Genomic DNA, 57671 nt, shown 5'->3' with positions numbered 1-57671 from the left:
TGATCCCTAAGCGCCAATCCATGCCCGAGGGATTCACGCCTTTCACACGCATCTCGCCACCAAACTCCACCAAATAATTACGGACCCCTTTCTTCTCCAGCATTTGGGCTATCATATCGCAAACCGTTCCATCCGCCAAAGAAGAAAAGTTCATCATCAAGCGAGGATCGTCCTTCACGATGCGATCCCCTTCTAAACGAACTTTCTGAAAACCGATAAACTGACGGACACTGTCGATATGAGCAGGGGTTACGCTATCCTTCCGGCTGAAGCCAAACCCCCAAAGGTTGATCAACGGGGCGCAAGTCACGTCGTAGGCCCCATTTGTCTCGGCAGATACTTCCAGTGCCTTCTTAAAGACTTTTTGGAAGAGCGTATCTACCCGTATGTCACGGTTCTGGTTTACCTGACTGATTACCGAAGTAGAATCAAAAGCATTAAACAGGTGGTAGAAATATTTCAACTGCTCGTCAATCTCCTTATCCAATGGTTTAGTATGCTCAAACTTAATATGATAAGGTGTATGAAGCCTTCCGGATACCTCATAGTATTGGGGAGCCTGTTCACAACTTATCAACAAGATATTAACAAGTAAACAAAGAATGGAGAATTGACTTTTCATATTAGAACTCTGATGTAAAATGGAACTTAATATCCGGAAAATCCTGTTGGGCCATCATCAATACATAGCTGGAATCCGCTAAATAAACATCACGGCCTTCCTTATCCAACGCCATATATTGCGCCTTACGTTTCTTGAAATTCTCCAATGCCTGTTGGTTATCACTCTCGATCCAACAAGCCTTATATAGGCTGATCGGCTCCCATTTACATTGAGCGGCATACTCATGCAACAGGCGGTATTGAATAACCTCAAACTGCAATTGTCCCACTGTACCGATAATCTTCCGGCCATTGAATTGATTGGTAAACAACTGGGCGACACCCTCGTCCATCAATTGCTCGATACCTTTGTTCAATTGCTTTGCCTTCATCGGATCGGCGTTCTCTATATATTTGAACATTTCGGGAGAGAAGCTCGGCAATCCCTTGAAATGCAATTCCTCTCCGGAAGTCAACGTATCCCCTATCTTAAAATTCCCGGTATCCGGCAAACCGATAATATCACCCGCGAACGCCTCATCCACCACTTCTTTCTTCTGAGCCATGAAAGCCGTCGGACTACTGAAACGCATCATCTTACCGAAGCGTACATGCTTATAGTTCGCGTTACGCTCAAAACGACCGGAACAAATCTTCACAAAAGCGATACAACTGCGATGGTTCGGGTCCATATTCGCATGGATCTTGAAAATGAAGCCGGTGAAATTATCCTCATTCGGGTCTACCACACGCTCTACCGCATGGATCGGACGTGGCGAGGGAGCGATACGGATAAAGCAATCCAATAGCTCTTTCACACCGAAGTTATTCAGAGCGGAACCAAAGAATACCGGAGCGATATCCCCATCCAAATACGTATTCACATCAAATTCGGGATAAACCCCCTCTATCAACTCTATATCCTCACGAAGCTTCGCGGCTTGCGTAGGATCAATATAAGTCTCGAGATCCGGACTAGTGATATCCTTGAATTCCACATTCTCCGTCACATATTGCTTACTCGGGGTATATAGGTTCAGTTTCTGCTCGAAAATATTGTATACGCCCCGGAAACGTTGTCCCATATCGATCGGCCAGCTCAATGGGCGTACCTTTATCTGTAATTCTTCTTCTATCTCATCCAGCAAATCAAAAGGATCTTTACCATCACGGTCCATCTTGTTGACAAAAACGATCACCGGAGTCTTACGCATACGGCAAACCTCCATCAACTTACGAGTCTGCGCCTCTACTCCCTTGGCGATATCGATTACGATAATAACGCTATCCACCGCCGTCAAGGTACGGAACGTATCCTCGGCGAAATCTTGGTGGCCCGGTGTATCCAAGATATTAATCTTATGATCGGAATAATCAAAAGCCATTACGGAGGTAGCTACGGAGATACCGCGTTGCTTCTCAATCTCCATCCAGTCGGACGTGGCAGTCTTCTTGATTTTATTAGACTTCACCGCTCCCGCTACATGGATAGCGCCACCAAATAACAATAATTTCTCGGTAAGCGTAGTCTTACCGGCATCCGGGTGGCTGATTATGGCAAACGTTCTTCTTTTTTCAATCTCTTCTGAATACTGGCTCATTCTATTTTATATGTATATATTGTTATCAGTTACACTTTGTTATTCATGCAGTAGGCCAAGCTAGTCTCCCAATGGGGAATCGTCAGTCCGTACGAGCTTTTTATCTTACCTTTATTCAATACGCTATAATGCGGGCGGCTGGCCGGTGTCGGATAATCCTTGGTCTCTATGGGTATCACCCGGTTATTCATACCTGCTATTTGCAAGATCTTTACCGTAAAATCATACCAGCTACACACCCCCTCGTCCGAGAAATGATAGATACCCGGTATAAATTTACCCGCCTCGGCACGTTCCAGCACGGTAAGCATAGCGACCGCTAAATCTCCGGCATAAGTAGGCGTACCCACTTGGTCGAATATGAAACGCAACTCATCCCGCTCCTTTCCCAAACGCAATACCGTCTTCATAAAATTGTTTCCATACTCGGAATACAACCAAGCCGTACGGATAATCACGGAATCCGGACACACCTCCATCAAGGCCTGCTCTCCCGCCAGTTTCGTACGTCCATATACGGAAACAGGACAAGTCGCATCGCTTTCCAGATAAGGACGGCAACTCGTTCCATCGAACACATAATCGGTAGATACATGAATCACCTTCGCACCTACGGCATGAGCGGCCTCACCTAAGTTCCGTACCGCATCCCGGTTGATGCGCATACACAAATCCTCATGCTCCTCCGCTTTATCCACCGCCGTATAAGCGGCGCAATTCATGACATATTGAACATCATTTTCCAAGACATATTTCCGGACGGCCTCCTTGTCGCAAATATCCAACGTATCTATATCCGTAAAAAGAAAATTATAGCCGGGATACTGGCTGATACGAGCGTGGATAGAACTTCCCAATTGACCGTTCGCTCCGGTTACCAAAACTGTCTTCATGTCTATATCTATTATTAATCCTCTAGTTTAAGTTCCCCTTTCATATCTTCCCGATATTTCTCGGCGAGCAACGCCAAGAAGGAGCTGATTTGTTTAATACCCTCTAACGTCTCCGCACTCACCTCTTTCCCTTGCATACGCAAAAGCAGATAGCCATATACGGCGGCGAAACAAGTTTCCAACTCCGGCAGATCCTCTCCACCCGATTTAGCCCGGAGCTGTACGATATAAGGAAGCGTCTTATAATAAGCCGCGCTATAAACCATCTCTTTCGGAGATTTCAAAAGACGAAGATGCAAATCGGTCAAAGTAATAATCACATTCTTGTTCAATTGGATATGACCTTTCTCCATCACCCCTTCGCTACGCATCATCTCGATCAATTCCTCGTACCATTGAGCGATTTCCTTCTTCACCTCCTCGGGCTGGTCGTAATAGGCGATCACCGTGCGGTTGATCGAATCCATATCGAACTTATTCGCCCGGATCAAGTCCTCAACCTGCCACATATAAAGCAGATATTCAGCGATATTCTCTTTTCTTTTTTGTCTAGCTATTATCATATCGGCAAAGATAAACTATATTCCGATAACGCTTGATAAAAATCCGCGTCTTTAACGCCTAACTGCCGGCAAGCCAAACGTGCCGCATTCAGATTGATCAAGAAATAGCGATTGGGAATCCGTACCGGATAGTCTCCGTAGCGAGTATGCAAAAAAGTCTGCCCGTCTTTCTCCACGACCGGATGTTCCTCAAAAGGGATAGCGGTGATATCGCTCCGGACGTCCCCTGCCAACTGACTGACAGTATCATCACCTCCAAAATAAATCAATTTCCCTTCCCGCTCAATAGAAACGGAGAAAGATTGATAAGTGGATAAATAGGCCTCTGGAGTCGCATGATCCGTCTCGGTAGACCAAGATAAATTCGTCAGGATGGCGATATGCGGACGATAGAATTCCAATTGGAAACGCTTGTCCAAGGCAGAGGTGATATGCTCATCTCCTTCGATCAAAGCGATACGTGCCTCATAACTCAAATGTACCCGATTCGGAAGCGAGTCCACCTTGCTAGTCAACGCATAGTCGAACGCCAACTTTTGCCGGCGCAACGCACAGACCATCATGGAAATAATTGTCTTCTTTCCACGACTACCCGCCACAACAACCCGAGTTTTCGACCGAGTCCGTTGAAATATAAATTCCGGAATGGATTGGATTAACACCCCCAATTCCTTCGCACGCAATAATTCCGGGTTATCTTGCTTTACTTTAGCACCCAAAACCACCGAGTGAATATCTTTTATTAATTTCTCCGGAAACCACCCATCCCCATAACAGGTACAGCCTGCGTTATGAAGTCTTCCTATCATCTCTTCAGTCAGACCACAACCGGAAGCGCTTACCTCATATCCTTTTTCTCGAAGTGCTAGGGCTAGATCTAAAACCAAAGGTTCGGTTACGGAGATCAAATGAACTTTTCGCATCGTTTTGATTTTAGCGCAAAAGTACGACTTTTATAAATACCTTCGGCACAAAGAAGTGAAAAATTAGATGCCCTCGATATGTTTAATGGTCGTAGTGTCTTCTTTTCGTGAAGCCTCGACCAGCCTTTCCTTCGAGATTATAACCGGAGTATGTATAAATTCCGGAACATTAAACGAGAACAGGGAGCATTCATAATAATCCGGAGATGCTTGCGGTAACAAGAAAGGTTTACCGCACTGCCCCCGCTCATTCACATGTACCAAATACGGGCGTGTGAAAAGCCCATCGTTCCGGCGGCTGGAAAAGACAAACCAACGACTATTGCCGCTCCAAGAATGATAGCTCTCTACATCCGGGCTATTCACTTCCGGCAAAGAATCGATTGCCCCGGTAGACAGATCCAGCATATACAAATCCGCATCCTTATGCCAAATAGAGAAATTGCCATAATCGGACACCGTATAAAGTAGCCGCTTCCCATCCGGGGAGACTCTCGGGAACTTAACACTCCGGCCCGCTTCCCTCGCATTATATAAGGTATCCACTTGGGTTCCAATCGAACCGTCTTCCGGATCAAAAGCGACTCGTAGCAGGTTATACCGGACATCCCGATAATTTTCCGGCATACAGACAGAATCCGCCGAACAGAACAGCAGATAGTTACCATCCGGAGTAAAAGTGGGAAAAGTCTCATAACACGCCATGGAAGCCAATAATGGCGAACTGAATACCCTCTCCTTCTCCGTGTCATAGATCAGCACGTCCGATTCCACGTCATATACCTCAATCCGATTCTCATCGGAAAGATGGAAGTCTTGGTGGGTCTCATTGGTAGAAAAAGCGACATACCGGCCGGATGGATGCCAATACGGATAAACGAACGAAGCCGGCTTACCGTCCCGTTCCAACGCAATCGTCTTTACCTGCCGATGATCAATCAAGTAAGTCCCATTATGAGAACCCCGCTGATGAAAAAGCATTTGTTCCCCTTGTCGCTCACAAAAGGCATGGCAGTTCATACAACTATTATTTGTCGATTGGTTATCAAGAATAGACTTTTCAACATAGTTTTCAACACATCGTTGATAAATCCCCATCTCGTTCCACATCCGATATCCGGGAAAAATACGGCGATACACCAAATAAGCGTCAACGGAATCTCTTGACACATAGATAGGGAAACTCATTTGTTTCCAATCACTTTGAGGTTCTCGAAAATAAACCGTCACATCTATTTGTTTTCCTTGTGCGTCCTGCGATAAGACCTTCCAATCCGTTTCCGGCAGGTTGAAAGCACCATGATCGGCTGCGATTATCAACTCCCCATTCATAGTTTTCAACCGAATTATCCCCTGTAGCTGTTGATCAACCAACTTGAAATTGGGAGGGGCCATATTGACCGGTACAGTAACTTCCCTGTAATCCGGAAACACGTCAGTTTCTCCTTGTTCCGCTTGCGCAGGAACTTCCGGTCTACAAGCCACAAGTCCCAAAAGACAACCTATAATCCAACAGATAGATAATCGCTTCATTGTTCTTCTCCTTTAAAGATCTTGAAATAGTAATAATACCAATAGGTATCTCCAAATTGTCGATACATCGAGGACACATCCACTTGGTTGGCAGATCGTCCCAAAACCTGCTTGAATTCCCGGTATCGATCTACGATCTCCGGCTGTATGGAATAGGAGGAAAGCGATATACTGTCTTTGTCCGCCAACAACAATCCGGCTTCTTGGAAATGCCGGGGTATCGGTTCCCCCTTCATGAAAGGTGTCTCTTCCAAGAACCGGCCAAATGCATCCAGCTTCTTACCCAACAAATAATAACATCCCCGGTATTCCCAACCGATCCGATGATCCGGAAGATTGTATCCACTCCATAAGGAATCGACAGGTACGGACAAACTCAGTCGATCTCTTTTCTCAACAGGCATATATTTGTCACTCAACTCCGGATCTTTATCCTTTAATTCCGGATGTACCAGATAGGTAGCATAACGGCAAGCCCAATCTTTATAGAATGGCATAGCGGCAAGCAAGTCCAAATATTTCTTGGCCAGCGCCACCTCACCCCTAATCAGACAAACTTGCACGAAACGTTGCATCATGCGGGCACTCCCTTTACGTTTGGCTTGCGTAAATCCGTCCATCGCAAAGCTTTCAGACAAAGAGACATCGCCAACAAGAAAATGAACATCGCTCAATAAACGATCCATGTAAAAGGTCTGATTCCAATCGGCACATAAGCTTTTCGTTCCTTTCTGATCGAAAGTAAACATCCGGTCGGCCAATTCTCCCTTATGGGCCAACGACATATTCAAATAGTTTAAGCTAACATAATTATAGATCTGCTTTCCCCGGTACTTATCAATAATAGCGTCCCATTGCCTCTCCCGGGCTAAGAAAGAGAGCTCGTCAAGCATCATGCGTTGCGCATGCCAAGGTTCCGGCAGGCAAAACCGGATGGATACCAGCGCCGTGATCAGACAAACAACAAGGGCTACCCGATCCATCCATTTACTCTTCTCGCCAATCACCGGAACAAAGCGAGCGAATAAAGCAACACCGACAATCGAAAGGGTAAAGAAAGTCCATACACGATACATATAATAATGAGGTAATCGCTGTATCTCCAGATAGGCTTCCGGCATCCATCCATCAGACAAAGGTACAGGAATCCCTAACCATCCGCTAAACAAATAGATAAAAAGCGCTGGGATCAAGCAGGCAGCGGCGGCCAATCTTTGCCGCGACGTTTTGTAGCGGAGTAAGGCTAACAGCGTATATAAGAAAGCGTAACAGACAGATAGAAGCCCGGTCAGCCCACATAAAAAAAGTGTAGAGGCAATTCCGTATCCGGCAATAGAACCCGCCCTCCGCACCTTTAGCGAGACCGACAAAGCTAAAAGCATCAAAACCACGCCAACCGTCCCGTCCACCAAATACTCCCCATGAATACTCATCTTAACCAGATACAGGACCGGCAATAAAGAAAGGAACAGCAGGTAGGTCTTGTCAGAAAAACAACGCAAGATCCTATAGACCATAAACCCGCAACCAACGAGTAAAACCGTATGGAGAACCACCGCCGACATAGGCTGCCGGTAGTATTGAATGATCCATTGCCCGGCGACAGCGCAAAATCCTCCCGGCTGAAAAAGGAACTCCCGGATATACCACCACTCAGGTATAAACAATTGCATCTCCTCCTGACCGACAAACACAAACACGCCAAAAAGCAGGAAATAATAAAAAATAGCAGCTGTCGAAAAAGACCAGAAAAGCGTTTGTTTCCAGTTCATATACTTAATAGATTATTATTCCACCAACCATCGCTCGATGTTACGGGTCACAGAGGAGAAGTTCACGCCGATCTTAAAAACTTGCCGTGGATCACTCGCAAAGGGAAGCGCATACTGTCTCTCCTCTATCTGGCGCAACGCCTCCTCGGCGGTGCCGTTCAGCTTGAATTCCATCACGTAGATATAGCGATCGGTCTTCAGAACGAGATCAATACGCCCTTGTGAGGTATGATATTCCACCTGCGTATAAAGTCCAACCAACTTAAATACGATAAAAAGCACGTTCCGGTAATGCAACTCCGTATCACGCTCCGGCTTCTGACCGGCGATCACCTCATAGGGTGTATCAGCGAAGAAGCTTTGTAAACGGCGGAAGAACGCATCGTAATCACCGGAGCGTATCTCTCGTACGAATTGCCCGATCTCGAAAGGGGTCTTGGGGGCACTAACACTCGTGTAAAATGGAAGGAGATATTTCACGAAACCCTCTTCCACTTCCCGGTTCGGGAAACCTAGCCGGTAGATACCAAATTCAGGATCGTAATCCTTGATCGTCAAGTAACCACTCTGGTAGATTACGGGAACGGGATTTTTCGAGGCAGCATCGATACTGTTCAACACATCCGCATCAGTCTCCGTGTTCGCCATCTCGTAAAGGTCGTAATGGGTATGCTTGAGTAATTCAACGAGGTAAGAGGGCGTACCGGTCTCGAACCAATAATCTCCGAACTCCATCTTGGCGAAGGTATTCAATAGGCTAAAGGGATTGTATATTCCCGCAGACTTGGCGGTAAAATGGTATCCGTCATAGCGCTCCTTGAGTTTCTGGCTGGTTTCCTCATAATCCAGTTCCTGTGTCTCAGCCAGCTCCTTCAACTCCTCTTCTAGGTAGGCATGTATCTCTTTCTCCGTGATGCCACATATCTCGACGTAGCGATTGTCCATCGAGATATCCATAAGGTTATTCAAATCGCTGAACACGCTTACCTTACCAAACTTCGTCACCCCTGTCAACAAAGCGAAACGAATGGCTCTATCCATCGTCTTTAACACGCCGTAGAAAGGCTTCAACATATTCCGCAATTGCGTTTGCGTCTTTTCATCGTGCAGGTTTTGCAGCAAAGGCTTGTCGTACTCGTCAATCAATATCACCACGCGATGCCCGGTCTGGCGGTAAGCCTGTTCTATCACATAACTGAAACGTTCCTCCAAGGCACGATCCTGTTTCTCCGTTCCATATAAAGCCTCCCATTTCTCCAAGAACTCATTCAAGATACTAGTCAGAGCGGCAGTATCTTTATAATGACGAGCATTCAAGTCCAAATGCAAGATCGGATATACCTCCCAGTCTTTCTCCAACCGTTCCATCGCCAACCCCTCGAACAGCTCCCTCTTCCCTTGGAAATAGGCCTCCAACGTAGATAGCAAGAGACTCTTGCCGAAACGCCGCGGACGACTCAAGAAATAGTAACTTCCGGTCTTAGCCAACTGATAAATCAAAGCTGTCTTATCAATATAGAGATAACCGTCTTTACGGATCTTCTCGAAGTTCTGTATGCCGATAGGATAAATTGTCTGGTTCATAGCGATGATCGTTTAGATATACTTACCATGAACAAAGATAGACATTCCTTTTTATCGGAACAAGATAAGAACATATGATCTCAAAAACTTTCCTTGACAATACGCTTGACTGGCAGGAAAAAACGCTCGATCAAACGCAATTCCTCCCATTTTGAATAAGAACTAATAGCAGATCAAAATTATATGCCAGAAAACGCAGTAGTACTTACTTCGTCTACAAATATATACTTACTTGCCCGATGAAGTATATATTCTCCGGTTAAGTAAGTACTACTGCGTTTTCCACACCATATCAAAAAAAGGAGGTATGCCCAACTGACATACCTCCTTTTTTATATTAAGTTTAACTTATTAATATCCCGGGTTCTGTTCCAACAACGGGTTCGCACCCAATGACAATTGATGCAATGGATAACGATTGTATTTCTCATCGTTCGTAGCCTTATGATCCCACCAATCCTCTGTCACATATGCGTCCCAACGGATTAAGTCCGTGCGACGACGGGCCTCGCGCAAGAACTCTTGCATCCATTCCTTCAGCATACGGTATTTATCCAAATTGGCAGCGGTAACAGGATCCGGGTCGTTTCCACCCTCGAAGTTACGCTTACGGATGGAGTTGATGATATCGGCCGCACCATTCTTATCGCCCAAACGCATCTTACATTCCGCCAAAGTATAATAGATCTCTGTCAGACGAATTACAGGACAATCTGGGTTGAAACGTTCCTTGAACTCATCTTGATTAGGCAGAGGACTAAATTTAAGAACACGCACGCCTGAGTTCTCCTCTGCATCGGCAATCGTAGAAGTCAGATCCTTAAGACTGGCTACCGTATTGCCCACCTGGCTGATATGAGCGATCTGGTCTACGACATTCAAGACCTTGCCGGCATACTCGCGGGCACCCAAGCATTTGTACTCGGGGAAATCCGGGTTTTGCAACTCACCAACGATAAACATACCACGGTATTTGCGACCACCCTCATATACATACTGCTGCTTACGGATATCCTTGTCGTTGAATGTCTCGTATGGATTACCTACGTTAAACTTATACAAGTTACCCTCCGGATCGCGACTAGGGCATAGGCAAAGCCCATTATTACCACTAGCATCCTGCAAGCCCCCTAAGAAATCCTTGAAATTATAGGGAAGAGTGAAGGCAGTCAAACCACCATCCGTCTCACCTTTGGCATTCTCGGAAGGTACTGTCCAGATAATCTCCGGGCAAGTCTCATTACCCCAACCAAAGATCTCGGTGAAATGGTTGGCCAATTTATACTGACCATACTTTCCATCGATAATATCCTGACAAATCTTAGCGGCCTCCTCATACATCGGTTTATTGATATACGATTCAGCGTTGAAATACAAACGAACCTTCAAAGCCGCAGCCACAGCACGATGGATAACGTTCGTCTCGGGTGCTCCCAAGGTCTCCTTCAACGGAAGATTCGGCATAGATACATCCAACAAGGAGTCGATAAAATGGAAAGTCTCCACATCTGTAGCACGAGCCTTCACATCCTCCTTCGTAGATGTGTAAAGAGGCATACCACCAAACATGTCCAAACCATCCAAATAAAAAGAGGCAGCCAATACGTTCAACTGATTAATCATTGATACACGATCCTCCTCAGTCAAGCCCACCGATACGAAATCGATATTCTCCAAATCCTCCAAGGCACTCCACGACTGAGCCACACCCATCGTCGTCAAGTCCCATCCATCCTTCATCGGGCTCATATCATCCATAAAATGATGATGATGCATGTTCTGATAAACGGCGCCATCAAACCAGTCATTACCACGAGTAGGCACACACATAGCATCAGTTCCCACTTCCATCAAGCGCACACGAGCGTCGTTATGAGCTACCCACCAACGCCAATGCGTAAAAGGACGATTAAAACGCGACCAAATCGCGTCTGCATTCGTATAATACGTGTCGGGAACAACCTGCGAATAGAAGGTAGGATCCACATCACATGAGGTACCCAGCAGCAAGCAAGCAGCCCCGGCTACCATCCAATTTGTTATCTTGCTAATTTTCATTTTCTTCTTACCTTTTTTAGAATGTTACTTGAATACCTAAAGTGTATGTGCGGACAATCGGGTCACAGTTCCAAACCTTATCGGTACCACCTGTCCAGCCTGTGATATCTACCTCTGGATTATGTCCGCTATATCCTGTAATAGTCGCTACATTGCCGACAGTTCCATATACGCGCAGACGCTCTGCCCATTTTGTATACTTATTCAACGCCAATGTATAACCTAACGTAATCGCATCTATCTTCAAGAACGAGCCATCCTCCAAGAAGTAATCGCAAAGCTGCTTCACGCCGCGAATGTCCTTAAACTTCGGATCGTCAAGCGCCGGTTTCCAAAGATTCCACTGGCCGGCACCACTCTGTCCCTGGATACCCAAGTACATCGGATAAGTATTCAAGACATCGAAACCTATCCAACTACGCATATTAATACCCAAGTCAAAATTCTTATAAGTAAAGGTATTGTTCCATCCCATCATCACCTTGGGCAGATAATTACCGATATATTGTTTGTCGTCTACACTCTTCTGGGAAGCAGGTATAACCTCACCATCCTTATTGTACAAAAGGAAGTCTCCTTTATCGTCGAATCCAGCGAATTTCCACATATGGAACGCACCGATCTCTGCCCCCTCTTCAATACGAGCGGCATCGCCCGGCCATCCCGGTTCATCCATAGCGTTACCATCCATACGTGAATTGTTGCCATACATCGTAAGGATCTTACCCGAGTTATGGCTCATATTCAAGCTGGAAGTCCAAGTGAAGTCCTTATTCTGGATGATGTCACCACCAACCTCGAACTCCCATCCTTTACTCTCCATCTCGCCAATATTCTGCCATTGCTTGCCATTTGGATACGGTGGCTGTGGAACATTCACCTCGTAGATCATACCATCGATCTTACGACGATAGTAATCGAACTTACCATACATACGGTTGCCAAAGAATGAGTAGTCCACACCGATATTCCACTCCTTCTTCTCCTCCCATCCCAAATAAGGATTCACGTTAGAGCTCGGACCATAGACATAAGCCCAGCTTCCACTAGGAAGCATCCAGTATTGGTCGCGGCTCAACGTATTAGCCATATAGGAAGCATCGAAGTCGTTATTACCTGTAACACCATAACCAAAACGAACCTTCAAGTCGCTCACCCAGTCAAACTCCTTCATGAACTCCTCGGCAGATACACGCCAACCTCCGGACAACGCCCAGAAGTTACCCCAACGGTTCTCGGCGGCAAACTTTGATGATCCCTCATGACGGATTGTGGCAGAAACCATATATTTGTCATTGTAAGAGTAGTTGGCACGAGCATACAATGCAAACAGGCGCTCTGTGATATTCTTACCTGATCCCATGGCAGCCTTACCATCTGTCAGATATGAACCCGCACCTAAGTCCCAATATTTCAGTCCCTCAACACCGAAGTCATAGTTCTCAGCATTGAAATTCTCTCCATTCTTCTCGAAATAAGAGTAACCAGCAACGGCATTCAAGCTATGGCCACCCTTGAACTCCTTCAGATATGTGAAGTAACCCTCAGATGTAAGGTGCTCAGTCTTTGAGAACTCAAGTTTAGCCCAACCGCCACGGTTGTTTGTCACCTCATCGCGGTGGTAACGAGAGCGGAACTGGTGGAGCTCCCACTGACGGTTCTCGTAACCCAATGTCTGAGAATAGCTCAATCCCTCAATGGGCTTGATGTTCAACTTCATTGTAACCTCAGGCTTGAACCACTTGTCCAATCCCTCATAGTCGGTCAACATACGGTCGGCTACGATATTATAGTCCAATGTCTCGCCAGTCCACACATTATAGCCTGTCGGGCTTTCCGGGTCAAATGGCGAACGAGTCGGGTTATTATACAACGCCTGCTTGAAGTTTGCCTTCTTATCCTCATCCGATCCATCGGAAGTACGAGCAGTCTGACGATAATCCACGATCGGACGGATCTCTAACCAACCATCGAACAGCTTAAAGTTTGCATTCAAGCGTCCACCATAGTCCTTACGGTTATCCTTAATCGTGATGCCTTCGTTGGTCTCATAGAAGAAAGAGGTGTACACTTGTGCGTTCTCGGTACCTAGCTCCAAAGAGAGGTGATGTTTTTGCGAGAAGTTATCCTTCTGCAAAAGAGCGTCCCACCAATCAGCGTTCTGCCCGTAATCAGTGATATTCACGTCCGTACGATTGCGATATTCATCGGCGGTCATCATATCCGGACGGCCATAGTTTTGTTTCTTCGAAAGCTCAGTACTATAATTCAATTTTACTTTACCATTCGTGTTAGAACCACTCTTCGTTGTGATCAAGATCACACCCGAAGCAGCACGTGTACCATAGATCGCACCAGCGGAAGCATCTTTCAGCACATCGATAGATTTGATATCGTCTTGGTTCAAGGCACGAATATCACCTCCCGGGAAACCATCGACAACGATCAATGGAGCCTTACCAGAGTTGATAGAGGTCAAACCACGCAACTGGATCGTGGTCGTACCATTGGCACTACCATTATTTTGCAAGATCAAACCGCTGATCTTACCTTGCAAAGAGCTGGTGATATCGGCACCACCCACACCCTTCATCATATCGCCGGCAGACAATGAGGTAACGGAGCTGGTCACTTGCTTCTTCTCCATCGTACCGTAACCTACGACCACGACCTCTTCAAGAGCCTGGGAATCTTCCGACAACGTAACATTTATAACACTTTGACTGCCAACCGGGACTTCCTTGGTCGTGTAACCGATATAAGAGATTTCCAAAACAGCGTTTGCGGGCACATCTTGCAACGTAACCGAGCCGTTCATGTCGGTTACGTTACCGATAGTAGTTCCCTTGACCAACACGTTCGCGCCGATCAACTCACCCATTGAATCTGAAACCTTAACCGTAATAGTCTTACCATTTTGCATGACCGATTCAACATTCGGTCCGTAGTTGTGCGAGGGTTCCACAGCCGCCAATCCTTGAAAGGAGGCCATACATAGGAATCCCGTGGTAAGCATCATAACACTTGGTTTGAACAAGCTTAAACACAATTGCTTGCTCTTCTTACTACATTTTTCCATCTTTATTATTAAATGGTTATAATTAATTGAGATTAACAATATTCAAACACCAAAAACCTACTTTCTGCTATCTCTGAGCGCAGTCCCTAATAAAAATGACTAGCTAAAACGTTCGTTTAGACTAGTCGTCCGCAAAGTTAACCATTAATTTAAATTAAGCAACATTCATTTAAATCATTTTTCGATTCTATTAGTAATAAGACTTATAATCAACACATTACATCCAATATTAAAATTGTGTCAAATGCACTATCCCATCCATCAAAATGACTAGTCTAAACCAACGTTTAAACCAGTCATTTTCACATTTATTATACTATTGAGTATGATAAAAACCATACCTTTACTCCCCCAAAGAAAGAATGCAGAAACCATGAAACTACAAATCATCGATACCGGCTACTTCTACGCCGACGGAGGCGCCATGTTCGGGGCCATTCCTAAAAGTGCTTGGAGCCGTCGCTATCCGAGCGACGAGACAAATGGTTGCGTGCTCGCCATGCGTAGCCTTGTCATAAAAACAGATGACGGACGCATCGTCCTAGTAGATAACGGAGCGGGAAATAAACACTTAAAACAACTAAGTTATTACCGCTTCTTCAACTTGGTAGACCTCGGCACGGAATTACGAAACCGAGGAATTCAACCGGAGGAAATCACGGATGTTGTCCTCACCCATCTCCATTTCGATCATTGCGGTTATACCACGCAAAAGGATGAATCTACCGGACATTTATTTCTCTCATTCCCAAACGCGAACCACTGGGTTAGCCGCAAGCAATGGGAGAATTTCCTTCATCCGAACGCCTTGGAGAGAGATTCCTATTTCATCGAGAATATGCAAGCCGTCGCAGACGCTAATTCCTTACGGCTGCTAGATGCCGACACATCGATTTGCCCCACTATAGAGCTACGCCTGTACGATGGGCACACTCCGGGACAAATTGTTCCCTATATCCATACGGAGGACCGGACCTTTGTCTTTGCCGGGGATGTTATCCCCCTTGTAGCCAGCGTATCTCCGGAATGGATCTCGGCTTACGATACGTATCCGATCACGTCATACAACGAGAAACTGCGCATGCTTGCCGAAGCCGCCGAAAAAAGGCAAGCGCTCATCTACTGCCATGACGCTTACATCCGCTGCACAACCGTAAAACGTGTGAATTCTTATTATAAGAAAGACAAGGAAATACCTCTCAAGAAGACGTTTCTTTTCCCTTAGTCCCTAGCCCTTTTCCCTTTAGACCTTAGGTGTTTCTTCCATATTCCTTAGACATTTCTTATAGAAGTATTCATCATCCACCAGCCGTTGCATGATCGTCTACCAACTGTTGGATGATCATGCAACAGCTGGTGGACGATCATGCACCAGTTGATAAATAGTCTATATATATAGACAAAATCCCTAAGGTTATCGCATCAAAAGTGTAAAAGCATTAGATAAAACGGCTAATTCTATTTATCTTTGGGCGGTGATACTGAATCAATTATTGTTTTACATTCTAAACTCTAAACACATGAACAGCCTAAGCAAACTAGCGCTCGTCCTGACATTTTGCACGGGAATGATCGCTTGCTCCGGTGGTAAGGCCGTAAAAGGAGATTACGGAGTAGTGCCTTTGCCACAAGAAGTAACATTGACGAACGGAAATCCTTTCGTCCTAAGTCCATCCACGAAGATATTTTATCCGGAGGGCAATGATAAGATGAAGAAGAACGCCGAGTTCCTCGCTTCTTATATCAAGGAAATCACGGGCTATGAATTAGCAACCGCTACCGGCCAGCCCGGTAAGGGGATCAGCCTCGTTATCGACCAAAGCATCCAGAATCCGGAAGGATATCAACTGACCGTTAGCGATAACGGGATACGGATCGCCGGAAGTACGGATGCCGGCGTATTTTATGGTATCCAGACATTACGTAAATCGATCCCGGCCACGGCCCAAGGGATGAACGTAGAATTACCGGCAGCTACCATCAACGACTATCCCCGTTTTGCCTATAGAGGCATGATGCTGGATGTCAGCCGCCATTTCTTCCCCGTGGATTCGGTAAAGACGTATCTCGATATCCTTGCCTTGCACAACCAAAATACGTTCCACTGGCATCTGTCCGATGACCAAGGTTGGCGTATCGAGATCAAGAAATATCCGGAATTGACACAGATCGGATCTAAACGCAAGGAAACCGTGATCGGCCATAACTCCGGAACATATGACGGAAAAGAATACGGGGGCTTCTATACACAAGACCAGATTCGCGATGTCATCGACTATGCCGCCGAACGCCATATCACGATCATCCCGGAAATCGATATGCCGGGACATCAATTGGCAGCCTTGGCTACTTACCCGGAACTGGGATGCACCGGGGGCCCTTATGACGTATGGGGCCAATGGGGAGTAGCCGACGACGTGATCTGCGCCGGAAACGAGAAATCCATGCAATTCCTAGAAGACGTATTGAGCGAGGTCATCGATCTTTTCCCGTCCGAATATATCCATGTAGGTGGTGATGAGTGCCCGAAGGTACGTTGGGAGAAATGCCCGAAATGCCAAGCTCGCATCAAGGCGGAAGGTATCAAGGGAGATAAGAAGCATTCCGCCGAGGAATATTTGCAAAGCTACGTGATCTCCCGCATGGAGAAATTCGTGGAGAGCAAAGGACGCCATATCATCGGCTGGGACGAGATCCTAGAAGGAGGCTTGGCCCCGAATGCCACGGTAATGAGCTGGAGAGGCATGGATGGAGGTATCGAGGCCGCCAAGCAAAAGCATAACGTAGTCATGACACCGAATACATATGTATATCTGGATTACTATCAATCAGCGGATACGGATCTTGAGCCCGAAGCTATCGGTGGTTACTTGCCGTTAGAGAAAGTATATTCTTTTGAGCCGACAGCCGGTATCTCTCCTGAAGACCAGAAGTACGTGATCGGGGCGCAAGCCAACCTCTGGACGGAATATATCCCGACCTTCTCACAGGTAGAATACATGATCATGCCCCGTATCGACGCCGTAGCCGATATCCAGTGGAGCGATCCGTCCAAGAAAGATTATCAGACGTTCCTGCCCCGTGTGGCCCGCATGACACAACTTTACGATCGCTTGGGATATAATTACGGAAAGCATATCTTCGATATTAACGCCTCCCTGACCACCAATACGGAGAACGGAACACTCGACATAGCCTTGACGAAGTTGGGTGAAGGAGATATCTATTATACGGTAGACGGTAGCGATCCTACGATCGCCAGCATCAAGTATGAAGGCCCGGTACAGATCAACCAAGATTGCGAATTCAAGGCGATCGTTGTCCGTCCGAACGGTACGAGCCGCATCTTCTCAGAAGATATCTTCTTCAATAAAGCGACGATGAAGCCCATCACCTTGAAAGAGCAACCCAGCAAAGGATACGTTTTCAACGGGGCACAGGTATTGGTAGACGGCTTACGTGGAGGTAGTAATTACAAGACCGGCCATTGGCTGGGTTTCCAAGGAAAAGACCTTGACGCCACGATCGATCTAAAGGAACCAACCGAAATCCAGAAGGTATCTTTCAATACGAATGTGGTGAAAGGCGATTGGATCATGGGAGCCTCCGCCGTAACCGTAAAGGTATCCGACGATGGCAAGAATTTCAAGGAAGTAGCTTCCAAGAAAATCCCGGAGCTAACCCAAAACGACAAGGACGGTTTATATCCCCAAGAGATATCCTTCGCCCCGGTAAAGGCCCGCTATGTCGAGGTTATCATCAACAGCAGCAAACTACCAAAATGGCACGGTGGCGCCGGAAGTCCCGCATTCTTGTTCGTAGATGAAATAGAAATCTTATAAGATAATGATACAGCGAGATGGCTGAGAGATACCTGCCATCTCGCTTTCTTATCTTATACTAAATAACAAATATCATGATAAACAAAAACATCTTAATTCTTTCAGCCCTATGCTCCTGTTGCTCACTATGGGCGGACGAGGTTGTCGTGCGACATTATAATTACGCCGGCCCTTACGAGGTGAAGAAACCTTTCCTAGCAGATAGCCTGGATGTAAACAGTAAGAGATTCTCAGACAAGGAACTATTGAACACGACCGTTCCTTTCTGCAACCTTTCCCAAAGCGGACAAACCCTTGGCGCGGCGTCTTCCGGAGAGCTGACCTTGCCAACCTCGGCCTCTTCCTACGCGCTACATTTGGTTTCCTTCTACCTGAATAGTGACCGCTATACAAAAGGTACCTTAAGGATCAATGGCCCTGAGATTTCAGAAGTCTACGTGGATGGACAACCCATAAAACTAACCCAAGGAGAAGCCTCGTTGACCTTGGAGCCGCGACGCTATGAAATCGTAATTAAATATTTATCCGAGAGCCACAAAGAGAATGCCTTAAAAGTCTCATTCAACCCGGAAAAAGACGCGGTGGTAACCGCGACCGTCAATCCGGAGAAACGTTATACATTAAGTGATGTATTTGATGGTAAACGCATCCAATCCGCCAGCCTGTCCCCGAATGGAAAATTCATTATCGTCTCCTATCAAGAAACCTATCCCGGCGGAAAGCAGTCCTCATTTACCCAGATACTAGACAAGGCTACCGGTTCCGTATTGGTTGAGAACGGACAGAGCTTACGCTGGATGCCTAAAAGCAATCTGGCCTATTACACCCGGAAAGGGATGAAAGGCACGGAATTGGTGACCTTAGACCCTACCAGTAAAAAGGAGAACATCCTTTCCAGCCAATTGCCTGAAGGTTCTTTCAGCTTCGGGCCTACCGAAGACTATCTATTATTCTCCATACGGGAGAAAGGACCGCAAGAACGAAAAGAGATCCAAGAGATACTGGTGCCGGATGATCGCCAACCGGGATGGAGAAACCGTATGTTTATCCATAAATATGACCTGCGAACCGGATTGTTCCAACGGCTCACCTATGGACATACTTCTACTTACATCAACGATGTATCTCAAGACGGCCACTATCTGCTATTCAGTCGCAGGGAACCGAATTTAACGGAGCGCCCTTTCTCACGTACATATATATATAAGATGGATCTACGAACCATGCATGTGGATACCCTTATAAAAGGTGAGAAATTCGTAAGCCGTGCCGTTTTCTCCCCAGATGCCACCCAATTACTCGTTGACGCGTCTGGAGAGGCTTTCGATGGTATCGGATTAAAGATCAAAGAAGGACAGACATCGAATACGAGCGACGGGCAATTATTCCTATACAATATAGCAGATAAAAGTATAAAGCCGCTTACGAAAGATTTTGACCCCTCTGTCGATTCCTACGAGTGGAACGCCCTCGATAAACAAATCTATATCACGGCGAAAGATAAGGACCGTGTTCGCATGTATAGTCTAAACCCGTCCAACGGAAAGATTAAGCAACTTCAAGCCAAGGAAGATGTCATCTCCGATTACTCCATCGCCAATCAAGCTTTCGAAATGGTTTATTTCGGATTAAGCGCTTCCAATTCCCAAAGGCTTTATACCTATAACCTGAAAAACGACGCCTCTTCCTGCTTGATCGATCTCTCCAAAGAGATCTTGAGAGACGTCACTTTAGGAGAAGTGCAAGATTGGAATTTCGTTTCCGCCCAAGGGGATACGATTTACGGCCGCTTCTATCTCCCTCCTCATTTTGATGCGACCAAGAAATATCCGATGATCGTGAATTATTACGGAGGAACAACCCCTACGGCCCGGGTGATGGAGAGCCGTTATCCTTCGCATGTATACGCCGGTTTAGGGTACATCGTCTACATCATACAACCCAGTGGAGCGACTGGATTCGGCCAAGAGTTCTCCGCACGCCATGTCAACGCATGGGGTAAACTTACCGCTGACGAGATCATCGAAGGCACGAAAAAGTTCTGTGAGGAGCATCCTTTTGTCAACACGAAGAAAATCGGTTGCATGGGGGCTTCATACGGAGGTTTCATGACTCAATACCTACAAACAAAAACAGATATATTCGCGGCGGCCATGTCTCACGCGGGAATCAGCGACATCACCAGCTATTGGGGAGAAGGTTACTGGGGATATTCATACAGCTCGTTGGCTAGCGCTAACAGTTATCCATGGAATGCCCGGGATATGTACACTTTACAAAGTCCGCTGTTTAACGCAGACAAGATCAATACCCCGATCTTGTTCTTACATGGAACCGCAGACACGAATGTTCCGATTGGAGAGAGCATCCAGATGTTTACCGCATTAAAATTATTGGGTAAGCCTACAGCGTTTGTCCAGGTAGAAGGAGAAAATCACCATATATTGGATTATGACAAACGAATATTGTGGAATAACACGATTTACGCATGGTTCGCTAAGTGGTTGAAAGATCAACCGGAGTGGTGGGACGCATTATATCCTCCGAAAAGCCTATAAAAATCAAAATAGGTCACTCTATTCACATATATCTAAAGAGTATCTTTATTAGATACTCTTTTTTTATTTAAATACATTAGATAGTATTTATGAAACACCTTAGTCTCCGAAGAACTTCATGAGGGTAAGGTACTTTGGTGTTACTTCCTAGCATTGATGCGGGATTGAGTTAAAAATAATTTGCATATTAATACTATATATTAATACTAGAATGTATTAAATTAACATATAACTTAAAATAATCCGTATTGACAAAGTTTCGTGTAAGTTTATTTTTATTGTCAATATGTTTGTTTATTGCAAATATATCTTTATATTTGCCGTACAGCCATTAAAATAAAATGCTTGCTGTAAATAGTACAATTAGACATAACAGATGTTTACATAGGTTGTATGTTCTATAATTTATTAAGATATTTATAATAATTAATAAATATTGAACGGAAAAGTGATTTAGTTCTTCGGAAACTAAGTCAATCGACTAAGTGGCAACAATTGATTACAACGATCTATTTATTAACAAATTAAACAAAAAGTATGTGTCTATGAAAAGGTTGACTTATCTATTACTATGCTTGTTTGCAAGTATAGCGTTCGCAACGGCTCAGACCACGAAGGTGACCGGTACGGTTATCTCGGCGGAAGACGATGGACCTATCATTGGAGCCTCTATCGTAGTAGCTGGTACTACTACCGGTACTGTAACGGATTACAACGGAGCGTTCACCTTGGATGTTCCTTCTAACGCGAAAAAGCTAATCGTTTCCTACATCGGTATGAAATCTGTGGAAGTGGCAGTAAAACCAATCATTAAAGTCACGATGGAGTCCGACTCTCAGAACTTGGATGAAGTCGTGGTTGTCGGTTACGGAACTCAAAGAAAAAAGGATGTGACGAGTGCCATATCTAAAGTAGGAGGTGAAGACTTAAGCAACTTGGCAACAGCGTCTTTCGACTCTCAATTAGCTGGACGTGCCGCTGGTGTACAGGTTACGACTCCTAGTGGCGTATTGGGAAGCGGTCCTCAATTCAAGATCCGTGGTATGAGTACGATCAGTTCTAACTCTCAGCCGTTATTCATCGTAGATGGCATGCCGATCGCCACCGGTGATAACGCCGATGGAAAAACCGGCTTAGGAATGGCTTACGCTTCTTACAACGCGATGTCTGATATTAACCCGAATGACATCGAATCCATTGAAATATTGAAAGACGGTGCGGCTACAGCTATCTATGGCTCCCGTGCGGCAAATGGAGTTGTATTGATCACAACTAAAAAAGGCTCCAAGGGACGTACTCAAGTAACTTACGATGGCTATGTAAGCGCAGCCAGCGCAGCTAAATTGCATGATCTTCTGGGAGCGAAAGATTTCGTGACTATCGCTAACGAGAAATACGAGAACTGGGGAATGAAAGGACAGGCTGTTTACGATCCGAACGGACCGGACACAAACTGGAATGATTATATTTTCCGTACAGGTTTCCAGCACAATCATAGCTTATCCGCCAGTGGTGGTACGGATAAAAGCCAATATTATGTATCATTAGGTTTCACGGAACAAGAAGGTATCATTCGCGCCAATGACTTAAACCGTTTGAGCTTAAAGGCAGATTTGACACAACAAGCGACAAAATGGTTACGCATCGGATTAAATGGCCAGATGACCCGTACCCGGGTTAATGGTGTCATGAATGACGAGAATTCATTGGGTGGCGTAGGTTTCGCCGGCACTCGTATGCTTCCAAACGTATCTGTATTCAATCCGGATGATCCTACTGGTTACAATATCGACGCTGAAAACCGTAAGACATTAGGTCGCGGAAGCAACCTTTCCTATATTGATAATGGCATCCAGAATATCGTTTGGGCATTAGACAATAACGTAAACCGTACGACTAATACCCGCACATTAGGTGGTGGATGGGCTGAGATCACATTCATGGACGGATTGACATTAAAAACACAGGCCGGTCTGGATATCTCGAATGTTAAAGATTTCATGGTATGGAATCCGGAATCAGGAGACGGATACGGCTATGGCGGCTTATTGGAAGAAATCAATACCACATACACGAACTGGAACTGGCAAAACGTAATCAACTTTAACCGTACATTCAATGATGTACATAATCTGACGGCGACAGCGGTACAAGAGTATACCCATCAAGAATATGAATATACGGACGCAACCGTGCAACAAATATCCGATGCTTTCTTCACCGACCATATCATTTCCAACACATTTGGTGAGAGATTCGTATCTGGAGGTAAAACGTTTATGGGATTAGCCTCCTATATGTTCCGTGCGAATTACAACTATGATAGTAAATATTATATCGGAGCCTCTGTCCGCACGGACGGCTTATCCAGCCTTCCGACAGACACTCGCTGGGGTACATTCTGGGGAGGATCAGCCGCTTGGCGTATCTCTCGCGAAAAATTCTGGAGCGAATCAACTATTAATGATTGGTTTAACGACTTACGTATCCGTGCCAGCTACGCTACAATCGGAAACTCTGACCTAGGGAATTATTTCCCTTATCTGGGAACTTACGGGGCGAAGAAAGCAGGATCGAATACAGCTATCGCTTGGAACCGTATGGGTAACAGCCAGCTCAAATGGGAAACAACCGAGACTTTCGATATCGGATTGGATGGCTCTTTCTTTAATAACCGCCTGACATTCGAGCTAGCTTATTGGCAAAAGAACTCCAAAGACTTGGTGTTGGAAGTTCCTACAGCACCTACCGCTGGTATTCCTTACAACTCATATTTTGATAATATCGGTAAGATCAAGAACTCCGGTATGGAATTGACAGTTAACGCTACAATCATCGCTACCAAAGATTGGAACTGGCAAACTAATTTCAACTTCTCCACGGCTAAGAACACGGTGAAGAGCTTATATGGCGGAACAGACATCGTAGACAATTACACAATCATTCGTGAAGGAGAGTCATATAGATCTTTATATGGATATGATTATTACGGCGTAAACGCCGCAAACGGTAATCCGATCTGGAGTAAGGCGGACGGTTCATTAGTGCAATTCGACACATTCGGCTCTTACGACTATGCGGAATATGATCCTTCCAATCCTTCGGATGTCTCCAAGGCTTCTTCCTTGGACGCTAGCGACCGTAAGGTATTAGGTTCATCTATGCCTACTTGGTACGGAGGTTGGAATAATACAGTTTCTTACAAGAATTTCGATTTAAATGTATTCTTCCGCTTCTCCGGAGGTAATAAGATCATGAACGCTTCTCGTCAAAGCGCATTGTTCAATATGGATTTCTCCAACAACGGAACAGAAATCTTAGGCCGCTGGGTTTCTCCAGAGCAACCGGGTGACGGCATGACTCCAAAAATCGGTTATGGAGATGCCTCTTCCTTATTCAATGATGGATATACGGATTCACACTTCGTAGAGAGTGGCAATTACCTAAAACTATCTACGTTAGCTTTAGGCTATACACTACCGAAGGCGGTCGTATCCAAACTGAACATGACAAAGATTCGTTTCTATGTTCAAGGACAGAACTTACTCACTATCACAGGTTATTCCGGATTGGATCCTGAGACAAACTCTCGTTTAGGTGTAGATTGGAACGGTATGCCACAGCAACGTTCATTCACTTTTGGAGCGAACATTACATTCTAATTTCACAAACTAAGAAAAGTTACAATTATGTTATACAAGAAATTATATAAAAACATTTCAGTAGTAGCGCTAGGGACAGCCCTATTCTCGCTACCCGTGTTCACCGCCTGCGAAAGCGACGTCGTAGACCTTGAACCTGTTGACAAATTCTCTGAGCTTACGGCATACGGGACAGAAGAACGTTGCGAGTTAGCCGTAGTCGGAGCTTATGATGCCGCACAATGTGGTATGTATATAAATCCGGATGATTATGGCTGGGCACGCGGCTATCCTTTTGGAGCGGCCAGTATATTGCAAGGCGAAATGCGCGGTGAAGATATGAACCTAACCGCCCAATTCTATGATTATACCTATTCCGCAACCTATAACTTGACTACCGCTAATAACGTGGCGATGTGGGAAACCTCTTTCGAGGCTATTAACCGCTATAATACGGTATACGCCGGTATAGAAGGCGCGGTAGCTGCGGGTGTCATAACCGAAGAGAAAGGGAATCAGTACAAAGGAGAATGCCTGTTCTTACGTGCGTTAACCTATCACAACTTGATGATTCATTATGCCTTGCCCTACAACGTAGAAGGTAACAATAACTACGGTATGCCTATTTACACGAAAGCCGTAAACGACCCCAGCCAACTCGCTGAGCAACAAAGCATAGGCCGTTCTACCGTTAAGGAGACTTACGATCAGATATTAAGCGACCTGAATAATGCGGAAAGCATGCTTCCGGACATTATTGATGCTGATAAAATCGGACGTGCGAGCAAAGGTGCCGCCATCGCATTGAAAACGCGCGTATATTTGCATATGCGTGATTGGAACAATGTAGTTACTGAAGCTAAGAAACTGGAAGGCGGACGTTTCATTCTGGAAACCAATCCTGCCACTCCTTTCGTTTCTTACAAAGACAATCAGGAATCTATATTCTCCATTCCGAATGACTCTCAAGATAACGCATCTGTAAATGGAGCTATGTCCGCTATGATGTCTGCCCGTGAAGGTGGCCGTGCGATGTGCCCGACATCCCCTACCCTTTACAACTCCAAATTCTGGAAAGGGGATGACAAGCGTCGTAACCTCGTCCTTTATCGTGCGTCTGACGATTATTACTTCTGTGATAAATACCAGAATCCCCAAACACGTGAAGAGTACGCCCCGATCCTGCGCTATGCCGAGGTATTGCTAAACGAGGCCGAGGCTGCCGCACGTGCGGGAGACAAGACTCTCGCATTGGAGAAATTGAATCAAGTAAGAGACCGTTCTTTGGCCGACCCCGCTACACAAACGTATAAGGCTGGCGATTTCGCCAACACGAAAGCGCTGGTAGAAGCTATCCTTTGGGAACGTCGCATTGAGTTCCAAGGTGAAGGTCGCCGTTGGGAAGACATTCATCGTTTAGCGGCTGACGACTTGCTGCCGTCCGGTGGTATTCCCGCAAAGATCGAATACAACAATGTGAAGAACCAAGGCGCATTCGTTGTTGGTGGAGAAGTGAAAGCAGAATGGTTCGGCAACAGCAAACAGTTCATCCCCTACACAGATAAACGCTTTATTTGGCCGATCCCATTGAATGATATATTAAGAAACCCCACGCTAGCCGCACAACAGAACGCAGGCTGGTAGAATATAGACACACTCTTATTTTTTACTATGCAGGGGACATGAGAGGGCGAGACCGGGAGGTTCCGCCCTCTTTTCTTTTAAAACGTATTGACATAATAATTCACGGGAAATCATTATCTTTGCACTCTCTAAAAGAGGCTTATTCGTTATTTCGTGATAAATACTAATAAATCAACGATATGATTCTATTCTTTCAATCTTCAACAAAGACGGTGCTGGCTGTAGAGGCCGCGCACGCTTTCTCTCCTGAAGACACTCAAAAACTGGTTTGGTTGTTTAGCGAGGCAACTCCTGTTCAATCAGAAACATTGGAAGGCTGGTACGTAGGGCCACGCCGGGAAATGATTACCCCGTGGAGTACGAACGCCGTTGAAATTACCCAGAACATGGGCCTGACCGGTATTTCCCGTATTGAGGAATATTTTCCTGTTTCTTCTGGCGACGCGGATCACGATCCGATGTTGCAACGTATCTACAATGGCTTGAATCAGGAGATCTTCACGATCAGTAAAAAACCGGATCCTATTGTCTATATTGAGGATTTGGAAGTGTACAACCAACAAGAGGGCTTGGCACTAAGCCAAGAGGAGATCGCTTACTTGAACGAGGTAAGCCAGAAGTTGGGACGTAAGTTGACCGATAGCGAGGTGTTCGGTTTCTCTCAAGTAAACTCGGAACACTGCCGCCATAAAATATTCGGAGGTGTATTCATCATCGACGGCGAGGAAAAAGAAAGTTCCTTGTTCAACTTGATCAAGAAGACTTCCGCCGAGAACCCTAATAAATTGGTTTCCGCTTATAAAGATAACGTAGCGTTCAATGAAGGCCCGACGGTAGAGCAATTCGCTCCCCTATCCGGTGACAAACCTGATTTCTTCGCCGTAAAAGATATCAAGACGGTTATCTCCTTGAAAGCCGAGACGCATAACTTCCCGACAACCGTTGAACCGTTCAACGGTGCCGCTACCGGAACAGGTGGTGAGATCCGTGACCGTCTGGGCGGTGGTAAGGCATCCTTGCCGATAGCGGGAACAGCTGTCTACATGACTTCTTACCCGCGTACGGAAGGCGCTCGCGAATGGGAGAAGATCCTAGACCCCCGCCCTTGGTTATACCAGACTCCGGAGCAGATCTTGATCAAGGCTTCCAACGGTGCTTCCGATTTCGGTAATAAATTTGGGCAGCCGCTTATCTGTGGTTCTTTATTGACTTTCGAGCACACGGAGAACGATAAGAAATACGCTTACGACAAAGTAATCATGCTTGCCGGCGGTGTAGGTTTCGCAAATATGCGCGACGGCTTAAAAGGAAATCCGCAACCGGGCGAGAAAGTGGTTGTGATCGGTGGCGATAACTACCGTATCGGTATGGGTGGTGGAGCCGTATCTTCCGTAAACACGGGACAATATACAAGCGGTATCGAGTTGAACGCCGTACAGCGTGCCAACCCGGAAATGCAGAAACGTGCGGCTAACGTGATCCGTGCGATCGCCGAGTCTGACGAGAACCCGATCGTCTCTATCCATGACCATGGTGCGGGTGGACACCTCAACTGCTTGTCTGAGTTGGTTGAGGCTACCGGCGGACACATCGATATGAGCAAATTGCCGATTGGCGACCCGACTCTTTCAGCGAAGGAGATCGTAGGAAACGAGAGCCAAGAGCGCATGGGCTTATTGATGAAAGAAGAAGATGTAGCCCGCGTAAAACGTATCGCGGATCGTGAACGTGCCCCGATGTATGTGGTAGGCGAGACTACTAACGACATGAAGTTTGTCTTCGAACAAGCGGACGGCGTAAAACCTATCGATATCAAGCTGGAATATATGTTCGGTAAACCGCCTAGAACGGTTATGACAGACCATACGGTCACTGAATCTTATCAACCGGTTGTTTACAAAGAATCCGAACTTCACCATTATTTGGAGAACGTACTTCAATTGGAGGCCGTAGCCTGCAAGGATTGGTTAACAAACAAAGTAGACCGTTCCGTAACCGGTAAGATCGCCCGCCAGCAATGTCAAGGAGAATTACAATTGCCGTTGAGCGACTTAGGTGCCGTAGCGTTGGATTACCGCGGGAAAGCTGGTATCGCTACTTCTATCGGTCACGCTCCCCAGGTAGCCATGGTTGATCCGGCCGCCGGTTCCGTTATGGCAATCGCCGAGTCATTGACCAATATCGTATTCGCTCCGCTGACAGATAAGTTGGAGAGCGTATCCTTAAGTGCCAACTGGATGTGGCCATGCCGTAACGAAGGTGAGGACGCCCGTCTGTACACAGCCGTACAAGCCGCTTCCGACTTCGCTTGCAGCTTAGGCATCAATATCCCGACAGGAAAGGACTCCCTATCCATGACGCAGAAGTACGGTGACGATAAGGTGATCGCCCCGGGTACGGTGATTATCTCCGCTGGCGCGGAGGTTAGCGATATCAAGAAAATCGTCTCTCCGGTAGTAGCTCAAGACAAGAATACATACATTTATTATATAGACTTCTCTTTCGATACCTTGAAGTTGGGTGGTTCCGCCTTCGCCCAAGCCTTGAACAAGCTGGGTAACGAGGTTCCTACCGTGAAAGATCCGGAATACTTCCGTGACGCTTTCAACGCCGTGCAAGACGCGATCGATAAGAGACTCATCCTTGCCGGACACGATATCTCAGCGGGAGGTATGATCACCGCCCTGTTAGAGATGTGCTTCGCCAACGTAGAGGGTGGTTTGGATGTCAACTTGGATAAGATCTCCGAGAGCGATATCGTGAAGATCCTGTTTGCCGAGAATCCGGGTATCTTGGTTCAGGTAAAGGACAAGAAGGCATTCGAAAAGTTGATGGAAGAAGCTGGCGTAGGTTTCGCCATCATCGCCAAACCGACCGACGAGCGCCATGTATTGGTATCGAAAGAAGGCATCCAATATCACTTCGGTATCGACTATATGCGTGACGTATGGTACGAATCTTCTTATAAGCTGGATGTAAAGCAGAGCGGAAGCGTTTGTGCCGGAAACCGTTTCGAGAACTATAAGATGCAGCCCGTACAGTACAAGTTCCATAAGGACTTTACCGGAAAGCTTTCTTCTTACGGACTCTCTGCGGAACGCCGCGCTCCGAACGGCATCAAGGCCGCGGTAATCCGTGAGAAGGGTACGCAATGCGAGCGTGAGACCGCTTACGCCTTGTATCTGGCTGGTTTCGACGTGAAGGATGTCCATATGACGGACTTGGCTAGCGGACGTGAGACTTTGGAGGATGTAAACTTCATCGTATTCTGCGGTGGTTTCTCCAACTCCGACGTATTAGGTTCCGCCAAGGGCTGGGCCGGCGGTTTCTTGTATAACGAGAAAGCCAAGAAAGCGATCGACAACTATTACGCACGTAAAGATACGTTGAGCATGGGCATCTGTAACGGTTGCCAGTTGATGGCCGAGTTAGGCTTGGTTTATCCGGAGCACGAGAAAAAGCATAAGATGGTTCACAATGATTCCCATAAGTTCGAGTCTAACTTCGTTAGCTTGGAGATCCCGAAGAACAACTCCGTGATGTTCGGTTCCTTGAGCGGCACGAAGTTGGGTGTTTGGGTAGCTCACGGTGAGGGTAAGTTCGAGTTCCCCTACGAGGAGAAGGAGTACAACATCATCGCTAAATACAATTACGACGGTTATCCCGCCAACCCGAACGGTTCCCCTTGGTCCGTTGCCGGTGTTTGCTCAAAGGACGGCCGCCATTTAGCTATGATGCCTCACCCCGAACGTGCGATCTTCCCTTGGCAGTGCGGTTATTACCCCGCCGACCGTAAGGAGAACGACGAGGTCACTCCATGGATCGAGGCGTTCGTGAACGCTCGCAAATGGATCGAGAATAATAAGTAAAAATAACGGGGGTTGTTTTTAGCGTTCTTTGAACCTTAAAAACAACCCCTGTTTCTATATCTCCTTAAAGTTTCTTGGTAACCGCCTTTTGATTGAACTCATCCACACGGCAGAATAGACTTTACAACGAATCCACGATTTTAATATCCAAGCCGGTACAGGGGGATTATCGGTAACTATTACTTTATACAACCGTAATATCCCTGCAACACCCCGCTAATATCTTTGCCTTCGAAATTAATAGACACAGAATTTAATAGAAGAATCATGGAAAGGTTATTTAAAATCAGAATCTTTACGGTTATGTTCTTTTTAGCCGTAGCTTCTATAGCAGCGAACGCTAAAGAAAGTAAGAAGGAAGGTGACAATTATCATGCGAAGCAAATTCTCATCGTAGGTTTGCACGATAACGTGAAATCAAACTATTTCTACAATGGGATGATCGCCGAAGAGACCGGTATGAAAGCGGATAGTATCGACCAAACGTATAATACGATCATCGCCGAGAATATCGCCGCATCCGTAAAGAACGGAGATTGCAAGTTTATTCCGGCAAACGCTACACAAGTGACCGGACAGGTACTGAATGAGATCAAGGTGAACGGGGAGAGCGAGGATTGCTATTCCGATCTTTCAGCCGTGCCGACCGAAGAGTTACAAAAGGTATTGGATAATGCCGGCGCTGATTATCTGCTGGTATTAAACCAGCATTATCTTAAATGGCAAGACCAACCGTTGCGCACACTTTTCCATATCGTCAGCTATACCCTATTCGATAAAGATAAAAACGAGGTATATCGGGGGAATAACTTCTTTACCTGTATGAATCTTGAGAATCCGGATAAACTCAGAAAGAGCAGCCGCAAGAGTTCATCCAAGATAGCATCTAGCATTATCAAAACTTTGGATGAGGACTAACCTTCTTCTTTATAGACACATTTATAATTTTCTCGTTGAGCCTAATGGATATCCTTCATTAGGCTTTTTTCTTTATTTAAACCTACACACGGATGTAATCTCTTTGCAAAACGGGGCACTTACTTTTGCGCCGTAAAAGATATTTAGGTTTAATTTTAAAAAGATTGTTATGAGGATGTTTAACAAACGAATTACTTGCAGGTTACTAGCCTGTTTGTTATTTTTTAATTGCTTACCGGCTCTCCTATTCGCGCAAGGAACGCAAGCCATTATCACCGGTACGGTCGTGGATAATAAAGGGGAATCAGTGATCGGAGCCACGATCCAAGTCAAGAATGAATCTACCGGATTCTTCACGGGCTCTATCACGAACGATAAAGGAGAATACACCATCAAGCAGCTTCCGCTAGGTTCTCCTTATACCGTTACAGCTTCTTATATCGGTTATGGGGAACAGAAAAAGACAGGATACGCATTGAACCAAGGGGATATGCTTCGAGTGGATTTCAAGCTAGCGGAGGAATCGGTGGAGATCCAAGCCGTCGAGGTAGTCGCTAATTCCTTGAAGAACATGGTTCCGAAGATCGGCGCGGCAACATCTATCTCCGCTCAAAATATCACGAAGCTTCCGGTAAACGGCCGTAACTTCACATCCCTGATGGATCTCTCGCCATTGAGTAGCGGAGGAAATATCGCCGGGCAATTATCATCCTCAACGAATTACACCATCGACGGTATGACGGCTAAAGGAACCGTAGCGAGCGGAACGACTTCCGGCGCTTATACGATATCCATGGAAGCCGTCCGCGAATTTGAGGTGGTAACCAATCAATATGACGTGACCAACGGACGTTCCGGGGGCGGCACCGTGAGCGCTGTCACGAAATCAGGAACCAATACTTTCACCGGAAGTGTATTCGGATTCGGTCGTGCCGATTGGTTATCCAGCTCCTATGATATACGGGGAAATAAATCGACTTCCGACTTCTCTACCTATCAATATGGTTTCTCTTTGGGAGGCCCGATCGTGAAAGACCGTGCGCACTTCTATGTCGTATGGGATCACCAACAGGATTCCCGTCCGATTTATATAGCGGATATCAAGACGGCGGCGGACGAGTCTCGCTATAATGTCACTCAATCTACGCTAGACCGTTATCTGGATATCGCCCGTACTAAATACGGAGTTTCCAATGATCCTCAATTCGGGGAGTTCGGCAAGAAGAAGCAGACGAACGCGGTCTTCGCCCGTATCGACTGGCAGTTGAACGCTACCAACTTGTTAACCATTCGCAATAATTTCATCAACGAGGATAATAAACAGAGCGAGAGCGATAACTCCAGTATCAATCTCTACGAGGTTTGGATCGATCGCAAATCGCATAACAACAGCTTACTCGCTACCTTACGCTCGGTATTAAGCCCAAAGCTGACCAACGAGTTGAAGCTTCAACATTTCTTGGTTTACGAGGCTACGACCCCGAACAAGCAATTGCCTAGTTCTAATATCCCGAGAGCAATCGTAGAGAACGTGGAATCTATATCTGGTGACAAGAGCATGTACACTTCCATCCAACTTGGAGGTCAACGCTACGCTCCCGAACATTTCAAGGATAATGTACTTCAATTGGTAGACAATATGTATTATAATACGGACCGCATCAACTATACATTCGGAGCGGACTTCATGTACACCAATATGAAATCACTCTACGGCAGTGAGATGAACGGACGGTTTTATTTCACGGGACTGGATAATTTCGAGCATATGACTCCTTACCGCTATGCCCGGGAAATCGCCTTGGTAGATGATCCTACCGTAAAGATGAATACCTTGAACTCCGCTATCTACGGACAATTACAAACGAAGCTTTTCACCGGATTCGAGGTCATGGCCGGTATCCGTGCGGATTATACCCGTTATTTCAACCACGCGAACTTTAACCAGACCGTTTATGACGAACTAGGCTTACGTACGGACAACGTAATCTCCACCTTCCAGTTGCAACCCCGCGTTCAATTCACGTGGGACGTGAATGATAAACATCAAGATATTATCCGCCTTGGCGCCGGTATCTTCGGCTCGGATTTAAACAACTATTCGATGATCAACAATATGCTGTTCGACGGTACGAAGGTAGCGTCCGTGGATATACAAGGCAATTTGGTTCCGACACCGAATTTCCCGGCATACCGCAAAGATCCTTCTACCGCTCCGGGCGTTGATTTATTCAACAACCCGAATATCCAAAAGATCAGCACGATCAATATGAATAGTAAGGATGCCCGTGTACCGGTAGTATATAAGTTGAACGCCAGCTACACGCATTTCTTCTCCGATCGCTTGCGGGTAGGTATCAGTGCTTACGCCAACTGGGCACGCCATAATTATATGTACGTAGACCGTAATATGGTGGATGAGCCTTACTTCCGTATCGCCGCCGAGGGGAATCGTGGCGTGTTCGTCCCCGCCGAGAGTATCAATACCAAGAACGGAGCTACCGACTGGATGCAAGGACGTAAAAGTGATAAGGTAGGCCGTGTGCTGGAATTAATCAGCGATGGAAAAATCAACCAATATGCGTTCGTGGTAGATGGAACTTGGCGTTATTTCAAGGATGGCGAGCTTTCTTTCAGCTATACGTGGAACGATTCCAAGGATAACACCTCTTACAACGGTAACGTAGCGAATACAGCGACTCTAGCCTTGATGGTAAAAGATGATCCTCGTGATTTGAGTACCATGACTTACTCGGACAAGCAATTCCGCCATAAGGTCGTATTCTACGGTACGGCTCCTTCTTTCTGGGGAATCAGCGTAGGCTTGCGTTTCTCCGGGATCGGTGGAACCCGTTACTCTTTAGCGGTTAGTGGTAATATGAACGGTGATTTCGTATCATCTAATGACTTGGCTTATATTTATGACCCGAACGATAGTAATACGCCTCAATATCTTCGTGAGGGTATCCAAGCGATCTTGGACAATCCGGAAGCGGAGAAGAGCGTAAAAGATTATATCCGTAAAAACTATGGGAAGGTTGCCGAGCGTAACGGTGGCGTAAATGGCTTCTACGGTACTTTCGATTTGCGCTTGAACAAGAACTTCAAGATCTATAAGACTCATTCCATCGAGGCCTCGATAGACTTTTTCAATTTCCTGAATATGCTGAACAAGGACTGGGGTGCCGGACATAATCTAGGCAAGCAGAATATCTACTCCATCAAGAGTTTTGACGCGGAGAAGAAGCAATACGTATATAACGTAAACAAAAACACGGGTGTATCCAATATGAACGGAAACCCTTGGCAGATTCAAATCGGCGTACGTTATAAATTCTAACTAACATATTCTATATTCAAATCATAAAAAAATTACGATGAAGAGACAATTCTTATCATTCACGCTTTTACTTGCGTTATCCACTTGGATAGCGCAAGCCGCTACCGTAAGAGGCACTGTATCCGATACGGCAGGCAAACCGCTACAAGGCGTAGTCGTTACGGATGGTTATAATTTCACGCAAACAAATGAGCGGGGAGAATATAGCCTAGATTCGAATCTGGACAAAAGCCGCTTTGTCTACCTCTCCGTACCGGGTGACTATGAGATCGAGCAAACAAAAGGTATACCGGATCTTTTCTATCAGCAACTTGATAAAAGTAAGGAGATCAATGAACATGATTTTACGCTCACCCCTAGGAAACAGCCAATCGACGGGTTTGTCTACTTGGCAATCTCCGATCCTCAGACCATCGACGAACGGCAGATGAAACGTTTCCGTGAAGAGACCATCCCCGACTTGAAGCAGACTATAGAGCGCTACCAAGGAAAAGAGGTCTACGGTATGGCGCTGGGAGACATTACTTGGGATCGCATGGATTTATTCACTCCTTATAAGGAAGCGGTCTCGGTCTTAGGCATCCCGATGTTCTCCGTGATCGGCAATCACGACCACGACTTACGTTACCCGGCCTTATCCAATCAAAAGGTAACCGAGGAGAGCTATGCGGAGCGTATCTACGAGGATCATTTCGGCCCTTACAATTATTCGTTCAATGTCGGGGATGCACATATCATCACCTTAAAAGATATTGATTATTATAAAGACAAGAAATATGACGAACGCTTCGGAAAGGAACAACTGGAATGGCTGAAAAACGACCTGAGTTACGTTAAACCCGGAACACTTGTATTTATCAACGTACATGCCCCGGTATTCAACCAGACGGATAAAGGGGGAGGAAACGCCGAGGACGCTGAGAGCCTGAAAGAGATCGTCAGCCCTTATAATGTCCATATCTTCGCCGGGCATACGCATTTCTTCGAGAACAACCAAGTCACACCGAATCTGTACGAGCATAATATCGGAGCCGCTTGCGGAGCTTGGTGGGCCGGCCATGTAAATCGGTGCGGCGCCCCGAACGGTTATCTGGTCGTTGAGGTGAAAGGGAATGCCGCTACTTGGTATTATAAGGCAACCGGCCATGATTCGGATTATCAATTCAGGGTTTATAGGCCGAATGAGTTCAAATCGCAAGCGGATTACCTAGTGGTGAACGTATGGGATTGGGACCCGACCTACCAAGTTACATGGAGCGAAAACGGCATAGAGAAAGGTTGCATGGAGCAATTCGATGATGAAGACCAAGACTATATCGACATGCACGGAAAACCTTCCGGATATCATACATCGCACTTATTCCGTTGCCACCCTTCAGCCGGAGTCAAAGACGTACGGATCAAGGTTATCAACCGATTTGGCGAGACCTTTACTAAAAATGTAACACTCCCGTAATCAAATCGTAACAAGTGGCATTTACTTTTGTATCGATAAAATGTAGAAAACTCTCATTACATATTAATGTTAAAATCATTACAAAGGAACAAACCAAACCTTATTCCTAACTTTGAACGGCAACTCGGCTTTCGGCGGAAGGCGGTTGCCGTTATTTTTTTGAGGGTATATCCCATTCTTAACGGGAAAAGTTTCGAGTTCATTCGAAACTTTTGTACTTTTACGCAAAAGTTTCGAGTATGGACGATAGATTTAAGACATTAGAGAAGTATAACCTATGGGGTGGAAACGATTTTCCAACAGGCTATAAACGGCAAGATTATTTAGATAGGATATTATCCTACACCGGAAACAGATTAATCAAAGTCTTGGTAGGACAGCGACGTGTAGGGAAAAGCTATCTCCTTCGTCAGTTAGCTAGCCATCTCGCCAATAGTGGAGTAAATCCCCGAAATATATTCTTCATTAACTGTGAGCTATCCGCCTTTTATTTTTTGAAAACCAATGAAGATCTTGATTCCCTGTTTAATCTCTACTAAAAACAAATAAATCCTCGAGGTCGTATCTATCTGTTCATTGACGAAATCCAAAATGTAGAGGGATGGGAACGCTTCGCCAACTCATACTCACAGGACTATACCGCCGAATATGAGTTATTCATCAGTGGTTCCAACTCTAAAATGCTATCTGGAGAACTCGCCACGTTATTAGCCGGACGTTATGTGGAATTTGCCATCTATCCTTTTTCATACACAGAGTTTCTTGGAATCACCCAAAAAGAAAATAACAAGATACACTACCTAGAATATATGCAAAGTAGTGGCATGCCTGAATTATACCATCTATCTCAACCAGAAGTACAAAGAAATTATATATCCGCATTAAAAGACACCGTATTACTACGTGATATCATACAAAGACAAAACATAAAAGACGCTAAGTTGCTTGAGGACATTTTTGTCTATCTGGTAAATAACGCATCTAATTTAATATCAATTCGGAATATCACCAATTATTTCAAGAGCTCGGGAAGGAAGACCAGCTATGATACGATCGCCTCCTACATTAGTTACATAGAGGACACTTTTTTGGTACATAAAGTCGAGAAATACCAAATCAAGGGAAAGGAGACCATCGCTGGGAATTGTAAGTATTACATCAATGACCTAGGTTTCAACAATTATTTATATCAAGGCTTCGGCTATGGCATTGGATATAAACTAGAAAACCTCATTTATCTAGATTTATTAAGGGCCGGCTATCAAATATACGTAGGCAGCATAAAGAACAAAGAGGTGGATTTCGTCGCTATCAAAGGAGAGAGGGTTATCTATCTCCAATCCACTTATTTACTAATCGACAAAGAAACCATCGAACGGGAATATGCCTCGTTAGAGGCCATTGAGGATAATTACGAGAAGATCGTTGTCTCGCTCGATGATCTGCCGCTTCCTTCCAAAGAAGGAATAAAGCACGTACAAGCATGGAATTTATCCCATACCATTCTCTAAGGTCTGAAAGACAAAAGTCCCCAGTAGCGTATACGCTACCGGGGCTTGTTCTTTTTCAAAAGCCTTCCGAATATCATGCATCGCATTTATTCCGTTACTGTCCTTTCGGCGGAAAGCGATTGCCGTTATTATCTTAATCCGCAATTCTTTCCGGGAGGCTACAACGCTTCTGTCTTTTCCTGATTTAGCTTTGCGATATAACAGAATTACACTTTTCCAACCGAGCCACCCCTTTTTTGTACCAGGGCAATAAAGTAGCCAACTAAATTCGTTAAGTTAAGTTCAGCTTTCATTTCATAGAAAGCTCGTTTGATAGGTATGTAAAAAATAAGGAGCTAAGTTCATCACTTAACTCCTTACCACTCAGCTTTAGTCGGGATGACTGGATTCGAACCAGCGACCACACGCCCCCCAGACGCGTACTCTAACCGGGCTGAGCTACATCCCGCTTTTATTTTACGGGTGCAAAGGTAGTTTTTTTCCGTTAAATGCCAAAACTTTCACGATAAAAATCAAGAGACTCCAAGATTTTTTCCTTGGTGACCGATTGGTTGATACGGACATCTCCTACATTTTTCAGTAAAGTGAAGTTGATGATACCGCCCTCATTCTTTTTATCATGTGTCATTAACTCATATAAGGTATCGTAGTCCGTGCAGTCAAAGAAGAGCGCCGGATAATACTCTTTTATATAACAAACGACTTGACTCAATTTCTCCATCGGGAAGCCACACAGCTTATGCGAGAGGTAAAGCTCGCTCACGATACCCGCCGCTACCGCATGACCATGCAAGATCGGACGCATTTTCAGGAAAGACAAGCTCTCGAAAGCGTGGCCGATCGTATGACCGAAATTCAATGCCTTACGAATACCTTGTTCCTTGGGATCTTCCTCTACGATCCGCTCTTTCACGGCGACCGACTGGCCTACCAAACTATTCAAATACGAATAATTCATGGTGTCGATATCAAAAAGCATGACAGACGCATAATTCTCCATCGAACTAATCAACCCGTGCTTGATCATCTCCGCATAACCGGAAAGGATATTATCGCGATCCAACGTGCGCAAGAAATCGCAATCGATGAATACACACAAGGGGGGATAAAAAGAACCGACCTCGTTCTTCAACCCATTGAAGTTTATACCCGTCTTACCGCCAACCGCAGCATCGACGGACGCCATCAAGGTCGTAGGGATATTGATCGTACGGATGCCACGCTTGAAAGTAGCGCCGGCAAAACCACCCATATCCGTAATCATACCGCCACCCAAATTCACCAGCAAGGAGTTACGGGAAGCCCCCTCATTCGACAAAGCTGTCCATATCTGGGCTAAAGAGACAAAACCCTTATTCATATCACCCGCTTCCATCACGAGAATCGGCGCCTTTTGAAAGGCCGGTATATTCTCTACCAAGGGAAAACATTTCTCTTTGGTATTCGTATCCATAAGGATGAACAACTTATCGTATTTTAGAGAGGAGAGAAAATCTTGCAGTTCCGATTTCAGGTCCTTGCAAATAACCACTTTTTGCTCTGACATATCTTTTTTATTTAAAACCTTAGACCACAAAGGTAAAACATGTATTCCGATTATCAAAACGACATAAAAAAATTCCTTCGGATGGAATTCTTATTCGATCCGAAGGAATCTATCATTGCGTCCGAAAGAAAAGTCAATTTCTTCCGAACCGATTTTACTGTACTCCAACAGCCTCTTTCACAGCGCCAACCGCAATAGAAAGACCCTCCATGTTCTTACCGCCGGCCGTAGCGAAATGGGGTTGTCCACCACCACCGCCTTGGATATGCTTAGCGGCCTCTTTTACGATCTTACCGGCATGCAAGCCCTCTTTCACCAAATCATCGCTTAACATAAGCATGAGCGTGCATTTGTTATCGTCAATGATACCGGCAACAAAGACAAAGCTATCGGTTGTCTCCGCCTTGATCTGGAAAGCCACGTTCTTCATAGCGTCCGCATTTGCCTTACCAACGAACTGCATAACCTTGATACCGTTGCTCTCCGAAGCTTTCGCCACGATCTCCTCCTTCAAACGCATAGACTTCTCACGGATATAATCCTCGATCTGTTTCTTCATCTCCGCGTTTTCCTCGATAGACTTTTTCATCGCTTGCGCCAAATTCGGCATATGGTTCATCAACGCACGCAACTCACGGATCAGATCTTGCTGGGCATATACGAATTGCTCGGCGCCCTCGGCCGTAACCGCCTCTATACGACGGACACCTGCGGCGATAGAGCTCTCTCCTATCACGTGCAAAGAACCGATCATACCGGTTGCCGGGATATGCGTACCACCACATAGCTCCACGGAGCTTCCGTATTTCACGACACGTACCTCGTCGCCATATTTCTCACCGAACAAAGCCATAGCCCCTAGCGCCTTTGCTTCGGCGATCGGCATATTGCGATGCTCTTCCAACGGGAAGTTCGCACGGATCTTCTCTCCAACCAATATTTCCACCTTACGGATTTCCTCGTCCGTCACTTTCTGGAAATGAGAGAAGTCGAAACGTAAAGAATCAGGCGAAACATACGAACCTTTCTGCTCTACGTGCGTACCTAATACCTCACGCAACGCCTCATGCAAAAGGTGCGTGGCAGAGTGGTTACACTCACACTGGATACGCTTTTTCACGTTGATCTTCGCGGTAAATGTAGCCGTTACGTCCTTCGGTAGTTTAGTAACCAAATGAACCGGCAAATTATTCTCACGTTTCGTATCGATCACGTCGATCTTCTCGTCGTCGGCGATCAACCAACCCGTATCACCGACCTGTCCACCCATTTCCGCATAGAACGGGGTTTGATCCAGAACGATCTGATATAATACTTTATTCTTTTGTTTGATCTGGCGATAACGCAAGATCTCTGCCTCGCATTCGAACAAATCATAACCCACGAACTTACATTCACCCTCTTTCAGCGTGATCCAGTCGCCTGTCTCGATAGCGGCGGCGTTACGGGCACGCTCTTTCTGCTTCTGCATAGCCTTATTGAACTCCTCGATATCGGCTTCCATGCCGTTCTCACGAAGAATCAATTCCGTCAAGTCCAACGGGAATCCGTAGGTATCATATAATGTAAAGGCATCTACGCCATTCAAGACCGTCTTCCCCGCAGCCTTCGTCTCCTCCATTTTCTTATCCAGCAAACGGATACCGGTTTCCAAGGTACGAAGGAAAGATTCTTCCTCCTCCTTGATAACCTTCTCAATCAAGGTTTTCTGAGCGATCAATTCCGGATAAGCGTCGCCCATCGTCTCGATCAATACGGGCAAAAGCTTATACATAAACGCTTCCTTGCGATCCAAGAACGTATAACCGTAACGAACGGCACGCCGCAAGATACGACGGATTACATAACCGGCCTTAGCGTTGGAAGGCAACTGTCCGTCCGTGATAGCGAAAGCGATCGTACGGATGTGATCGGCGATCACACGCATAGCGATATCTTGCTGTTTATCCGTACCGTAAGTCGTACCCGCCATTCCCGCGATTACCTTGATAATCGGTTGGAATACGTCCGTATCATAATTTGAGGTCTTACCCTGCAATGCCATACACAGACGCTCGAATCCCATACCGGTATCGATCACCTTAGCCGGCAGCGGTTCCAAAGAGCCGTCGGCCTTGCGGTTGAATTGCATGAACACAAGGTTCCAGATCTCGATTACCTGCGGATGATCCTTATTTACCATATCGGCGCCGCTGACCGCCGCACGCTCCTCGTCCGAACGAAGGTCGATATGGATCTCGGAACAGGGACCGCAAGGACCCGTGTCCCCCATTTCCCAGAAGTTATCATGTTTGTTACCGTTCAGAATATGATCTTTCGGTAAATATTGCTCCCAATAACCAGCAGCTTCGTTATCACGATCTAAGCCTTCGGCAGGGCTTCCCTCGAATACGGTGGCATATAAACGCTCCGGATTCAGCTTCAATACCTCTACCAAGTATTCCCAAGCCCAGTTGATCGCCTCTTTCTTAAAATAATCTCCGAACGACCAGTTTCCGAGCATCTCAAACATCGTATGGTGATAGGTATCATGCCCTACCTCCTCTAAATCGTTATGCTTACCGCTAACACGAAGACATTTCTGAGAGTCCGCGACACGAGGATACTTACGGGGCACGTTGCCCAAGATAATATCTTTAAACTGATTCATTCCCGCGTTCGTAAACATCAACGTGGGGTCACCCTTTACCACCATTGGAGCGGAAGGCACGATCTGGTGTTCCTTAGAAGCGAAGAATTGCTTGAAGGATTCACGGATTTCTTTTGCTGTCAACATAATCTATTTATATAGTTCTCGTTAATATTCTGAAAAACAATTTGCAAAAGTACTGCAAATTATTATTTTTGCGTGCATTCAGATAACAAAAAATGTAGATGAAACTCTTTAAAAGTCGCAAAACATACTATTTATACAATCCGAACACACTCAATTATGAGCGTGTATACCCATCTAGCAAAGACCGGCTGTTCACCGTTCTCCGCCATTTAAGCACCGGAATAGCGTTCGGCGTAGCCACTTTTTTCGTCATGATGCATTTGGTGGACTCTCCGATGGAATCTCAGTTACGTAAGGAGAACCGCCTATTGCAAACTCAATACGAGGTACTTTCCCTTCGCTTAAATAACGCGTTGGACGTATTGGATGATATCCAACAGCGTGATGAGAATCTGTACCGGGCGATCTTCCAAGCCGAGTCCATCCCCGAGTCCGTTCGGAAAGCCGGGTTTGGAGGGACAAACCGTTACGAGCATTTGATGAGCCTGTCCAATCCGGAGCTTGTTGTCTCCACGACCCAAAAGATGGATATGCTACGTAAGCAATTATATATCCAATCCAATTCCTTGGAAGAACTGATCTCCCTAGGAAAGAACCAAGAAGAGAGAAGTAAATGTATCCCGGCGATCCAGCCGATTTCCAATAAGGATCTGCGTCGTACCGCTTCCGGCTATGGCGTACGTATCGACCCGATTTACCGTACACCTCGTTTCCATTCCGGAATGGATTTCTCGGCTAAAGTGGGAACGGAGATCTATGCGACAGGTAATGGCGTTGTCACTTTCGCCGCTTGGAAACAGGGATACGGAAATTGTTTGATTATCGATCATGGCTACGGCTATCAGACTTTATACGGTCATATGAGTAAGTTCAAGAAACGTGTCGGACAAAAGGTTACTCGTGGAGAGGTGATTGGCGAGGTTGGAAATACCGGGAAATCTACCGGCCCTCACTTGCATTATGAGGTAATCGTACGAGGGAAGTATGATAACCCATCTAAATACTATTACATGGATCTCTCACCTGAGGAATACGACCGTATGATCCAGATTGCCGAGAATCATGGTCAGGTTATGGATTAAACTTCATTAGCAGTATGAGTCTAAAAAAGAATAAAGATCTCAAACTCTATTTTTCCATCAGCGAGGTGGCGCAGATGTTCGACGTGAACGAGTCCACCCTTCGCTTTTGGGAGAAGGAGTTCGATATCATCAATCCAAGGAAGACGAGCAAAGGTACCCGTTTTTATAAGCAGGAGGATATCGACGCGGTACGCCTCATCTACCACCTGGTTAAAGAGAGAGGGATGACCTTGGCCGGCGCACGGCAAAAACTGAAGGACAATAAAGAGACGACGATCCGGCAAGAAGAGATCGTAAACCGCCTGAAACAGATCAAAGAAGAGCTGTTAGCTATGAAAGACGCATTTGATGCTTTTGCCCCGAAAGTGTGATTATTCTGTTGATAAAACCAGAACAAAACCGTACCTTCGTCCCCAATTAAATAAAACATAAGCAAATAAAATACAAGACATGGAAATTACAGGAAAAATTATTCAAGTCCTACCGGAAGTAGGCGGTGTCAGCAAAGCCGGAAACGAATGGAAAAAACAAGAGTACGTATTAGAGACACACGATCAATATCCCAAGAAAGTATGCTTCCAGATATTCGGAGCGGATAAGATCGCTCAAGCGGCCATTCAGCCGGGCGAGGAATTGACAGTCTCTTTCGACATTGACAGCCGTGAGTACCAAGGCCGCTGGTTCACCAGTATCAACGCATGGAAAGTAGACCGTCCGATGGCGGCAGCTTCTCAAGCCGCTCCGATGGGAGTAACTCCGGATAATTTCGCTCCGGCTTCCGCTCCTACGGCTCCAGCCTCATCCGCTCCTGATTTCGGACCGGCCAATCCTATCGATGATTTGCCATTCTAAAGACTAATGGATATCGTATTACTAATTGGCGGTTTACTACTAATTTTAGTTGGGGCTAACGCCTTGACGGATGGTGCCGCCTCGGTAGCCAAACGCTTCAATATTTCCAGCTTAGTAATCGGGCTAACTATTGTGGCGTTTGGGACTTCCGCACCGGAATTAACGGTCAGTGTCGTATCTGCCTTGAAAGGAAGCTCAGATATCGCTATTGGTAATGTAGTAGGAAGCAATATATTTAACGCCTTGATGATTGTCGGCTGTACGGCCGCTATCGTACCGATCAGCGTCACGAAAGGTACGTTGAGCAAAGAGATCCCTCTTTGCGTGCTTGCCTCAATCGTATTATTTATTTGCGCGAATGACGTTTTGATCAACGGCGCATCGCAAAATAGTATCAGTAGTAGCGATGGAATGTTACTATTATGCTTCTTCGCCATTTTCCTTGGCTATACATTCGCGATCGCACATAATGGAGAGGAAAATGGAGAGAGCACGATTAAAATAATGCCCATTTGGAAAGCGAGTTTATTCATCATTGGTGGATTGGCTGGTTTGATTTACGGAGGACAATTTTTCGTGGATGGAGCTTCTGGTATCGCCCGTGGACTGGGTGTCAGCGAATCTATTATCGGTTTGACTTTAGTGGCCGGAGGAACCTCTCTTCCTGAGTTAGCGACTTCCGTCGTGGCCGCATTAAAGAAGAACCCGGAGATGGCGATCGGAAATGTTATCGGTTCCAACCTCTTCAATATATTCTTCGTATTAGGTTGTAGCGCGACAATCACGCCGATGAACATACAAGGCATTACCAATCTGGATTTGGGCGTCATGATCGGTTCATGCGTATTGCTTTATATTTTTGGCCTTTTCTTCAAGAAACGGACCATCACTAGGCCGGAGGGAATCCTATTGATCGCTTGTTATATAGCTTATATAACTTATTTGATTGTCGGCTGATAAAGCTTTTATAAAACAAAAGTGTAGCGAAGCACTTCGCTACACTTAATCCGCTACACGTCCGACAGATTTAATATTCTGTATCTTCGACAAAGTCACGCACATTTTCTGGATATCTTCTACGTCATGAACTTTCATCTTTATCTTACCTTCGAACACGCCGTCTTTCGCCTCGATCAGCAAGCGCATGATGTTCACGTTGAAATCCTCGGAAATCGTTTTCGTGATCGTATTCAGTACGCCTATCGAGTCTATACCTTTCACCTCTAGCGTGGCCTCAAAAGAAGCGTTCATATGGCTGCTCCAAACCGTATTCAAGATACGTTCGCCAAAGCTACTTTTCAAGCGCATGGCGATCGGGCAGGAACGTTTATGAACCACTACGTTACCATCGTCATTGATAAAACCTAAAGAGTCATCTCCCGGAATCGGCTTACAACATTCGGCAATTACATAATTACGCTCAAAAGCCTCCTCTTTCAATAAATAAGGCTTTTTCTTATCATATTTAGGCTTCTCTTTCTTGGCTTCCTCCTCTTCGGGTTGTTTCACCTTCTTGGAAGCGACACCCAACGCCTGTTTCACATACTTAAACAAGACATTATCCGTCTTCTCCTTCAACAGCTTCTTTAAATTCTCGGGCAAAACCACATCCCCCTTCTCTACCGCATAAAAGAATTCCTCGCGTTTCGAGAATCCAAAGTACATACCTAATTTATCCAGATTGGATGTACTCGCCTCAAGCTCCGAACGCTTGAAGGCATCAAGAACTTTTATCTCTCCATACTTAGCGACCTCTTTACGGACACGCTTTAATACGGCATCGATCTTCGCACGAGCCTTAGCGGTAGTCACGAAGTTCAACCACTCCGGTTGCGGCTCCTGAGAACGTGAAGTCAAGACCTCCACCTGATCTCCACTGGACAGCGGATGACTCAATGGCACCAAACGATGGTTTACCTTAGCGCCAATACATTTATTACCGATATCGGAGTGAAGCGCATAAGCGAAATCCAAGGCGGTAGCCCCTTGGGGCAATGTCTTTATATCTCCTTTCGGAGTGAAAACAAATATCTCGGAAGTAAATAAGTTCAGTTTGATCGTATCCAAGAAATCCAGCGCATTCGGGTCCGGACTCTCCAAGATCTCGGTAATGGTTTGTATCCATTTATCCAATTCCGTATCCTCCTCCACGTTGGATTCCTTGTATTTCCAATGGGCAGCGAAGCCTTTCTCTGCGATATCATCCATACGGCGGCTACGGATCTGGATCTCTACCCATTGTCCATCCGGTCCCATAACGGTCAGATGAAGCGCTTGATAACCGTTCGCTTTCGGACGGCTCACCCAATCACGGATACGGTCGGGACGAATCCGGTAAATATCCGTAATAGCCGAGTAGATATCCCAACATTGGTTTTTCTCGTCCACACCGGGAAGCGGGTCAAAAATAATGCGGACCGCATAAATATCATAAATATCCTCGAAAGCGACACCCTTGCTTTCCATCTTATTCCAAATGGAATAGACCGATTTCACACGGGCACGCATCTCATACTGAAGTCCCATCGATTTCAGCTTCTCGTCCACAGGGGCAGCGAAACGCTCGAATAATTTATTACGGCTCTCTTCTGTCGCTTTCAACTTAGCGCTGATAAAGTCATATTCTTGCGGATGCTCATATTTAAAACTCAAATCCTCCAGTTCCGTCTTGATCGAGAAGAGCCCCAGACGATGCGCCAGAGGAGCATACAAATAAAGAGTCTCACCCGCGATCTTAAATTGCTTGGCGGGAAGCATGGAACCCAAAGTCCTCATATTATGAAGACGGTCTGCGATCTTGATTAGAATCACCCGTATATCGTCACTCATAGTCAGCAGCAACTTACGGAAGTTCTCGGCTTGAGCCGAGGCCTGTTCCCCAAAAATGCCACCGGATATCTTCGTCAAGCCATCCACGATCTGGGCGATCTTGTCTCCGAACATATCCCGGATATCCTCCACCGTATACTCGGTATCTTCCACGACATCATGCAATAACGCAGAGCAAATAGAGGTAGAGCCCAAACCCATCTCCCGGCATACGATACGAGCCACGGCGATAGGATGCATTATATAAGGTTCGCCGGAACGCCGTTTCACTCCGGCGTGCGCTTGATTAGCGAAATTAAAAGCTTTCGTGATTCGTTCGACCTTACGGCGGTGGTTTGACTTCAAATAATCGTTCAACAACGCATTGAACCCATCTTGTATCATCTGTTCGTCCGCAGAGAGAACGGACGCAGCCTCGCCCGTTTCTTTTATATCTTTTGTGTCCTTTGTATCGTCCATGGTTTTACACCTCCCATTTTTATACTGTATAGCCACAAATATATACAAATATTTGGAAGGAAACCCTAACAAAAGACAAAAATAGAATATCTACTGCTTAAATATGGATCCCATAGTCGTGTTTAACCTCGTCCATGACAAAAGTACTTCTCAACGAGCCCAAACTATCGATCGTTCCTAACACATTTAAAATAAACTCTTGATAATATTTCATATTGGGAGCGTGTATCTTCAATAAGTAATCATAATCGCCTGAAATATTATAGCACTCCGTTACCTCGGGGATTTCTTGGATAATCCGGGTAAACTCAAAAGCTATATCCTTATTCAGCCGAACCAATTTCACGCTACAAAAGACAACAAAGCCTTGATTCAGCTTCTCCGCATCTAGTACCGCTATATACTTCTTTATATATCCACTATTCTCAAGACGTTTTAAACGCTCGAACACCGGGGTTGACGAGAGACTGACCCTTGCCGCCAACTCTTTCGTAGTCAACCGGGCATTATCTTGTAACGTTCGGAGGATTTGCAGATCCACCTTGTCTAACTTATCTGAAACATTCATAAGAAAAAAATTCTATCGGATTGATTCCCCAACGTCCTTCGCCGAAGATGTATTCTATTTATAGCCCTAAAAATAGTATTATTTTCTATATTCTCAACGAATCTTGTCCAAAAAGCACACACATCATACATTTGCCAACAGAATAAGAACTAAATAAACAAGATGACTATGGCAACAAAGAAGTTACATTTCGAGACATTACAACTTCATGTAGGACAAGAACAACCGGATTCCGCAACCGACGCACGTGCGGTACCCATTTATCAAACAACTTCCTATGTATTCCATAACGCACAACATGCGGCAGACCGTTTCGGCCTACGTGACGCGGGGAATATTTACGGACGTTTGACAAACTCCACGCAAGGCGTTTTCGAGGCACGTGTAGCTGCCTTAGAAGGAGGCGTGGCAGGTTTGGCCGTGGCTTCAGGAGCAGCGGCTGTCACCTATGCGTTACAGAACATAGTGAGGGCAGGAGATCATATTATCGCAGCCGATAATTTGTATGGCGGTTCCTTCAACCTGATCACCCATACACTGGCCTCCCAAGGCATTACTAATACGATTATCAATGTAAATGACCTAAACGCATTAGAAGCAGCTATCCGGGAAAACACGAAAGCCATTTATGTAGAGACATTCGGGAATCCTAACTCTGACGTAACGAATCTGGATGCGGTAGCGGAAGTCGCCCACCGACAGCATATTCCATTAATCGTAGACAATACGTTCGGAACCCCCTACTTGATTCGTCCGATCGAACATGGAGCTGACATCGTCATCCATTCCGCCACAAAGTTCATAGGGGGACATGGCAGTAGTCTAGGAGGCGTAATTGTAGATGGAGGTACTTTCGACTGGAAGGCGAATGCCGATAAGTTTCCTACATTAGCCAAACCAGACCCAAGTTATCATGGAGCCATATTTGCGGACGTAGCAGGTTCCGCCGCCTTTGTCACCCGTATCCGTGCGGTCATTCTTCGCGATACCGGGGCAACGATCTCTCCTTTCAATGCTTTTATCTTGTTGCAAGGATTAGAGACCTTATCCCTACGCGTGGAACGCCATGTAGCAAACGCATTGAAAGTCGTGGATTATTTATCAAAACATCCGAAAGTAGAAAAGGTGAATCATCCATCACTTCCTACCCATCCGGACCACGAACTTTACAATAAATATTTCCCAAATGGTGCCGGCAGTATCTTCACCTTCGAGATCAAAGGCAGGCAGGAAGCCGCTTGGAAATTCATCGACTCACTGGAGATCTTTTCCCTACTAGCGAATGTCGCCGATGTAAAGAGCCTTGTCATTCATCCATACACGACCACTCATTCCCAGATGAGTCCGGAAGAACTTGCCCAACAGCACATAACACCATCCACCGTACGCTTGAGCATCGGAACCGAATATATAGATGATATTATAGATGATCTGGATCAAGCTTTCGCTAAAATCTGATAGCGCACTTCCAAAAGGAAAAGGACAGAAGCAAAGAAGACGATCCCTGTTCGACACAAGGATCGCCTTTCTAATCAACATCACATCGAGCCAAGGTTACACTCATTTATTCTCAGCCAAATAGATATCCGTAAATGTCACAGCTCCGGTTAATCGGTTATTGTTGTTAGTTACATTTAACAATATGACATACTTGCGATACTGATCGGCAGTCAACGCCTCTTTCATCAGCTTCAAATTGCCATACACGGCTTTTTGCAATCGTTCATCCTGACGCTTCAGGTCTTTGCTCAAACTCTTTCTTTGTTCTTGTACAAAATAATCATTAATGTTAAGTACCTCCTCCATTTGGTAAGGAGCCAATCCTAGATAAGAACTCAATCGGCTAAACTCTACCGCAAACGGTTCTTTATTCCCATATTCATTCACACATTGCGCTTTCGCAAAATTCATTGTAGCACTCATTCCCAAAACCGCTACCGCCATAATTAACTTTCTCATAATACCTACAATTTACCTATTACAAAACCATTCACAAAACAAACACTCATTTTAGAGAAGATAGCCTAAACATTCTTTTGTTTCGGACTAATCCTTTTTTACAAACCTATTAACCTATCTAATGTGTATGATAAAACTCGGATTAACATCAAAATTTCAACTTACATCTTATTGATGTATCTCCTTGTTTGTATTGCAAAGATGAAGAATTATCGGATAGGCAGTTTCCGATTGTTGACGAAAAGGAAAAAATGGGGATTGAACACGAAAAGGGCAAAAAAATGCCGGCTTTAAGAGAACCGGCATTTCTATTTAATTATCATTCCAGACTTACTATCCAAGACTTAAACTCGGATGCTTTATTTTTACTAATATATATACGCTCAGGCACTTCTATATCCAAAGTAACGAGCAAACGGCTATCAAACCAAATTGTTATGTCCTTCACGCTATCACGAGAAATGATGAATTGTTTATTCGCACGGATAAAATCAGCAGGACTTAAAGAAGAAATTATCTGTTCCAATGTTTTAGCATATGGATACGAATTACCAGTCTTTAAATAAACATATGTATTCTTATCAGCCGTATAGAAACAAGACACATCTTTCAAGCTAATAGGCAACAATTTATCCTTAACAGGAATCAGTAGTTTATCCTTGTATTTAGGAGTAGTAGACAACTGTGTTAATTGGGATAAATAATGGATGATATCTTGATGATTCCATCGGCTAAACTTATCTAAGGCCCGTTTCAATTCTTCCGGCTTAATCGGCTTCAAGATATAGTCTATGCTGTTTACTTTGAAAGCGTCGATCGCATATTGATCGTACGCCGTAGTAAAGATGATCGGTACCTCCACCTCTATCTGGTCAAAAATAGCGAAAGCGGAACCGTCCGATAAATGAATATCCATAAAAATCAAATCCGGCCTCGGATTGGCTTGCAGCCAACGTACCGTTTGCCGGACACTCTCCGTATTTCCCATGATCTCAATCGTGGGATCTATTGTAACCAACATATCCGCTAAGTTCTCATAGGCGGCGGTCTCGTCCTCTACGATCAGTATTCTCATATAGCATCATTTTAGGGGTAGGTATACCTGAAACTCATCCTCATCAGATTCTACCCGTATTTGTTTATTCATTAATAGAAAGAAACGATTCTCCAGATTCTTAAGCCCGGTTCCATTCGTATCCGGTAAGGTCAATTTCGGATAGATTGGATTAGAAACAACCAGTTCCATTCGCTCGTTCAGCCGGATCAAGATATCCATTCGGTGCTCGCTGTCTATAATATTATGTACCGTCACGTTCTCTACCAACGGAAGCAAAGATAATACGGGAATTCGCAAGTTCCGCTTATCTTCGGGAACTTCGATCGTAAAAGTCAGCTTATTGGCGAAACGGACTACCATTACATGCTGAAAAGCCTCTATAAACGCAAGCTCCTCCGACAGTGGTACCAAATTCTTTTTATCACTCTGAAGGATATAACGGAATATATCGGACAATTTCGTAACATACAACAAGGTATTCTCATCGTTTTTCTTCCGTATCAAGGAGGAGATTCCATTCAATGAATTGAAAAAGAAATGCGGATTGATCTGGTTCACCAATGCATCGCAGCGGCTCTGCAAATTCTCGACACGCAGATTCTCGATCAATTGATCCTTTTCCCGTTGATTGTGATATAGCATTTGTATATAGCCGATCAAGGTACATAACAACGCCAACACGATAAACTGGAAGATAATGATACTCAAAAAACGATCATAACTAATAGTCAGGAAGGAGATCAATTTATAGACAACAAAGCCTCCAGAAACGTACAAGGCATTCCAGAACAACCGCTCGAAGAAGGAGGTACAATCCTCATGCTTCAAGTTACTTTTCAGCAAAAACCAAATAAGTCCCCAAAAGTAAAGAAAACGGAACCCAAAGAAGAGCAAAAACCCTTGATGATCGTTCGGAGCCAGATAGCTCATGTCACAAAAGATCCATGCCAAATTCGGATAGGCGATAAACACTGCGCAAACCAAACTGACCAACCAAGGTTTAGCCTTGACCACTGATATCTTTTCATCCAATGAACCCATACGATTGTATCTTTTTTCGTATACAAAGGAATAAAAAATCATTCACATCCTTCTCCAGTGCACGAAGAAAGCGAAAAAAAAGAGTTAAAGACGAATTTATCCCCGAATGATCATCCTACCGGTATCTTCAGTACTTGGCCCGGACGGATATCCGGACTTGACAGCCCATTCACCTTTTGTAAGGAAGAAGCGGTAACCCCAGGGTATTTCTTGGAAATCGAATAAAGTGAATCTCCCGATTTAACCTTATAAGAGACAAAATCTTTATTGGCGGAAGCGATCTGTTTTGTAGCGACGGAAGCCGACTTTTTCGTTGTTGTCGCAGTTGATTTCACCGGAGTCTTGGCAGCCGAGGCAAAAGCGACACCCCCATTATCTACATATAATCTTAACCGTTTTCCTTTCGCTACCCGGTTGGAGCCTAGCCCGTTCCATTTACGGATATCTTTCGCTGTCACTCCATAGCGATTAGCGATCGTATAAAGATTCTCACCACTCAATACCACGTGGGTGATTTTTTCCCGGGTCGCACCACTTGGTAAAGAGCCATTAGAGTTATTCGCGGAAATGCAATTCGCCAACAGTTCCTCGATCCGATGCGTATAGACCGTATCTTCTTTATCAATAAAAGCATAGGTTTCTGCCGCAGGTAGTTTCAAGACCGAAGGGCGGGTATTACCCGGAACGATGTCTCTTTTATATTGTGGATTTAACGCACGCAACGTCTCAATATCTACTTGCAATAGATCCGATACTTGCTGCAAATGTAGGGCATTATTCACCATGACCGTATCCGTGGCTAGCGGCAAGCTGGTTTGCATCGGACAGATGTTATGCTCGCAATAATAATTCATGACGTAATTGGCGGCGATAAATAAGGGGACGTATGAACGAGTCTCTTTCGGTAAATAAGGGAAGATATCCCAGAAGTCCGTCTTGCCCCCCGAACGACGGATCGCTTTATTCACGTTGCCCGGCCCACAGTTATAAGATGCCAACACTAAATTCCAATCCCCATAGATAGCGTACATATCCTTGAAATACTTACAAGCGGCCTCGGTCGCTTTCAAGGGGTCCCGGCGCTCGTCCACCAAGCTATTAATCTCCAAGCCATAGCTCTTACCCGTAGGAAGCATGAATTGCCATAAACCACAAGCGCCCACACGAGAGAGGGCTACCGGATTCAAGGCACTTTCCACGACGGCGAGATATTTCAATTCAATAGGCAGGCCATGCTCATCCAACACCTGCTCGATTATCGGAAAATAAAAGTCCGCCATCCCCAGCATATAACGCACTAAATTTCGTTTACGCTCCGCATATAAGTCAATACAATCACGCACTATATTATTATAGGGCAAAGCGATCACGCTGGGAAGCCTAGACAGGCGGTCGATATAGACCGAATCCGGGAAATAGACATTCTCGTCGTCATCATGGCAAAAGTCCTCTCTTTTTGAGAAATATTGCACATGCCAAGTACGGAGCAAACTATCCACGTTCGCATCCAAGCTTTCCGGAATCAATCCGACCTCAGACTCCAGCGAGCTTAAGGTATCTTTTTCCTCAATTCGGGTCTCTTCCTGCGCATAGACCAATGAGACCAAACAATTTAAACAAATGAGTGCTAGCAGGTATCTTTTCATGTATATCAGAATTTTAGACTGCAATTCAATCCGTAAGTACGAGGCGTGACACTCGTCTTCGGACTAACAACCGGCTCCAAATGCAAGGATAAATCCGGTGATATATCAAAATCGAATAACTGGGCATCCACGTAGGCATCCACGATACTCAACGCATACACCCCGACCGTAATAATTATACTCAAGTCTCTATATCGACGAAAATAATCCTTCTGTCTTTTCAATTGATCCTTGAAATTTGAATTATTAATCGCATCCTCAGGAGCCATGGAAGTCAAGTCTTGCCAACTTTTACTCCAAGCATCCGGATTTTCCAGATTCTTAGCGGCATCATACATGATATCCTTATAAGCCGTCGAATAATCCTTATAGTTCTTGTTGTTCCAAGTCACGGCATACATACATCCCATCAAGCCACCGTAAACGATCGGTAATTTCCAATATTTCCGGTTATAGATCTGTCCCAGACCCGGAACCAAGGCGAACAAGACCGCTTTTGTCGGATTCGGCTTAAAAGCCAGCTTCATCTTCACTTCCGGTACGCCCACCGAATCGGCCGCCATCAAGACGGCTTGCACGGTAGAATCCGGGGCAGCTACCTCCACGGAATCGGAAACTATAGCAGGAACGGCTTTCTCCGTCTTATCCTCCTGTGCGTTACCCATCCCGGCATAGCACATGAATCCGATCAAAAGGAGTATGATTCGATTTCTCATTTCAATTTATCCAGTAACCCGATCAATTGCTCCAACTCTTCTTCCGTGGCGAAAGGAATCGTAATTTTACCTTTTCCCTTCTCATTGCAAGTCAACTGGACTTTCGTATTGAAGTAACGGGACAAATGATCTTTCAGCAATTTAAACTCTTCCGGAAGTATCGGCTTACGATCCGATTTTTTCTTTTCCGGCAATTCCGGTTGTATTCCCTCGGCTATATTACGCACCATCTCCTCCACGTTACGAACGGAGAGTCCTTGAGCCAATATCTGCTCATATAAAGCTAATTGAACCTCCGGATCATCCACCGGGATCAATGCCCGGGCATGTCCCATATCGATCTTCTTATCCTTCAATCCTACTTGGATCTCGGCCGGAAGTTTCAATAAACGAAGGTAATTGGCGATCGTAGCACGCTTCTTTCCAACCCTTTCGCTCAACCCCTCTTGGGTCAAGCCGTAATTATCGATTAATTTTTGATAAGCTAACGCGATTTCGATAGAGTTCAAGTCCTCTCGTTGGATATTCTCTATCAAAGCCATCTCCACCACGTTCTCGTCGGCCGCCGTCTTAATATAAGCGGGAATACGCTCCAAACCTGCTTTAAGCGACGCACGATAACGGCGTTCGCCAGAGATGATCATATATTGCTCGGGGCCGATTTCCTTCAACGTAATCGGCTGTATCACGCCTAACGAGCGGATAGAGGTAGCCAACTCCTCCAAGGTCTCTTCCTCAAAGATGGATCGAGGTTGCTCCGGATTAGGCTGGATCTTGCTTAACTCGATCTCACTAATAGACGATGAACCACCTGTCTTCAGGTCATCCATCGTAATTAACGCGTCTAATCCACGGCCTAACGCCGATCTTTTTAATGCTGCCATAATCCTTTATTTTTTTCAACAATCTCCTGTGCCAACTGCATATGGTTGATAGATCCTTTCGAATCCGCGTCATACAATAAGACAGGTTTACCGTAACTGGAAGCCTCGCTCAACTTCACGTTTCGTTGGATCACGGTAGTAAATACCAAATCGCGGAACGGACGTTTCACTTCCTCATAAATCTGGTTCGCCAAACGCAGGCGGGAATCATACATAGTCAAGAGGAATCCCTCTATCTCCAGCGCCGGGTTCAGCTTTGATTTGATAATCTTGATCGTGTTCAACAGCTTACTGATACCTTCCAAGGCGAAATACTCGCATTGTACCGGGATGATCACCGAATCGGCGGCTGTCAAGGCATTCACGGTTATCAATCCCAAAGAAGGAGAGCAGTCGATCAGGATAAAATCGTACTTCTCTTTCAGCGGTGTCAATATCTGCTTCAATATCCGTTCACGATTCTCCAAGTTTAGCATCTCGATCTCCGCTCCCACCAAATCGATATGAGAGGGGATGATATCCAGTCCTTCCACTTCAGTCTGTGTGATAGCGCCGCTCGCGTCCTCACCGTTTACCAGACATTCATAGATAGAAAGTTCTACATTACGTATGTCCACACCCAGACCGGATGAGGCATTCGCCTGCGGATCAGCGTCTACGACCAGCACCTTTTTCTCAAGAGCGGCCAATGACGCAGCCAGATTAATCGTGGTGGTTGTCTTCCCGACTCCACCTTTCTGATTTGCTAAAGCGATAATCTTTCCCATACTATACCTAATTAATTCGAGGGCAAAACTAAACATTAAAAACTGAACCAAACAGGGTTCAATCAAAACAATGCTTGTTTTGTTGATAAATCGCCCTAACTGTTGATAACTCGCAAATATAAGCAGAATAAATCAAATAGAGGGTTATAAGGCTGGTATATAGGTGTTTTTTTGGAAATGATAACGAAGTTTTAAACAAACAGAGGCTCCTCTCACATCTTATTTCTCCCAATCAATACGATAATAATACCCTGCGTCCGGACGAGAGAGCATCTCCTTTTGCGTCATCATTGCTTGTTTTTATATGGAGAACAGCGCTTTCTTTAAAAGTGAGAGGCTTCTTGAACTTAATAATAGCGGTATGGTAATTATCGTCCGTCCTACAGGCTAGTTCCTCTATACGTTGATTTTCCAAATACTTCCAGACCACCTATAGTTATACTCTAGTTCCGTAAGCAGAGGTCTTTTACATTAAATCAAGCGATAAGTCTCAAAGGTGGAATGCACTCCATCATCACACTGGAAAATAAAAAAGAGGAGATCTTCTTATACTCTACCGGATAATTACGAAGAATAACCCGACTTTCGAGAAAATTCTCTAATCACAGGCAAGCCTAGTGACTAATGCAAAGTTAGAATATATTTTCATATCGAAAAACAAAAGGGCTCATCAAAATACATCAGCAATGTTTATTTATTTATTCTTAGCCTTCCCCTTTGAGGATTTTCGCAATTATCATTCTGACAATTTGTAATATCAACTCCCGGAGAATCGATTTTTCCGGGCATACGGACAGTTCGTGCGCAAATACGAGAAAAAAATTCGACAATCATCTGCATAACAATCCTTTATCGAAAAACGACCTTTCATTCTAGCGAGATTTATTCATCGTAATTCATATCCATTGAGTTCTTCGGGCGATTCCATAGGGTTACGACCGGGAAGTAACAGGGTTACGATGCCCATTCTAGAGTATTGACAACCCTATTCTTGACTACTTACGATGCCCAACGGCACTACTGGCGTTGCCCAACGCGACCTATCGCATATGCTTTAACCGCCTATCGTGTGCAAAAAGGGGACTTTTCCTGTCAAAAACGCCCGTTGAAGCCACCGCTTTCCCTCTATTTCTGCGTCTTTACAAGAGGGCTTTATCACGCATATCCCCATTTATCCATCAAAAAGTTCGGATAACTGCGGTTTCGCTTACAGTCAGGCAAATAGGCAAAACCACAAAAGCCCCGCCGAAATACATCGACGGGGCTCTATCTTATGAACTGTGTCTTTCCTTACGGAAATCCGGTCAGTTTTCTACTTATTTAACGATTGTCTTAACAGCCTCTTCACCATCAACAGCTACAGCTACGATACCAGCAGGTACAGCGATAGTTGCGTTGTCTGAAGTAAGAACTGTCTCAGCAACAACCTTACCTAAGATGTTAGTGATAACTACTGACTTACCAGCAGCGCCTTGAACAGTTACAGTACCGTTACCAGCTACTACAGATACACCTTCAACATTGTTGATGTTATCGTTAGATGTTACCATATCCTCTGTTGTAGGTTGAGCTACATTGAATACCAATGCTGCATCACCACCTGTCTTAGAAGAATTGAAATCTGAGTCACCACGAGTCAATACCAAACAACCATTCTGCATCTTCAACCATGCTGCATACTTAGGAGCAATAGCATTGCCCAATCCATGAACATTGCTTAAAGGCACATTACCATTTACAGAAGTCTCTGGAGTATCAGTATAAACATTTGACTCAAACATGAATGCATTAGCATCACCTTCTTCAGTTACTGTAGCAGCCTTATCAGGATCAGCATAACGGAATGACCAAGTTACGTTCTTATGTTGATCATTTTGTAAGTTAACAATATATGTCCCGTCAATCTTAGCAGCCTTATAAGCCTTAACGATGTCTGCCGTATCCAAATCAGCCGGTTTCATATTCTTGAACTCGTTAACCAAGATGAATAAACTATCACCTGCATGAACAGCCTTAACGAAACCTACACGAGTATAACCATTATCAATATCCATATAAGGTTTCTTCTTATCAGCTCTAGCAGAGTCAGCGAAACTTACCA

The 57671-nt window shown here is 45.2% G+C and carries 36 protein-coding genes, 1 tRNA gene and 1 pseudogene (2 of these 38 running past the window's edge); 15 read left to right on the top strand and 23 right to left on the bottom strand.

Translation table 11 applies throughout. The features are described from left to right. The 10 genes from DWY79_RS05125 to DWY79_RS05080 form a co-directional block, all read right to left on the bottom strand. A protein-coding gene (locus DWY79_RS05125) for an FAD:protein FMN transferase (RefSeq protein ID WP_122368955.1) crosses the window boundary here: on the bottom strand, positions 1–622 show its 5' portion. 386 nt of this gene lie to the left of the window's left edge; 622 of the gene's 1008 nt are visible here — the first part of the coding sequence; the start codon lies at positions 620–622; its stop codon lies off the left edge, out of view. Position 623: 1 nt separating this feature from the next. Continuing rightward, the gene (locus DWY79_RS05120) at positions 624–2204 is read right to left on the bottom strand and encodes a peptide chain release factor 3 (RefSeq protein WP_122368954.1); all 1581 of its coding nucleotides are present in this window, start codon (positions 2202–2204) and stop codon (positions 624–626) included. 29 nt (positions 2205–2233) lie between these two features. Beyond that, positions 2234–3097 (bottom strand): dTDP-4-dehydrorhamnose reductase, encoded by an 864-nt coding sequence (gene rfbD / locus DWY79_RS05115; protein WP_005866936.1) that lies wholly within the window; start codon positions 3095–3097, stop codon positions 2234–2236. Between the two features lie 14 nt (positions 3098–3111). Next, positions 3112–3660 carry a DUF4924 family protein gene (locus DWY79_RS05110; RefSeq protein ID WP_122368953.1) on the bottom strand — a complete coding sequence of 183 codons (549 nt, stop codon included), beginning with the start codon at positions 3658–3660 and terminating at the stop codon, positions 3112–3114. Next, the gene (locus DWY79_RS05105) at positions 3657–4583 is read right to left on the bottom strand and encodes a Mur ligase family protein (protein ID WP_122297540.1); all 927 of its coding nucleotides are present in this window, start codon (positions 4581–4583) and stop codon (positions 3657–3659) included. The genes DWY79_RS05110 and DWY79_RS05105 overlap by 4 nt, the downstream gene beginning before the upstream one ends. A 63-nt stretch (positions 4584–4646) precedes the next feature. Continuing rightward, positions 4647–6116 carry a PD40 domain-containing protein gene (locus DWY79_RS05100; RefSeq protein ID WP_122368952.1) on the bottom strand — a complete coding sequence of 490 codons (1470 nt, stop codon included), beginning with the start codon at positions 6114–6116 and terminating at the stop codon, positions 4647–4649. Further along, complete coding sequence (locus tag DWY79_RS05095; RefSeq protein WP_121773457.1) at positions 6113–7888, bottom strand: DUF6057 family protein; 1776 nt, start codon at positions 7886–7888, stop codon at positions 6113–6115. The genes DWY79_RS05100 and DWY79_RS05095 overlap by 4 nt, the downstream gene beginning before the upstream one ends. 15 nt (positions 7889–7903) lie before the next feature. Further along, on the bottom strand, positions 7904–9472 hold the full coding sequence (locus DWY79_RS05090) for an ATP-binding protein (RefSeq protein WP_008780705.1): 1569 nt from the start codon (positions 9470–9472) through the stop codon (positions 7904–7906). Between the two features lie 351 nt (positions 9473–9823). Next, positions 9824–11530: a RagB/SusD family nutrient uptake outer membrane protein gene (locus DWY79_RS05085; protein WP_005866928.1), complete on the bottom strand. Its 1707-nt coding sequence runs from the start codon at positions 11528–11530 to the stop codon at positions 9824–9826. A 16-nt stretch (positions 11531–11546) separates the two neighbouring features. Next, on the bottom strand, positions 11547–14609 hold the full coding sequence (locus DWY79_RS05080) for a SusC/RagA family TonB-linked outer membrane protein (protein ID WP_005866926.1): 3063 nt from the start codon (positions 14607–14609) through the stop codon (positions 11547–11549). 373 nt (positions 14610–14982) lie between these two features. Here DWY79_RS05080 and DWY79_RS05075 point away from each other — a divergent pair, with 373 nt between their 5' ends. The 10 genes and pseudogenes from DWY79_RS05075 to DWY79_RS05030 all read left to right on the top strand — a co-directional run bounded on the left by DWY79_RS05075 (position 14983) and on the right by DWY79_RS05030 (position 37388). Further along, positions 14983–15834 carry an MBL fold metallo-hydrolase gene (locus DWY79_RS05075; RefSeq protein WP_008780703.1) on the top strand — a complete coding sequence of 284 codons (852 nt, stop codon included), beginning with the start codon at positions 14983–14985 and terminating at the stop codon, positions 15832–15834. 295 nt (positions 15835–16129) lie between these two features. Then, complete coding sequence (locus DWY79_RS05070; protein WP_122297536.1) at positions 16130–18451, top strand: glycoside hydrolase family 20 protein; 2322 nt, start codon at positions 16130–16132, stop codon at positions 18449–18451. Positions 18452–18525: 74 nt separating this feature from the next. After that, positions 18526–21009: a prolyl oligopeptidase family serine peptidase gene (locus DWY79_RS05065; protein ID WP_122368951.1), complete on the top strand. Its 2484-nt coding sequence runs from the start codon at positions 18526–18528 to the stop codon at positions 21007–21009. 545 nt (positions 21010–21554) lie between these two features. Then, positions 21555–24671 carry a TonB-dependent receptor gene (locus DWY79_RS05060; RefSeq protein ID WP_034527686.1) on the top strand — a complete coding sequence of 1039 codons (3117 nt, stop codon included), beginning with the start codon at positions 21555–21557 and terminating at the stop codon, positions 24669–24671. Between the two features lie 27 nt (positions 24672–24698). Beyond that, positions 24699–26294 (top strand): RagB/SusD family nutrient uptake outer membrane protein, encoded by a 1596-nt coding sequence (locus tag DWY79_RS05055; protein ID WP_122144757.1) that lies wholly within the window; start codon positions 24699–24701, stop codon positions 26292–26294. A gap of 179 nt (positions 26295–26473) precedes the next feature. Next, on the top strand, positions 26474–30163 hold the full coding sequence (gene purL, locus DWY79_RS05050) for a phosphoribosylformylglycinamidine synthase (RefSeq protein ID WP_122368950.1): 3690 nt from the start codon (positions 26474–26476) through the stop codon (positions 30161–30163). Between the two features lie 267 nt (positions 30164–30430). After that, positions 30431–31081, top strand: a complete 651-nt coding sequence (locus DWY79_RS05045) for a hypothetical protein (protein WP_005866912.1) — start codon at positions 30431–30433, stop codon at positions 31079–31081. A 169-nt stretch (positions 31082–31250) separates the two neighbouring features. Further along, positions 31251–34421 (top strand): TonB-dependent receptor, encoded by a 3171-nt coding sequence (locus DWY79_RS05040; RefSeq protein ID WP_122368949.1) that lies wholly within the window; start codon positions 31251–31253, stop codon positions 34419–34421. A gap of 37 nt (positions 34422–34458) precedes the next feature. Continuing rightward, the gene (locus tag DWY79_RS05035; RefSeq protein WP_122368948.1) at positions 34459–35877 is read left to right on the top strand and encodes a calcineurin-like phosphoesterase family protein; all 1419 of its coding nucleotides are present in this window, start codon (positions 34459–34461) and stop codon (positions 35875–35877) included. A gap of 239 nt (positions 35878–36116) precedes the next feature. Continuing rightward, positions 36117–37388, top strand: a pseudogene (locus tag DWY79_RS05030) (ATP-binding protein). A 373-nt stretch (positions 37389–37761) separates the two neighbouring features. Here DWY79_RS05030 and DWY79_RS05025 read toward each other — a convergent pair. From DWY79_RS05025 to alaS, 3 genes are all read right to left on the bottom strand, one after another. Further along, positions 37762–37836 (bottom strand) — tRNA-Pro (locus tag DWY79_RS05025). Positions 37837–37872: 36 nt separating this feature from the next. Next, positions 37873–38934: a 3-dehydroquinate synthase gene (gene aroB / locus DWY79_RS05020; RefSeq protein WP_122368947.1), complete on the bottom strand. Its 1062-nt coding sequence runs from the start codon at positions 38932–38934 to the stop codon at positions 37873–37875. A 154-nt stretch (positions 38935–39088) separates the two neighbouring features. Then, the gene (gene alaS, locus DWY79_RS05015) at positions 39089–41710 is read right to left on the bottom strand and encodes an alanine--tRNA ligase (RefSeq protein ID WP_057326001.1); all 2622 of its coding nucleotides are present in this window, start codon (positions 41708–41710) and stop codon (positions 39089–39091) included. A gap of 98 nt (positions 41711–41808) precedes the next feature. Here alaS and DWY79_RS05010 point away from each other — a divergent pair, with 98 nt between their 5' ends. From DWY79_RS05010 to DWY79_RS04995, 4 genes are all read left to right on the top strand, one after another. Then, the gene (locus DWY79_RS05010) at positions 41809–42792 is read left to right on the top strand and encodes a M23 family metallopeptidase (protein WP_005861279.1); all 984 of its coding nucleotides are present in this window, start codon (positions 41809–41811) and stop codon (positions 42790–42792) included. A 14-nt stretch (positions 42793–42806) separates the two neighbouring features. Next, positions 42807–43163 (top strand): MerR family transcriptional regulator, encoded by a 357-nt coding sequence (locus tag DWY79_RS05005; RefSeq protein WP_005861277.1) that lies wholly within the window; start codon positions 42807–42809, stop codon positions 43161–43163. Between the two features lie 79 nt (positions 43164–43242). Beyond that, positions 43243–43644 (top strand): DUF3127 domain-containing protein, encoded by a 402-nt coding sequence (locus DWY79_RS05000; RefSeq protein ID WP_005866893.1) that lies wholly within the window; start codon positions 43243–43245, stop codon positions 43642–43644. A 6-nt stretch (positions 43645–43650) separates the two neighbouring features. Further along, positions 43651–44601 carry a calcium/sodium antiporter gene (locus DWY79_RS04995; protein ID WP_005866891.1) on the top strand — a complete coding sequence of 317 codons (951 nt, stop codon included), beginning with the start codon at positions 43651–43653 and terminating at the stop codon, positions 44599–44601. 45 nt (positions 44602–44646) lie between these two features. On the opposite strand, the gene DWY79_RS04990 is transcribed toward DWY79_RS04995, so the two are convergent. Both DWY79_RS04990 and DWY79_RS04985 read right to left on the bottom strand, forming a co-directional pair. Then, positions 44647–46932, bottom strand: coding sequence for a bifunctional (p)ppGpp synthetase/guanosine-3',5'-bis(diphosphate) 3'-pyrophosphohydrolase (locus DWY79_RS04990; protein WP_005861271.1), 2286 nt, complete (start codon positions 46930–46932; stop codon positions 44647–44649). A gap of 97 nt (positions 46933–47029) precedes the next feature. Then, entirely contained in the window at positions 47030–47500 is a 471-nt protein-coding gene (locus tag DWY79_RS04985) for an Lrp/AsnC family transcriptional regulator (RefSeq protein WP_005861270.1), read from the bottom strand. A gap of 168 nt (positions 47501–47668) precedes the next feature. On the opposite strand from DWY79_RS04985, the gene DWY79_RS04980 reads away from it, so the two are divergent. Beyond that, a complete protein-coding gene (locus DWY79_RS04980) occupies positions 47669–48958 on the top strand; it encodes an O-acetylhomoserine aminocarboxypropyltransferase/cysteine synthase family protein (RefSeq protein WP_122368946.1) in 1290 nt (429 codons plus the stop codon). A 102-nt stretch (positions 48959–49060) separates the two neighbouring features. Here the strand turns inward: DWY79_RS04980 and DWY79_RS04975 are convergent, their stop codons facing one another. The 8 genes from DWY79_RS04975 to DWY79_RS04940 all read right to left on the bottom strand — a co-directional run. Beyond that, positions 49061–49459, bottom strand: coding sequence for a hypothetical protein (locus DWY79_RS04975; RefSeq protein ID WP_005861266.1), 399 nt, complete (start codon positions 49457–49459; stop codon positions 49061–49063). Between the two features lie 319 nt (positions 49460–49778). After that, on the bottom strand, positions 49779–50534 hold the full coding sequence (locus tag DWY79_RS04970) for a LytTR family DNA-binding domain-containing protein (RefSeq protein ID WP_048927950.1): 756 nt from the start codon (positions 50532–50534) through the stop codon (positions 49779–49781). A 6-nt stretch (positions 50535–50540) separates the two neighbouring features. Then, complete coding sequence (locus tag DWY79_RS04965; RefSeq protein ID WP_172514233.1) at positions 50541–51599, bottom strand: sensor histidine kinase; 1059 nt, start codon at positions 51597–51599, stop codon at positions 50541–50543. 68 nt (positions 51600–51667) lie between these two features. After that, entirely contained in the window at positions 51668–53203 is a 1536-nt protein-coding gene (locus DWY79_RS04960; protein ID WP_048927948.1) for a lytic transglycosylase domain-containing protein, read from the bottom strand. Between the two features lie 5 nt (positions 53204–53208). After that, a complete protein-coding gene (locus tag DWY79_RS04955; RefSeq protein WP_005866821.1) occupies positions 53209–53919 on the bottom strand; it encodes a DUF5683 domain-containing protein in 711 nt (236 codons plus the stop codon). Next, entirely contained in the window at positions 53916–54803 is an 888-nt protein-coding gene (locus DWY79_RS04950; RefSeq protein WP_005861256.1) for a ParB/RepB/Spo0J family partition protein, read from the bottom strand. The genes DWY79_RS04955 and DWY79_RS04950 overlap by 4 nt, the downstream gene beginning before the upstream one ends. After that, positions 54791–55570 (bottom strand): ParA family protein, encoded by a 780-nt coding sequence (locus DWY79_RS04945; protein WP_005861254.1) that lies wholly within the window; start codon positions 55568–55570, stop codon positions 54791–54793. The genes DWY79_RS04950 and DWY79_RS04945 overlap by 13 nt, the downstream gene beginning before the upstream one ends. A 1316-nt stretch (positions 55571–56886) precedes the next feature. Beyond that, positions 56887–57671, bottom strand: partial view of a DUF6383 domain-containing protein gene (locus DWY79_RS04940; RefSeq protein ID WP_057328069.1) — the end only. It continues 2542 nt past the right edge of the window; 785 of the gene's 3327 nt are visible here — the last part of the coding sequence; the start codon falls outside the window, past its right edge; its stop codon occupies positions 56887–56889.

The organism is Parabacteroides sp. AF27-14 (genome assembly GCF_003635425.1).
GTDB lineage: Bacteria > Bacteroidota > Bacteroidia > Bacteroidales > Tannerellaceae > Parabacteroides > Parabacteroides distasonis.
The sequence above is the reverse complement of the archived record's forward strand: the minus strand, read 5'-3'. Positions and strand labels throughout refer to the sequence as shown.

What these genes read in the sequence shown, in the direction of transcription:
- DWY79_RS05120 (WP_122368954.1), bottom strand. Translation starts at nt 2,204, where the DNA reads ATGAGCCAGTATTCAGAAGAGATTGAAAAAAGAAGAACGTTTGCCATA.
- rfbD (WP_005866936.1), bottom strand. Translation starts at nt 3,097, where the DNA reads ATGAAGACAGTTTTGGTAACCGGAGCGAACGGTCAATTGGGAAGTTCT.
- DWY79_RS05110 (WP_122368953.1), bottom strand. Translation starts at nt 3,660, where the DNA reads ATGATAATAGCTAGACAAAAAAGAAAAGAGAATATCGCTGAATATCTG.
- DWY79_RS05105 (WP_122297540.1), bottom strand. Translation starts at nt 4,583, where the DNA reads ATGCGAAAAGTTCATTTGATCTCCGTAACCGAACCTTTGGTTTTAGAT.
- DWY79_RS05100 (WP_122368952.1), bottom strand. Translation starts at nt 6,116, where the DNA reads ATGAAGCGATTATCTATCTGTTGGATTATAGGTTGTCTTTTGGGACTT.
- DWY79_RS05095 (WP_121773457.1), bottom strand. Translation starts at nt 7,888, where the DNA reads ATGAACTGGAAACAAACGCTTTTCTGGTCTTTTTCGACAGCTGCTATT.
- DWY79_RS05090 (WP_008780705.1), bottom strand. Translation starts at nt 9,472, where the DNA reads ATGAACCAGACAATTTATCCTATCGGCATACAGAACTTCGAGAAGATC.
- DWY79_RS05085 (WP_005866928.1), bottom strand. Translation starts at nt 11,530, where the DNA reads ATGAAAATTAGCAAGATAACAAATTGGATGGTAGCCGGGGCTGCTTGC.
- DWY79_RS05080 (WP_005866926.1), bottom strand. Translation starts at nt 14,609, where the DNA reads ATGGAAAAATGTAGTAAGAAGAGCAAGCAATTGTGTTTAAGCTTGTTC.
- DWY79_RS05075 (WP_008780703.1), top strand. Translation starts at nt 14,983, where the DNA reads ATGAAACTACAAATCATCGATACCGGCTACTTCTACGCCGACGGAGGC.
- DWY79_RS05070 (WP_122297536.1), top strand. Translation starts at nt 16,130, where the DNA reads ATGAACAGCCTAAGCAAACTAGCGCTCGTCCTGACATTTTGCACGGGA.
- DWY79_RS05065 (WP_122368951.1), top strand. Translation starts at nt 18,526, where the DNA reads ATGATAAACAAAAACATCTTAATTCTTTCAGCCCTATGCTCCTGTTGC.
- DWY79_RS05060 (WP_034527686.1), top strand. Translation starts at nt 21,555, where the DNA reads ATGAAAAGGTTGACTTATCTATTACTATGCTTGTTTGCAAGTATAGCG.
- DWY79_RS05055 (WP_122144757.1), top strand. Translation starts at nt 24,699, where the DNA reads ATGTTATACAAGAAATTATATAAAAACATTTCAGTAGTAGCGCTAGGG.
- purL (WP_122368950.1), top strand. Translation starts at nt 26,474, where the DNA reads ATGATTCTATTCTTTCAATCTTCAACAAAGACGGTGCTGGCTGTAGAG.
- DWY79_RS05045 (WP_005866912.1), top strand. Translation starts at nt 30,431, where the DNA reads ATGGAAAGGTTATTTAAAATCAGAATCTTTACGGTTATGTTCTTTTTA.
- DWY79_RS05040 (WP_122368949.1), top strand. Translation starts at nt 31,251, where the DNA reads ATGAGGATGTTTAACAAACGAATTACTTGCAGGTTACTAGCCTGTTTG.
- DWY79_RS05035 (WP_122368948.1), top strand. Translation starts at nt 34,459, where the DNA reads ATGAAGAGACAATTCTTATCATTCACGCTTTTACTTGCGTTATCCACT.
- aroB (WP_122368947.1), bottom strand. Translation starts at nt 38,934, where the DNA reads ATGTCAGAGCAAAAAGTGGTTATTTGCAAGGACCTGAAATCGGAACTG.
- alaS (WP_057326001.1), bottom strand. Translation starts at nt 41,710, where the DNA reads ATGTTGACAGCAAAAGAAATCCGTGAATCCTTCAAGCAATTCTTCGCT.
- DWY79_RS05010 (WP_005861279.1), top strand. Translation starts at nt 41,809, where the DNA reads ATGAAACTCTTTAAAAGTCGCAAAACATACTATTTATACAATCCGAAC.
- DWY79_RS05005 (WP_005861277.1), top strand. Translation starts at nt 42,807, where the DNA reads ATGAGTCTAAAAAAGAATAAAGATCTCAAACTCTATTTTTCCATCAGC.
- DWY79_RS05000 (WP_005866893.1), top strand. Translation starts at nt 43,243, where the DNA reads ATGGAAATTACAGGAAAAATTATTCAAGTCCTACCGGAAGTAGGCGGT.
- DWY79_RS04995 (WP_005866891.1), top strand. Translation starts at nt 43,651, where the DNA reads ATGGATATCGTATTACTAATTGGCGGTTTACTACTAATTTTAGTTGGG.
- DWY79_RS04990 (WP_005861271.1), bottom strand. Translation starts at nt 46,932, where the DNA reads ATGGACGATACAAAGGACACAAAAGATATAAAAGAAACGGGCGAGGCT.
- DWY79_RS04985 (WP_005861270.1), bottom strand. Translation starts at nt 47,500, where the DNA reads ATGAATGTTTCAGATAAGTTAGACAAGGTGGATCTGCAAATCCTCCGA.
- DWY79_RS04980 (WP_122368946.1), top strand. Translation starts at nt 47,669, where the DNA reads ATGGCAACAAAGAAGTTACATTTCGAGACATTACAACTTCATGTAGGA.
- DWY79_RS04975 (WP_005861266.1), bottom strand. Translation starts at nt 49,459, where the DNA reads ATGAGAAAGTTAATTATGGCGGTAGCGGTTTTGGGAATGAGTGCTACA.
- DWY79_RS04970 (WP_048927950.1), bottom strand. Translation starts at nt 50,534, where the DNA reads ATGAGAATACTGATCGTAGAGGACGAGACCGCCGCCTATGAGAACTTA.
- DWY79_RS04965 (WP_172514233.1), bottom strand. Translation starts at nt 51,599, where the DNA reads ATGATTTTTTATTCCTTTGTATACGAAAAAAGATACAATCGTATGGGT.
- DWY79_RS04960 (WP_048927948.1), bottom strand. Translation starts at nt 53,203, where the DNA reads ATGAAAAGATACCTGCTAGCACTCATTTGTTTAAATTGTTTGGTCTCA.
- DWY79_RS04955 (WP_005866821.1), bottom strand. Translation starts at nt 53,919, where the DNA reads ATGAGAAATCGAATCATACTCCTTTTGATCGGATTCATGTGCTATGCC.
- DWY79_RS04950 (WP_005861256.1), bottom strand. Translation starts at nt 54,803, where the DNA reads ATGGCAGCATTAAAAAGATCGGCGTTAGGCCGTGGATTAGACGCGTTA.
- DWY79_RS04945 (WP_005861254.1), bottom strand. Translation starts at nt 55,570, where the DNA reads ATGGGAAAGATTATCGCTTTAGCAAATCAGAAAGGTGGAGTCGGGAAG.